The sequence below is a fragment of the Streptomyces sp. NPDC041940 genome, assembly GCF_055589465.1.
The window spans coordinates 1-57,671 of record NZ_JBVJBP010000007.1; the positions used below are offsets into that span (position 1 = coordinate 1).

At 71.7% G+C, this 57,671-nt stretch carries 46 protein-coding genes and 1 pseudogene (1 of these 47 running past the window's edge); 18 read left to right on the plus strand and 29 right to left on the minus strand.

All coding sequences use genetic code 11. The annotated features are described in order from the left end of the window. Window positions 1-221, minus strand: a pseudogene (locus tag ACZ6I3_RS14250) (DNA-directed RNA polymerase subunit alpha); the annotation flags it as partial. A gap of 317 nt (window positions 222-538) precedes the next feature. Here ACZ6I3_RS14250 and ACZ6I3_RS14255 point away from each other — a divergent pair. Then, window positions 539-1,786, plus strand: coding sequence for an FUSC family protein (locus ACZ6I3_RS14255; RefSeq protein WP_469414579.1), 1,248 nt, complete (start codon window positions 539-541; stop codon window positions 1,784-1,786). A gap of 58 nt (window positions 1,787-1,844) precedes the next feature. On the opposite strand, the gene ACZ6I3_RS14260 is transcribed toward ACZ6I3_RS14255, so the two are convergent. Further along, window positions 1,845-3,362: a catalase gene (locus ACZ6I3_RS14260; protein ID WP_469414580.1), complete on the minus strand. Its 1,518-nt coding sequence runs from the start codon at window positions 3,360-3,362 to the stop codon at window positions 1,845-1,847. A gap of 273 nt (window positions 3,363-3,635) precedes the next feature. Continuing rightward, complete coding sequence (locus ACZ6I3_RS14265) at window positions 3,636-4,574, minus strand: TauD/TfdA dioxygenase family protein (protein ID WP_469414582.1); 939 nt, start codon at window positions 4,572-4,574, stop codon at window positions 3,636-3,638. A gap of 356 nt (window positions 4,575-4,930) precedes the next feature. On the opposite strand from ACZ6I3_RS14265, the gene ACZ6I3_RS14270 reads away from it, so the two are divergent. Then, window positions 4,931-5,092 carry a hypothetical protein gene (locus ACZ6I3_RS14270; RefSeq protein ID WP_469414583.1) on the plus strand — a complete coding sequence of 54 codons (162 nt, stop codon included), beginning with the start codon at window positions 4,931-4,933 and terminating at the stop codon, window positions 5,090-5,092. Between the two features lie 550 nt (window positions 5,093-5,642). Here the strand turns inward: ACZ6I3_RS14270 and ACZ6I3_RS14275 are convergent. Together ACZ6I3_RS14275 and ACZ6I3_RS14280 are read right to left on the minus strand one after the other, a co-directional pair. Further along, complete coding sequence (locus ACZ6I3_RS14275; RefSeq protein WP_469414585.1) at window positions 5,643-6,686, minus strand: hypothetical protein; 1,044 nt, start codon at window positions 6,684-6,686, stop codon at window positions 5,643-5,645. Beyond that, window positions 6,683-7,381 carry a Crp/Fnr family transcriptional regulator gene (locus ACZ6I3_RS14280; protein ID WP_469414586.1) on the minus strand — a complete coding sequence of 233 codons (699 nt, stop codon included), beginning with the start codon at window positions 7,379-7,381 and terminating at the stop codon, window positions 6,683-6,685. The genes ACZ6I3_RS14275 and ACZ6I3_RS14280 overlap by 4 nt, the downstream gene beginning before the upstream one ends. A gap of 67 nt (window positions 7,382-7,448) precedes the next feature. Between ACZ6I3_RS14280 and ACZ6I3_RS14285 the strand changes: the two genes are divergently transcribed. Both ACZ6I3_RS14285 and ACZ6I3_RS14290 read left to right on the plus strand, forming a co-directional pair. Continuing rightward, window positions 7,449-9,815, plus strand: a complete 2,367-nt coding sequence (locus ACZ6I3_RS14285; protein ID WP_469414588.1) for an Hsp70 family protein — start codon at window positions 7,449-7,451, stop codon at window positions 9,813-9,815. Further along, window positions 9,812-11,212, plus strand: a complete 1,401-nt coding sequence (locus ACZ6I3_RS14290) for an Hsp70 family protein (RefSeq protein WP_469414590.1) — start codon at window positions 9,812-9,814, stop codon at window positions 11,210-11,212. The genes ACZ6I3_RS14285 and ACZ6I3_RS14290 overlap by 4 nt, the downstream gene beginning before the upstream one ends. Before the next feature lie 32 nt (window positions 11,213-11,244). On the opposite strand, the gene ACZ6I3_RS14295 is transcribed toward ACZ6I3_RS14290, so the two are convergent. From ACZ6I3_RS14295 to ACZ6I3_RS14330, 8 genes are all read right to left on the minus strand, one after another. Continuing rightward, a complete protein-coding gene (locus ACZ6I3_RS14295) occupies window positions 11,245-12,831 on the minus strand; it encodes a dynamin family protein (RefSeq protein WP_469414592.1) in 1,587 nt (528 codons plus the stop codon). Continuing rightward, a complete protein-coding gene (locus ACZ6I3_RS14300) occupies window positions 12,828-14,810 on the minus strand; it encodes a dynamin family protein (RefSeq protein ID WP_469414593.1) in 1,983 nt (660 codons plus the stop codon). The genes ACZ6I3_RS14295 and ACZ6I3_RS14300 overlap by 4 nt, the downstream gene beginning before the upstream one ends. Window positions 14,811-14,866: 56 nt before the next feature. Beyond that, the gene (locus tag ACZ6I3_RS14305) at window positions 14,867-17,281 is read right to left on the minus strand and encodes an Hsp70 family protein (protein WP_469414594.1); all 2,415 of its coding nucleotides are present in this window, start codon (window positions 17,279-17,281) and stop codon (window positions 14,867-14,869) included. Between the two features lie 45 nt (window positions 17,282-17,326). Continuing rightward, the gene (locus ACZ6I3_RS14310; protein ID WP_469414596.1) at window positions 17,327-17,524 is read right to left on the minus strand and encodes a hypothetical protein; all 198 of its coding nucleotides are present in this window, start codon (window positions 17,522-17,524) and stop codon (window positions 17,327-17,329) included. 23 nt (window positions 17,525-17,547) lie between these two features. Next, window positions 17,548-18,093, minus strand: a complete 546-nt coding sequence (locus ACZ6I3_RS14315) for an RNA polymerase sigma factor (RefSeq protein ID WP_469414598.1) — start codon at window positions 18,091-18,093, stop codon at window positions 17,548-17,550. Between the two features lie 95 nt (window positions 18,094-18,188). After that, complete coding sequence (locus ACZ6I3_RS14320) at window positions 18,189-20,483, minus strand: Hsp70 family protein (protein WP_469414599.1); 2,295 nt, start codon at window positions 20,481-20,483, stop codon at window positions 18,189-18,191. Continuing rightward, entirely contained in the window at window positions 20,480-22,054 is a 1,575-nt protein-coding gene (locus tag ACZ6I3_RS14325; protein ID WP_469414600.1) for a dynamin family protein, read from the minus strand. The genes ACZ6I3_RS14320 and ACZ6I3_RS14325 overlap by 4 nt, the downstream gene beginning before the upstream one ends. Further along, window positions 22,051-24,045 carry a dynamin family protein gene (locus ACZ6I3_RS14330; protein WP_469414602.1) on the minus strand — a complete coding sequence of 665 codons (1,995 nt, stop codon included), beginning with the start codon at window positions 24,043-24,045 and terminating at the stop codon, window positions 22,051-22,053. The genes ACZ6I3_RS14325 and ACZ6I3_RS14330 overlap by 4 nt, the downstream gene beginning before the upstream one ends. Before the next feature lie 249 nt (window positions 24,046-24,294). Between ACZ6I3_RS14330 and ACZ6I3_RS14335 the strand changes: the two genes are divergently transcribed. Continuing rightward, the gene (locus ACZ6I3_RS14335; protein WP_469414604.1) at window positions 24,295-27,516 is read left to right on the plus strand and encodes a glycosyl hydrolase family 95 catalytic domain-containing protein; all 3,222 of its coding nucleotides are present in this window, start codon (window positions 24,295-24,297) and stop codon (window positions 27,514-27,516) included. Between the two features lie 94 nt (window positions 27,517-27,610). On the opposite strand, the gene ACZ6I3_RS14340 is transcribed toward ACZ6I3_RS14335, so the two are convergent. Next, window positions 27,611-30,214 carry an alpha/beta hydrolase family protein gene (locus tag ACZ6I3_RS14340; RefSeq protein ID WP_469414606.1) on the minus strand — a complete coding sequence of 868 codons (2,604 nt, stop codon included), beginning with the start codon at window positions 30,212-30,214 and terminating at the stop codon, window positions 27,611-27,613. Window positions 30,215-30,621: 407 nt separating this feature from the next. After that, a complete protein-coding gene (gene rph, locus ACZ6I3_RS14345) occupies window positions 30,622-33,228 on the minus strand; it encodes a rifamycin-inactivating phosphotransferase (RefSeq protein WP_469414607.1) in 2,607 nt (868 codons plus the stop codon). 377 nt (window positions 33,229-33,605) lie between these two features. On the opposite strand from rph, the gene ACZ6I3_RS14350 reads away from it, so the two are divergent. Further along, complete coding sequence (locus ACZ6I3_RS14350; protein ID WP_469414609.1) at window positions 33,606-34,169, plus strand: snapalysin family zinc-dependent metalloprotease; 564 nt, start codon at window positions 33,606-33,608, stop codon at window positions 34,167-34,169. A 139-nt stretch (window positions 34,170-34,308) separates the two neighbouring features. On the opposite strand, the gene ACZ6I3_RS14355 is transcribed toward ACZ6I3_RS14350, so the two are convergent. The 5 genes from ACZ6I3_RS14355 to ACZ6I3_RS14375 form a co-directional block, all read right to left on the minus strand. Further along, complete coding sequence (locus ACZ6I3_RS14355; RefSeq protein WP_469414610.1) at window positions 34,309-34,566, minus strand: hypothetical protein; 258 nt, start codon at window positions 34,564-34,566, stop codon at window positions 34,309-34,311. Window positions 34,567-34,665: 99 nt separating this feature from the next. Next, on the minus strand, window positions 34,666-34,989 hold the full coding sequence (locus tag ACZ6I3_RS14360; RefSeq protein ID WP_469414612.1) for an MBL fold metallo-hydrolase: 324 nt from the start codon (window positions 34,987-34,989) through the stop codon (window positions 34,666-34,668). Between the two features lie 108 nt (window positions 34,990-35,097). After that, on the minus strand, window positions 35,098-35,895 hold the full coding sequence (locus ACZ6I3_RS14365; protein WP_469414613.1) for an alpha/beta hydrolase: 798 nt from the start codon (window positions 35,893-35,895) through the stop codon (window positions 35,098-35,100). Window positions 35,896-35,919: 24 nt separating this feature from the next. Next, on the minus strand, window positions 35,920-36,753 hold the full coding sequence (locus ACZ6I3_RS14370; RefSeq protein WP_469414615.1) for an alpha/beta fold hydrolase: 834 nt from the start codon (window positions 36,751-36,753) through the stop codon (window positions 35,920-35,922). Window positions 36,754-36,772: 19 nt separating this feature from the next. Next, complete coding sequence (locus tag ACZ6I3_RS14375) at window positions 36,773-37,597, minus strand: alpha/beta fold hydrolase (RefSeq protein ID WP_469414617.1); 825 nt, start codon at window positions 37,595-37,597, stop codon at window positions 36,773-36,775. A 301-nt stretch (window positions 37,598-37,898) separates the two neighbouring features. Between ACZ6I3_RS14375 and ACZ6I3_RS14380 the strand changes: the two genes are divergently transcribed. Beyond that, a complete protein-coding gene (locus ACZ6I3_RS14380; protein ID WP_469414619.1) occupies window positions 37,899-38,888 on the plus strand; it encodes a helix-turn-helix domain-containing protein in 990 nt (329 codons plus the stop codon). Window positions 38,889-38,994: 106 nt separating this feature from the next. Here the strand turns inward: ACZ6I3_RS14380 and ACZ6I3_RS14385 are convergent, their stop codons facing one another. Beyond that, window positions 38,995-39,513 (minus strand): hypothetical protein, encoded by a 519-nt coding sequence (locus ACZ6I3_RS14385; protein WP_469414621.1) that lies wholly within the window; start codon window positions 39,511-39,513, stop codon window positions 38,995-38,997. Window positions 39,514-39,695: 182 nt separating this feature from the next. Between ACZ6I3_RS14385 and ACZ6I3_RS14390 the strand changes: the two genes are divergently transcribed. Next, complete coding sequence (locus tag ACZ6I3_RS14390) at window positions 39,696-41,411, plus strand: IlvD/Edd family dehydratase (protein ID WP_469414622.1); 1,716 nt, start codon at window positions 39,696-39,698, stop codon at window positions 41,409-41,411. Between the two features lie 210 nt (window positions 41,412-41,621). On the opposite strand, the gene ACZ6I3_RS14395 is transcribed toward ACZ6I3_RS14390, so the two are convergent. After that, window positions 41,622-42,017 (minus strand): winged helix-turn-helix transcriptional regulator, encoded by a 396-nt coding sequence (locus ACZ6I3_RS14395; RefSeq protein ID WP_469414624.1) that lies wholly within the window; start codon window positions 42,015-42,017, stop codon window positions 41,622-41,624. 122 nt (window positions 42,018-42,139) lie between these two features. Between ACZ6I3_RS14395 and ACZ6I3_RS14400 the strand changes: the two genes are divergently transcribed. Then, complete coding sequence (locus tag ACZ6I3_RS14400; RefSeq protein ID WP_469414626.1) at window positions 42,140-42,985, plus strand: SDR family oxidoreductase; 846 nt, start codon at window positions 42,140-42,142, stop codon at window positions 42,983-42,985. 32 nt (window positions 42,986-43,017) lie between these two features. On the opposite strand, the gene ACZ6I3_RS14405 is transcribed toward ACZ6I3_RS14400, so the two are convergent. From ACZ6I3_RS14405 to ACZ6I3_RS14415, 3 genes are all read right to left on the minus strand, one after another. Next, the gene (locus tag ACZ6I3_RS14405) at window positions 43,018-43,179 is read right to left on the minus strand and encodes a hypothetical protein (protein WP_469414628.1); all 162 of its coding nucleotides are present in this window, start codon (window positions 43,177-43,179) and stop codon (window positions 43,018-43,020) included. A 114-nt stretch (window positions 43,180-43,293) separates the two neighbouring features. Beyond that, window positions 43,294-44,496, minus strand: coding sequence for an acyl-CoA dehydrogenase family protein (locus tag ACZ6I3_RS14410; RefSeq protein WP_469414630.1), 1,203 nt, complete (start codon window positions 44,494-44,496; stop codon window positions 43,294-43,296). A gap of 82 nt (window positions 44,497-44,578) precedes the next feature. Further along, a complete protein-coding gene (locus ACZ6I3_RS14415) occupies window positions 44,579-45,583 on the minus strand; it encodes an amino acid ABC transporter permease (protein WP_469414632.1) in 1,005 nt (334 codons plus the stop codon). Window positions 45,584-46,124: 541 nt separating this feature from the next. Here ACZ6I3_RS14415 and ACZ6I3_RS14420 point away from each other — a divergent pair. The 9 genes from ACZ6I3_RS14420 to ACZ6I3_RS14460 all read left to right on the plus strand — a co-directional run bounded on the left by ACZ6I3_RS14420 (window position 46,125) and on the right by ACZ6I3_RS14460 (window position 54,574). Continuing rightward, a complete protein-coding gene (locus ACZ6I3_RS14420; RefSeq protein ID WP_469414633.1) occupies window positions 46,125-47,276 on the plus strand; it encodes an LLM class flavin-dependent oxidoreductase in 1,152 nt (383 codons plus the stop codon). After that, window positions 47,273-47,770: a GNAT family N-acetyltransferase gene (locus ACZ6I3_RS14425; RefSeq protein WP_469414634.1), complete on the plus strand. Its 498-nt coding sequence runs from the start codon at window positions 47,273-47,275 to the stop codon at window positions 47,768-47,770. Before ACZ6I3_RS14420 ends, ACZ6I3_RS14425 begins: the two co-directional genes overlap by 4 nt. Then, window positions 47,767-48,723, plus strand: a complete 957-nt coding sequence (locus ACZ6I3_RS14430; protein WP_469414635.1) for an ABC transporter substrate-binding protein — start codon at window positions 47,767-47,769, stop codon at window positions 48,721-48,723. The genes ACZ6I3_RS14425 and ACZ6I3_RS14430 overlap by 4 nt, the downstream gene beginning before the upstream one ends. Before the next feature lie 3 nt (window positions 48,724-48,726). Then, window positions 48,727-49,659, plus strand: coding sequence for an amino acid ABC transporter permease (locus ACZ6I3_RS14435; protein WP_469414637.1), 933 nt, complete (start codon window positions 48,727-48,729; stop codon window positions 49,657-49,659). Next, entirely contained in the window at window positions 49,656-50,420 is a 765-nt protein-coding gene (locus tag ACZ6I3_RS14440) for an amino acid ABC transporter ATP-binding protein (RefSeq protein ID WP_469414639.1), read from the plus strand. The genes ACZ6I3_RS14435 and ACZ6I3_RS14440 overlap by 4 nt, the downstream gene beginning before the upstream one ends. Before the next feature lie 70 nt (window positions 50,421-50,490). Next, complete coding sequence (locus ACZ6I3_RS14445; protein ID WP_469415022.1) at window positions 50,491-51,438, plus strand: ABC transporter substrate-binding protein; 948 nt, start codon at window positions 50,491-50,493, stop codon at window positions 51,436-51,438. A gap of 54 nt (window positions 51,439-51,492) precedes the next feature. Next, window positions 51,493-52,620, plus strand: coding sequence for an LLM class flavin-dependent oxidoreductase (locus tag ACZ6I3_RS14450; protein ID WP_469414640.1), 1,128 nt, complete (start codon window positions 51,493-51,495; stop codon window positions 52,618-52,620). Window positions 52,621-52,815: 195 nt separating this feature from the next. After that, entirely contained in the window at window positions 52,816-53,916 is a 1,101-nt protein-coding gene (locus ACZ6I3_RS14455; RefSeq protein WP_469414641.1) for a winged helix DNA-binding domain-containing protein, read from the plus strand. 76 nt (window positions 53,917-53,992) lie between these two features. Then, a complete protein-coding gene (locus ACZ6I3_RS14460; RefSeq protein ID WP_469414643.1) occupies window positions 53,993-54,574 on the plus strand; it encodes an Rv1733c family protein in 582 nt (193 codons plus the stop codon). A 70-nt stretch (window positions 54,575-54,644) separates the two neighbouring features. Here ACZ6I3_RS14460 and ACZ6I3_RS14465 read toward each other — a convergent pair whose 3' ends face one another. The 4 genes from ACZ6I3_RS14465 to ACZ6I3_RS14480 form a co-directional block, all read right to left on the minus strand. Continuing rightward, window positions 54,645-55,880, minus strand: a complete 1,236-nt coding sequence (locus ACZ6I3_RS14465; protein WP_469414644.1) for a cation:proton antiporter — start codon at window positions 55,878-55,880, stop codon at window positions 54,645-54,647. Between the two features lie 6 nt (window positions 55,881-55,886). Continuing rightward, window positions 55,887-56,372, minus strand: a complete 486-nt coding sequence (locus tag ACZ6I3_RS14470) for a cation:proton antiporter regulatory subunit (RefSeq protein WP_469414646.1) — start codon at window positions 56,370-56,372, stop codon at window positions 55,887-55,889. 132 nt (window positions 56,373-56,504) lie between these two features. After that, entirely contained in the window at window positions 56,505-56,960 is a 456-nt protein-coding gene (locus ACZ6I3_RS14475; RefSeq protein ID WP_469414648.1) for a hypothetical protein, read from the minus strand. A 146-nt stretch (window positions 56,961-57,106) separates the two neighbouring features. After that, window positions 57,107-57,671, minus strand: the end of a protein-coding gene (locus ACZ6I3_RS14480) for a purine-cytosine permease family protein (RefSeq protein ID WP_469414649.1). Its footprint extends 1,109 nt past the window's final position; only the last 565 of its 1,674 coding nucleotides appear in the window; its start codon lies beyond the right edge, outside the window — the gene reads right to left on this strand; it ends in the stop codon at window positions 57,107-57,109.

Genomic DNA, 57,671 nt, shown 5'->3' on the forward strand with positions numbered 1-57,671 from the left:
GTGACGTCCTCCTTGACGCCCGGCACGGTGGTGAACTCGTGCAGGACACCGTCGATACGGATGGACGTGACCGCCGCACCCGGGATCGACGACAGAAGGGTCCGACGCAGAGAGTTGCCGAGGGTGTAACCGAAGCCCGGCTCCAGCGGCTCGATCACGAACCGGGAACGGAACTCGTCGACGACCTCTTCGGCCAGGGATGGACGCTGAGCAATCAGCACGGGGTGTTGCCTCCAGTGGTTTCGCGCCCGCTATGTGGCGCCGTAGTCACCACGAAGACTACGGGGCGATGCGGCCTCCGCAGACCCCGAACCGCCCGTCGCCCTCCGGTGGGACCCGCAGGGGCCGGTCCTGGGGGCGTCCGGGCCGTGCGTCGGTTCGGCCGGTCAGGCCGACGAGCACTCGGTGGAGCGGCCGGGGCCGGCGCGCGCATCGCCTCCCCTCGACGTCGGCCATCCCGCACTTTCACGTCTGCCGTGACCTGCACGGGGTACCCCGTGGCCCGGCAGCCGAGGCGGAAACGAGAACGGGAGCGAAGATGGCCGAAGCCGCTGCGGAAGCGCAGCACATACGGGCGGCATCCCAGGGCCGGGCGGCCCGCGTGAGGCAATGGTTCGGACGGGCGGGTTCGGACGGGCACGAGCGGCACACCCTGGCCCTCATCGGCAAGAGCACCCTCGCGGCCGCCGTCGCATGGGTGATCGCCCGCGATGTCATGGCCGCGCAGTCGCCGGCGTTCGCGCCGTTCTCCGCGGTGCTGATCATGCAGGTCACCGTCTACCAGTCGCTGGTGCAGGCCCTGCGCTACGTCGGTGCGGTCGCCGTGGGTGTGGGACTGCAGGGGGTGCTGGGCCTGCTGGCCGGCCCCCACCTGCTCACGTTCGTGCTGGTGACTCTGGCGGCCCTGGCCATCGGACGGTGGCGGCCCCTGGGCTCCCAGGGCTCCCAGGTCGCCACCGCGGCGTTCTTCGCCTTCTCCACCTACGTCTCGGCCACCAGCGACGCACAGCGCTGGTCCCAGCTCGGGCAGATCATCGTGCTCGTGCTGATCGGCTGCGGCATCGGCGTCGTGGTGAACACGCTGGTGCTGCCTCCCCTGCGCTACCGCAGCGCCGAGTACGGCATCCACACCCTCGCCCACTCGCTGTGCGACCTGGTCGGCGACATGTACCCGGCGCTGCGCGAAGGGAAGCTGGACGAAGAACGCACCCGGCACTGGCGCCGGCGCGCCTCCGACCTCGCACCGATCGTGCAACAGGCCCAGTCCTCGGTCCACACCGCCTGGGAGAGCACCCTCTACAACCCGCGACGTCTGAGGCGCCGTCATCGCCACCGCACGTCCTTCGACGGCTACCAGGCCGTCGTCGACGCCCTGGAACGCGTCTCCCACCAGGTGGCTTCCACGACCCGCAGCCTCGATCAGTGGCACGCCGCCGACGGCAGCCAGGGGGACGGCGACTTCGCCCGCTCCTACGGCGACTTCCTGGCCTCCCTCGCCTACATCGCCGAGTTGCTCAGCCAGGTCGACGAAGACCGTCTGCAGGACCAGGCCGACCAGCTGTGCGAAGCCGCCGCGCAGGCTCAGCAGTGCCGCGACCGGCTGGAGGAGGAAGCACGTGCCGGCTCCCTTCCGCTGAGCGACCCCGCCCAGCCGTACGGCATCCTCATGGCCGAGGCCACCCGGCTGACGGACGAGTTCCAGCACACCTGCGATGTGCTCAAGCACGGCGCCGACGAAGCCCGGACCGCACCCACCGCTCCCACAGCGGGAAGCGAGCACGGCTAGTGGGCTTCCGTGCCGGCGGTGCCGGAAGACGGAAGCCCACCATGGGGAAACCTATGTGTCAGGCTTTGTCCTGCATGTCGCGCCGTGCGGGATTGCTCTGCTCGGCGGCCTTCGGGTCCTTCTCGTCCGCCTTGGCGCGCACGCCCTGGGCGATGCGGTCGCCGATGGTCTTGTCGATGTTCGACCAGTACTCGAAGGCCCGTTTGAGGACGGGTTCCGAGACGCCGTTGAGGAGATGACCGACGACGTTGTCGACGAGGCGGTCGCGCGCGGCGTCGTCCAGGACCTCGCGCACCATGGTGCGGGGCTGGCCCCAGTCGTCGTCCTCGGGGTGGCTGACGTAGGCCGCACGGGTGATGGCGCCGTCGGCTTCCCAACTGGGCGGCGAGTGGCGTGCGGTGTCGGCCGCGGGACCGCCCTTGGAGTTGGGGGCGTACACCGGGTCGGTGGTCTTCCGGTACGCCATCGCGCCGTCTTTGGAGTAGGTGTGGACGTCCGCGACGGGGGCGTTCACCGGGAGCTGCTGGTAGTTGCCGCCGATCCGGTGGCGGTGCGCGTCCGCGTAGGAGAACAGCCGGGCCAGCAGCATGCGGTCCGGGCTGGGGCCGATGCCGGGGACGAGATTGTTGGGCTGGAAGGCCGCCTGCTCGATCTCCGCGTGGTTGTCGGTCGGGTTGCGGTCGAGCGTCATACGGCCGACCGGGATCAGCGGGTAGTCGCCGTGCGGCCACACCTTGGTGAGGTCGAAGGGGTTGAAGCGGTAGCTCGCGGCCTCCTCGTACGGCATCACCTGCACGTGCAGGGTCCAGCTGGGGAAGTCGCCGTCGCGGATGTGCTCGAAGAGGTCGCGCGTGTGGTAGTCCGTGTCGGCCGCCGCCATCTGGTCGGCCTCGTGCTGGGTGAAGAACTCGATGCCCTGGTCGGTCTTGAAGTGGTACTTCACCCAGAACCGCTCACCGGCGGCGTTGATCCACATGTAGGTGTGGGAGGTGTAGCCGTTCATGTGGCGCCAGGTCCGCGGGATGCCGCGGTCGCCCATCAGCCAGGTGACCTGGTGGGCGGACTCGGGGGAGAGCGTCCAGAAGTCCCACTGCATGTCGTGGTCGCGCAGGTTGTTGTCGGCGCGGCGCTTCTGGGAGCGGATGAAGTGCTGGAACTTCATCGGGTCCTTCACGAAGAACACCGGCGTGTTGTTGCCGACCATGTCGTAGTTGCCTTCGCTGGTGTAGAACTTCACCGCGAAGCCGCGCGGGTCGCGCCAGGTGTCCGGGCTGCCGCGCTCACCCGCGACGGTCGAGAAGCGGGTGACCAGGTCGGTGCGGGTCCCCGGCTGGAACACGGCCGCCTTCGTGTAGGCGCTCACGTCGTGGGTCACCTCGAAGTGGCCGAAAGCGCCGCTTCCCTTGGCGTGCGGTTGGCGCTCGGGGATCCGCTCCCGGTTGAACTGCGCCATCTGCTCGATCAGATAGGCGTCCTGCAGCAGGATCGGACCGGCAGGTCCCACGGTGAGCGAATGCTCGTCGCTCTCGACCGGGGCGCCGGAATCGGTCGTGGTGACAGGTGGGGTCTCCGTCATCAGTCTGCCTTTCGTCGTACGGAGCAGCGGCGTACCGGGCACGCTGCCCGCGCCCGGAGCCCGCCGGTCCCGTTCAGGCCAGGTGACCTTCATGGGCCGCCACAAACATCGCTTTCGCGACCAATGTGCGGAACTTCCAGAGCCGCATCGGCGCCATCATGCGGTGCGGGTACCGATCGGCTTGCCCGACGAGGCCGAGGACGCCCTCTCTCGCGGGCACCTCTTCGCCCAGATGGATGCGCGTCCCGGCGCCGCGTCGCGGAACGCGTCGAATCAGCGGGGACGGTCGCCGGCGATGGCGACGCGCTCCGCGATGCGGCGCCCGGAGCCGTAGTCGTTGACGGCGTAGTGCTGGGTGGCGCGGTTGTCCCAGAACGCGATGTCGCCGGGCTGCCAGCGGAAGCGCACCTGGTACTCCGGGACGTGCGCCTGCTGGAACAGCAGCCGCAGCAGCCGGTCGCTCTCGTCGCGGTCCATGCCGGTGATGCGGGTGGTGAACGAGGTGTTGACGAACAGCATGCGCCGTCCGGTCTCGGGATGCGTGCGCACGACGGGGTGCTCCACGGGCGGGAACAGGTCCTGGAAGGGGGCGAGCCGGTCGGCGGCGTAGAAGCGGGCGAAGCCGGGGATGAAGTCGTGCACGGCACGGGCGTCGTCGACGCGGTCCCTCACCTCCTGGGGGAGGTTGTCGTAGGCGGCGGCCATGTCCGCCCACATCGTGTCGCCGCCGAACGTAGGCACCTCGCGCAGTTGCAGCACGGCGCCGAGTGCGGGGCGCTCACGGAAGGTGACGTCGGTGTGCCAGACGTTCTCGAAGGTCGGGGTGGTGGCGCCGCTCCTGTCGAACCGGACCACGTCCTCGCTCGCACCGGCGGCCAGCAGCGGATTGGTCTCCAGCTCGCCCCAGTTGCGGGCGAAGGACCGCTGCTGGTCGCTGGTGAGGTGCTGGGAGCGGAAGAAGAGGACCTTCCACTCCAGCAGGGCGCGGTTCAGCTCATGGCGCACGTGAGGTGTGAGCGGGCGCGCGAGGTCGACGCCCCTGATCTCGGCGCCGATCGTGCTGGCCTGCGGGACCACGTCGAACAGTTCGTAGGGCCGCTCCTCCCACCCGTCGGGCAGCCGGCGCAGGATGCGCGTGCCCTCGTAGATCCCGTCGCCCGGGATACGTGCTTCGCGAAGAATGGCTGCCCGTCCGGCGGCCGTGGCGGTCATGGAGATGTCTCCTGGGGGCCGGTCCCGATCAGGAAAGGCGTGGACACGGACCTGATCAGGGGATGCGTGGATGGAAACAGGGCGAGGCGACTGCCGGTGAGCGCGGCGTGCCGTCCGCGGCGCAGGGCGCCGACGCGCTCGGGGTGTGCCGCGAGCAGAGGGCTCAGCGGCGGCCGGTCATCGACCGGAGCGCTCACACCCGGTTCGATCCGGGCAACAGAGGTGCGCCGGCGTCGAGTCGAACCAGGAGGTGGCCATGGGAGGATTCTGTGATCTCCTCCTCGCCGCTGTCAATGCTGCCGGGCCCGGCTCGTGGCTCCCGGGAACATCGGCCTGCCTCCCGGAGTCCAAGGAACATGACGGAACCGACGATCGATACCTGGGACGACGGGGAGTACACCTCCGACGATGTGATCGAGGCCGCCGATCACCAGGGCTATCTGTCCATGGACGACTACATCCACGACCACAACGCCCTCGCACCGGACCCCTGCCCGCAGCCCCTCGACGAGGACTGAGGCTCCGCATCGGCTCTCCGCGCGGCACAGGCTCATGCGAGGCATTTGCCCGTGCGGGGGCGAACGGCCGCGCCCTACCGTCCTGGGCAGAGCCGGTTCCGCCCGTGGGCACAGACAGGAGAGCCATGCGCATCGACGAGAGGGAAGCCGCACGACGGATCGACTTCGAGCGCGGCGAGCTTGTCGCCTTGGCCGCGCTCATCACGTGCGGCGGTGTCGGCGACGTACGAGATGCGCTGCGGGACGGGCTGAGGGCGGCTTGCGCGGAGGATGTGACGGCCGACCGGGTCCGGTTGCTCGGAGCGGTCGCGTCGGCTGCCATGCGACGGGCCCGCCCGGCCGGACCGGTCCGGACTCCAGAGGTGGGTTCCCGCCCGCCGGGTGGGCCCCCGCTGATCGTTCTGCACGCCGGGACGCGTGCCGTGATCGTGCTGCGGTACCGGATCGGGCTGACGTGCCAGGAGACGGCCATGGCGCTGAGCATTCCCGAGGCGGCTGTGCGCTGCGAACTGCTTCTCGGCGGGTCCGCGCTGCTGGGACAGCTGACGGCTCAGGGCCAGTCCTCGTCATCGGGCAGGGAGGATTCGCCGCCTTCCCAACGGTCCGCCGTGGTGGCCCCGTTGTCCTCGCCCGCGCCGATGTCGGAGCCGTGGAACACGTCCTGCTGCTCCAACGGATCCTCCGGATCGACCATGTGCCCGTGACGCGCCTGCTGTACGGCCCGGTGGCCGGACGAGCCGGAGGCCGTCGACCCGCCCGGCGCCCGGTCGTCGTCCTCGTGATCCTCGTGTCCCTCGGTGCCCTCGCCCAGACCGCCCCGGTGCTCCAGCCCCCAGAGGGCCGCGGTGGTGAACGGCGCCCCGAGATCGAACCGTGGTTCGATCCACCTGCCCGCGGCCCGCGACGCGGAGACCTCCACCGGGGCGCTGCCGGGCGGCCGGTTGTGGGCGGCGGGCCGGTCCGGACCGGGGGACAGTTCCCCGCCGGGTCCGAACAGACTCAGCCAGGCGCGGAAGGGGCGTCCGTCCACGACCGGCGTCAGCGGCTGAAAGCTGTCCGGGGGCAGGCCGTCGTAGCCGTGCCGTACCAGATCCCCGTAGAGCTCCTCGCCGACCGCGAAACTCACCTCCGCCCAGGGCGCCGCGCGGAAGGCCTCCTTCAGTGCGCCCGCGTCGACCAGCCGACACGCCTCGACGACGCCGTCGCCCGCGAAGCCCAGCGCCGAACGGTGCACGATGCCGACCGCGGCCGCGGTCCGTACCCGCAGCCGCTCGGGTTCCGTACGGCCCAGGTTGTCGCGCCGCAGCGACACCGTCAGGACCCGCAGAAGTTCCGGCACCACCGTCGTCTCCACCACCCCGGGCGGCAGGATCAGCAACTCGCCGTCGCCACGGTCCTGCCGGTCACAGGTGCCCCGGTCGACCCCGGCCGCCGCGCACGCTTCTTCCAAGGCGCGCAACAGCCGCTCCTGGGCGGCTGCCTGCCGGGGCACCGTGCGGGCCCCGGAGTCCGCGGTGTCCACCACGAACGCCAGCCGCCTGACGCCTCCCGGCCACGCCGTTCCCGCTCCCGGCCATGACGTTTCCGCGTTCATCCGGCCTCCCCCGCCAGACGGGCCAGACCGTCCCCGTCCAGGATCACGATGCTCCGGTACCCGGTGCTGATGGCCCCGGCGCCGCGCAGGGCGGCGAGCGCGCGCTGCACCTGGGCGCGGGACGCGCCGACCAGCGCGGCGATCTCCTGCTGGGTGAGCGGCGCGGTGATGAGTGTGCCGCCCGCCTCCTCGCTGCCGTACGAGCCGGACAGTGAACGCAGCAGCCCGGCCGTCCGCATCTCCACGGGGTCCGTCGCCCGCAACCGGAAGTGCGTCGCCTCGCGCAGTTTGGAACTCATGTACTGGTGCAGCACCAAGCCGGCTTCCGGGGCCCGGCGGAGCCAGCCGTGCAGATCGCTCTCCGCGACCAGCAGGGCGGTCACCGGGGACACGGCCAGGACCGACGCGGTGCGCGGACGGCCGTCCAGTGCCCCCAGCTCTCCCACCATGTCCCCCGGGCCCCGCAGGGCGAGCAGCGTCGGCTGCGGGCGGCCTCGGGCGGCCACGACCTTGACCCAGCCCGCCCACAGCAGCAGGGCGTGCCGCGACCGTTCCCCCTCGGTGAGCAGGGCGGCGCCCGGGCGATACGTCACCCGGCGTCCGATGCCCCGCAGTTCCGCGACGGCGGCGGCGGGCAGCCGGGGCAGCAGGGCACCCGCACCGCGCCGGCCGGCGGGCCACTCGGGCTGACTCATATGCCCAAGTTCAGCCCGTGGGGCGGGAGTCGTGCAAGCCCATGTGCACAACTGACGCTTCCGGCGGATGACGGCACACCCGACGAAGAACATGACGATCACGAGCGACAGGGAACAAAACGCGTCCGGCCCGGATCCATGTAGACCGGGCGCGGCCACCGGGCCGGCTGACACGGGCGGGGGTGCGGCGGTGGAGGAACCGGTGCTGTGCGTGGACATGGGGGCGACCGCCACTCGGGCCGCACTCCTCATCGGCACCCGGATACGGATGCTCCGCGACCCCGTCGGCACCGCGGCGGACTGGCCCACCGCGGTGTTCGCGGACGGGACCGGCCTCCTCGTCGGACGGGCCGCCGTACAACGGGGCCGCGAGCGGCCGGAAGCGCTCCGCGGCGAGCTGCCCGGAGACCTCGGCCGCCGGGCCCGGATCCGGGCGGGGGACCGGTCCTGGCTGCCGGACGAACTGGTGGGGGCGCTCCTGCGGGTACTGCGGGACCAGGCGGAGACGATCGCGGACCGGCCCGTGACCACGGCCCTGCTGACCGTCCCGGCGGGAACGGGCGCCGTGGATCCGCGTCGCGCGGGGATGCTCTCCGCCGCGCGGCGGGCGGGGCTCACGACGGTCGAGTTACTGGCCGAACCGGTCGCCGCGGTCCTCGCCCTAGGGGACGGGAGACGGCTGGGGGACGGTGACCTGGTCCTCGTCCACGACCTGGGCGGCTCGACCTTCACGGCGGCACTCGTCCGCATGCGCGGCCCCGGCCGGGCCGACCACGACCTCGTCGGTCATCTCACGCTGGACGGCTGCGGGATGCGGGACATCGAGGGCGCGGTCTCGGCCACGCTCCGCGCGGACGGCGCCCCGGGCTTCGCGGGTCCCGCTGACGACGGACCGTGGGGCCGTCCGCGGAACGGCGATGCGGACGGGGGACAGGCGTACTGGGACCGTCTGCTGAAAGCGGGGGGCGCCGCCCGCTTCGCCGAGATCGCGGCACCGTTCCTCGACCGTGCCGTGGTGTGCTGCGAGGAGGTCATGGCCACCGCTCGCGTGGAGCCGGGCCGGGTCGCCGCGGTGCTCCCGGCGGGCGGCGGCGGGGGCAGCCCGGTGGTGCTGGGCCATCTCACCCACCGGCTCGGCATCCCGCTAGGCACCGTGGAGCGGCCCTCGCACGCGGTCGTGCGGGGTGCCTGTGTCCGGGCCGTGTACAGCGCGCGCCGCACCACCCGCCCTCGCCGCCCCGCCACCGGAGCGGTGCCCCTCACCTGGGATCTGCCCGGAGGCCGCGGCGTTCTCGTCGAACGGCGGATCGAGGCGGGGTCGGCGTACGCGGAGGGCGATCTGCTGGCCCGGGTCCGGGTGCCGGACGGTTCCCTGCACCAGCTGGTGGCGGATACCGGTGGCCGCGTCACCGCCTGGCATGCCGCCGTGGACGACGAGGTGTTCACCGGGGACTGGCTGGTCACCGTGAGCGCGGACCGGCCGGTGGCCGGGGCCGGTATGCCCGCTCCTTCGGGACGGGCCGTCTGGCGTACACACGCGGAGGCCGTGACCGCCGTCGCCTTCAGTCCGGACGGCCGTTTCCTCGGCACGGGCGGCGCGGACCGCTCGGTGAGCGTCTGGGACCTGGGGACCGGCGGCGAGCGTGCCTCCGCGGAACTCGGCGACGACGTCACCGCCGTCACCTTCTCGCCCACGCGACCGCTGGCCGCTGCCAGGGACCTGGCCGGCGGACTGGTGGTGCTCGACCACGAGCAGGAGACGCCCGTGTTCGAGGAGGAGGCACTAAGCGAGGGTGGCGACCTCGTCTTCACCGACGACGGCGGACTGCTGGTCGCGGTGGAGCCGGACGACATCGACTTCGACGCGATGTGGTTCACGGACACCTGGGAGGAAGCCGAGCCGGAGGACTCCGACAGCCTGCCGGACGGCATACCCCCCGTGCTGGCGTTGCTGGACGACGAGATCGCCGCACTGAGCAGTCCCTCCTTCTGGCGGAAGTTCGAGGAGTTCGAAGATCAGGACGACTTCGCCAAACTGGCGGACGCGTACGACGACCTGTTCGGCGAGCGCGCCCGGCTCACCGTCTTCGCCACACCGGCCGCCCTGTTCGTCGCGGGCCACCGCCCCGACAGCGTCCTGAAGATTCCGGCGCGGGGCGTCACCTTCTTCACCTGCTCTTCCGCCACCGGCCTGCTCGCCACCTGCACCCCGGCGGAGGGGGTGGCGATATGGAGCCTCGAGGACGGCAGGCTCCTGCGCACCCTTCCGGTGGAGGACGAGGCCCTCTGCCTCGCCTTCGCTCCCGACGGCAGCCGGCTGGCCGCCGGGCTCACGGACGGCACGACCGTCATCTGGACGCTGACCCGGACCGCTGCCCCGCCCGTGGCCGACAGCGTCTTCCGCAGCGACGAGCGGCAGGAGACAGCCCCATGAGCGGTACGAGCACGGAATCCGTCCTCGCCGTCGACTTCGGCACCACCAGCACCTGCGCCACGCTCGTCAGGGGCGGGACCGTGCACCGGCTGCGCGAGCCCGTCGGCGACGGATGGTGCTGGCCGTCCGCCGTGCTGTTCGACGGCAACATGCCGTACGTCGGTACCGCGGCCGAGCGGCGCCGCCGGCTCGCTCCGGCCGCGTACCGGGACGAGATCAAGTGCACCCTGGGCCGGGGCACGCCCGTGGACCTGGCCGGGCGCGGACACCGGCCCGAACTCCTCGTCTCTCTTCTCCTCCAGGCCGTACGGGCCGAGGCCGAACGGGTGGGCGGCGGTCCCGTCAGCCGAACCGTGCTGACCGTTCCCGCCGCGTACGGCCCCGCCGATCCGCGGCGTGGGGAACTGCTCGGCGCCGCCCGGTCGGCCGGTCTGCCCGGTGTGGAGCTGTGCCCCGAACCCGTCGCCGCGGCCCTCGCACCCCTGGCCGGCGGCTCCCTGCCACCGGGCACCACCGTCCTGGTGCACGACTTCGGGGGAGGCACGTTCGACACGGCGCTGGTGCGTCTGGCGGCCGGAAAGGGCGAGGACGGCGACGACGGGGAGCACACGGTCCTCGCGCACGGAGGTGTGGAATGCGGGGGACGGGACGTCGACGGCATCGTCCTCGCCGAACTGCGGGCGCAGGGCGGTCCCGAGCTGGACGAACTCCTCCCGCCGCCCGACGCCGAGCCGACCGTCCGCGCTCTGCGTCACCGCATCGAACTGCTCGACCTCGCCCGGCAGCTCAAACACCGGCTCGCCGCCGAGAGCGCCCCGTCCGACGTGTTCACGCCGGCCGAGCGCACCTTCACCCTGCACCGGGACCGCGTCCTGGAACTCGCCCGGCCGCTCTACGAACTCACGACCCGATGCTGCGCACGGCTGCTCGCCGAGACCGCTCTCCTGGACTCCTCCGGCCGCCCGCCGAAGGCCGACGCCGTGGTCGTCGTTGGGGGATCGAGTCGGCTGCCCGGGCTGGCGGCCCATGTGGAGGAAGCACTCGGACTGCCCGTGCACCGGGCCGAGGATCCGCGCACCGCCGTCGCGGAAGGGGCCGCCGCCTGGGGAAGGGCCAGGACGGTGCGCACCGTCGCGGCGACCGGCCCCGTTCCCGGACGCACCCCGCTGTGCTGGCCCCTGCCCCCCGGCGCCTCGACCCTCCTCGACTGGTACGTGGCGCCGGGTGCCCGGTACGAAGCGGGTACCGTGCTCGGCCGGGTGCGGGCCGAGGACGGCTCGCTCCTCCATCTGTCGGCACCGTCGGCGGGGCGGGTACGGGACCACCACGCCCGCCCCGGCGACCGTGTGCGGGACGGGGAGTGGCTGGTGACCGTGGTCCGCGGCGACGACGGCTGAGCAGACGGCGAGTACGGGAACGGCCTCCCGCGTCAGACCTCCCGGCCGCCCCGGGACCGCCCGTGTGCGTCCGGCCCGTCCAGCTCGTGCAGCAGGTGCTCGTAGCCGCGTACGACCGTCCGCGCCGCCTCGCGGGTCGCGCCGTACAGCGTCCCGGACTGCCAGCGCACCAGCCAGACGGAGTGCCGGCGCCGCGCTTCCGTACGCAGCGCGTCGGTGCCGGCGTCCTCGGGCAGTCCCAGCCGGGCGGCCGGTCGGCGGCCGAACTCGCCCAGGGCACGGCGTAGTTCCCCGCTCTCCTCGGGGCCCAGCCGCAGCCGCCCGGTGTACAGCTCACGCAGGGTCCGCAGCTCCGCGAAGCCCGGCTCGTTCAGGGCCAGAGCCTCGAAGCCGCCGATGGCCGCATCCAGCAGCGACCGCTCGCGGGGCCCGGCGCCGGCCGCCAGGTCCCTGGGCATCCGCCGGATGCGTTCCAGCGATCCGTCGAGCTTCAGCAGCGCGGAGCGGTGGCCGAAGTGGTCGGTCAGTCTGCTCCGCAGGCCGGTGAGCCCGCTGTCGTCCAGGAGGGTCGTGCGCAGCTTCGCTGGATCCCGTACACCGTCCCGCACCAGTCCGCAGACGGTGTGGATGCCGTACGGCCCGAAGCGGTTCCACAGGACCCGGCGCCGCGCCGCGTCGAGCGGGAAACCGTCCCCGGCGTTCACGAACATCTTGGCGTCCGCCAGCCGCAGCGACAGGGTCGCCGCCGGGGCCTGCGCGAGTGCGTCGAAGTCGGTGACGGTCTTCTCGTCGAGGGTGGCTGCCGCCTGGCCGAGCAGCCCGCACACCGGCGTCAGATCGAAGAGCCGCCTGCGCATGCCGGGTGCGTCCTTCATGATGCGGTCCGCCTGGCGGCGGCCCAGCACCAGCGGATGCGGGCCGCCCTCCTCCCACAGGTACTCACACTTGGTGAGCACTCCCAGGGTCGTCAGGGGTGTCGAGGTGGCGAAGTCGGGGCCGAGGAACTGCGCGACGACATCGGCGTCGGTCCGGGAGGGACCACGCACCGGGAGAACCAGGATCAGGGCGTCCGCGGCCGAGGCGTGGCGGAGGCTGGCGTCCATCACGTCCTCCGGCCGCAGCCGCAGGAACTCCATGGTGTTGAGCGAGTCCTCACCGAAGACGCAGTCCAGCCCAGGGGTGTCGATGAGCTCGAAGTCCTCGAGATACGGCGCCGGGATCTCGACCACGACCTCCGCTATGCCCCGTAGCTCCTCCAGATGCTCCTCCCGGCGCGCCGTCAGCTCCTCCAGCCGGTCGGGCGTGTACGGGACCGAGGGGCGGCCGTCCTTGTAGCGGACCAGCAGCCGGGGCGTCTCGGAGTACCGCAGCCGGTTGACGTTGAAGGTCAGCTCCTGCGAACCGGTGGCCACCCGCTCCTCGCCGATCAGCGCGTTGACCAGCGTGGACTTGCCGGTGCTGATACGGCCGACCACGGCGACACTCATCTTCTTCCCGGCGCGCTCCCGTTCCGCCTCGAACGCGGCCCGCAGCACCTCCGCGGAGCCGCCGCCACGGGCCATCAGCCGGAGTGCGGAGTCGAATGCCGCCTTCACCCGGTCGGTCAGGCCGTCGCTCATGCCGCTTCGCCCTCCGCGTCCGGTCCGGAGCCGGGCCGCCCCTCGGCGAGCCGGTTGACCGCGTGCACCAGGGCGGCGATCCGCTCGCGGCCGTCCTTGAGCGGCCGCTGTTCGGTGCCGAGTTCGCCCAGCCGCCGGGTCGCCTCCTCCGCGGTGCGCCGGGCGCTCTGCTTCAGCCGCTGCAGGGTGTCGGCGGTGCGTTCCTGTTCGCGGGCGATCCGGCTGTCCAACTCGGCCGTGATGTCCCTGGAGAACTCGCCGATCGCCTCCTGCGCGGCCTGCTCGATCCGGGGCGCCTGGTCGCGCCGGGCCCGCTGGACGGAGTCGGCGAGCTCACGGCGCCGCTGCTCGATGACGTGCTCCGGGATCTCCCGCTCGACCGTCTCGTACCAACGCTCTTCCGGGGTGTCGAGCACCTTCTTCTCATAAGTCTCGTACACCGGGGAGAAGAAGTCCTTGGTCCGGTTCCAGCCGTGCTTGACCTTGTTCCAGAACCCGGACGGCGGAGGTCCGGAGGCCCGCTTCTTCTCCCGGGTCCTGGTCTCCCTGCGATAGGTGGCCGGCTTCACGTGCTCCACACGCTCGGTGGGCCGGTGCAGCCGTCCGAACGCGGCGAGGTCCACCACGGGCGGCGCCGGCATCTCACCGAGTTCGCTGCCGCCCAGCTCCAGGCCGATGTCCCGGGCCAGCCCCCGCTGGAGTTCCGCGGCCCGCCGTGCCGCCCACTCGGAGACCGTCGTACGGGCCATGCCCAGGTCGCCGTTGACCCGCAGGGCCAGCAGGTCGGGCTGCTCCAGGTGCATGCGCACCGAGAGGTACTCCGTCTCCGCCCGGCTCCACACCCGGTCGAACTCGCGCGCCGTGCGCTCGCTCACCTTGGCGCGCAGCCCGTCCAGTTCGTCCTCCAGGCGCTTGCGCCACGGAGCCGCACCGGAGGACAGCTCCGCCAGCCGCGCCGACTCCCGTTCCGTCTCCCGGTTGAGTTCGTCCAGCCGGACCCTGCTGGTGTCGCGCAGCGCGCTCTCCTCCGCCAGCAGTGGATCCAGCAGCGTACGGACGGCCGCGTCCGCCTCGCCCAGCGCGCCGCCGAGCAGGACCCGGGCGCGGTGGCGGGCCAGCCGCGCCCAGAGGACCTCTTCGAGCTGCGGGAAACCGGAGTTGTGGAGCAGCTCCGCGCGCAGCTCGGGATCGCCGCCGCCGATGCCGGCCAGGTACTGCTGCTTGAGTTTGCTGGAGACCGGCACGATCAGCACGTCGTCCGGGGACCTGCCGGTGATCGCGGCGATCTTCCTGCGGTTGGCGGCGAGGTCGGTGTCGATGTCCGCCCTCCGGTCCGATTTCGTGAGCACGTAGAACATCGCGTCCGGGTGGTCGGCGGCCTTCACGGCGTGCGCCGCCTCGCGCAGGAAGACCGTCTCGCTCTCGGTGAGCGGTTCCTCGGCCGATACGACAAAGACGATCGCGTCGGCGGTGGGCAGCTGCTCCTGTGTCACCAGCGTGTGCTCGTGGTAGACGCCCCCGACTCCGGGGGTGTCCACCAGCACCAGGCCGGACTTGAGGCGGTGCGAGTCCAGCCTCAGGTCGAGGAGGACCGCCTCGTCCTTCCGGCTGCCGCTCTCGGCCGCGTACTCGCCGATCTGGTCGAGCCTGATGGGGCGTACGACGAGGGAGCCGTCCGGCGCCTTCAGGGTGACATCGGCGGCCTCGGTCTCCCCCCGGCGGATCGTGGCGGCGATGCAGGTGGCGAAGTAGTGGTCGACGGGGAGGATGTTGGGGCGGTCCAGCAGGGCGTTGAGCAGGCTGGACTTGCCGCGTTTGAACTCCCCGCACACCACCACGGTCAGCTCGCCGGTGCGCAGCCGCTCCTGTGCCCCGTACAGCCGGTCCGCCGTCTGCTCGGCGGCCCGGTGCCGGGCCACCTCGACGATGGTGTCGAAGACGGTCAGGATCTCATCGCGGATGGACTCGTAGTCGGCCATTGCCGTCCTCTCCTCCGGGTGGAGATCCCAGGTCGGAGATCCCCTCTGGTCACAGGTCAGAGATCCCAGACGTGGATCTCGCGGTCGGTGGCGGCGATCAGGGCGGCGGTGTCCGCTCCGAAGGCCAGGTCGTGGAGGGGGCCGGGGAGCAGCATGCGCTGTGTGGAGCAGGGGACTTCCAGCGGTGCGTCGGCTGTCGCCGGCGCGGGAGGCGGAAGTTCCCAGACCGCGATGACGCCGCCGGGGTCGGCGGCCGCGAGCAGACGTTCGTCCGCGCTGACGGCCAGGAGATGCGGCTGGACCAGGGCCGGGTCCCGCAGGCGCAGGGCGTGACCGCCGAAACTCCACACGTCCACCGCTTGCGGGTCACTCGCCCCCGAAGCGAAGCCGGCCGTAGCCGGCAGGGCGAGCAGTTTGCCCGGGGCGTTGACGGTGAGGTGCCGGGGCTGCGCGAGCTGACGACCCTGTACGTGACAGACGATCACCTGGCTGCCGACGGGGAACGCGGCGAACCCGAGCGCCGGGTCGAGGACCAGTTGCTCGCCCGCCATGCTGTAGACCGACAGATCGGTCTCGCCGAGAACCTCCCCGCCGGCCAGGCCGGAGATCCGGAGCAACTGCTGATTGTTGAGTACGGCAAGCCGGGTGCCGTCGGAGGAGAGGGTGGCCGTGAGGCAGGACCCGTCGAAGGGGACGGATCCCTGTGCCTCACCGGAGACGACGTCGACCACGTCGACCCTCTGGGCGTGGCCGCCGCCCTCCATCGGTACGACGGCCAGAAGCGACCCCGAGGATCCGGCGGACATCACCCGGAACACCGAGGGCAGCTCCCACAGCAGCTTGAGCCCGTCCGGGCTCCGTTCCCAGCACACCGTCCCCTCGCCGTACTGGGTCACGACATGGCGGCCGCCGGGCACCAGCAGAACGCGTCCGAAGGCCGTGGCGCCGTCACCGATCGGCAGGGCCGTGCTCGGTGGGGGCGCGAGGTCCTCCCACGACGGCATGGCGCCCGCGCGGGCGCCGCGCCGCCGCCCTGTCGGCTCGCCCCGTCCCGTGGTGACCAGCCAGTCGCCGGAGGAGACCTCGGAGCCGGCCTCCGAGTGCAGCTGGGCCACCGTACCGGGGTGCCCGTCCCCGCGTAGTTCCCACAGCCCCCCGTCGGTCAGCCGGACCAGGGCGAACATCGCGTCGGCGGGGTAGTCGTCGCCGGGACCCACATACCACTGCAGCAGCTTCCCGGTTCCTCCCGGCAACTCCCAGGAGAGCGGGACGGTGAACCCGGCGGGCCGCCCGGCGACGGAGTACCGCTCGGTGGCCGCCCCCGCCCACGCGGCCGCGCCCTGCGCCACCGCCAGCTCCGGGTCCTCCACGCCGCGCAGCAGCCCGGGGAACGCCTGCTCCAGCGCGTCCCTGACGGCAGGCATCCGGGTAGAGCCGCCGACCAGCAGGACGGCCGCCAGCCGGTCGGCGTTCTGACCGCAGCGGTCGAGCAGGTCCCGGCAGCAGGCGACGGTTCGGGTGACGAGGGGCGCGGTGAGTTCGGCCAGCCGGGCGCGGTCGAGGCCGACGGGCAGGCCAGCGGAGCGGAAGTAGTCCTCGATCTCCGCCTCCACGCTCAGCCGGTGCTTGAACCGGTGCGCGAAGTCGCCCAGATCGAGAGCGCGCCGCAGCCCGTCCTCCGCGTTCACCGCCGGGCCGGAGGACTTCCCGGAGGACCTTCCGGCCGTCTTGCCGCCACTCTTCTCGTCGTCCTGCTCCACTCCCGGGTGCAGCCAGGACGAGAGCGCGGCACCACCGCGCCGTACGAGTTCCTCCGCGAGCAGGACGTCGATGTCGTGGCCGCCGCAGTCGTCCAGTGCCGCGTGTCCCAGCACCTCCACGGTCCCGTCCGGGTCGCCCTGCGCCGCCGTCCTGATCAGTGCCGCGTCGAAGGTGCCGCCACCGAAGTCGTACACCAGAACCAGGCGTCCCGGTTCGAAGGCGGCTCCGGCCAGCGGGGCGAACGCCGCGGCCACCGGCTCGGGCAGCAGATCGACGGCGGTGAGACCGGCCGCCTCGCCGGCGCCGATGAGCAGGCCGCGGCGCGGGTCACCGGGGCCGTAGGAGGCGGGGCAGGTCAGCACGGCCCGGGTGATGGGCCGGCCGTAGAGCCGTTCCGCCTCCCCCCGCATGGCGCGGAGCAGCGCGGTCACCAACTCCTGCGCCTGATAGGAGGCGTCGCCGAGCACCAGTGGGGTGCTCTCGCCCAGGTTCCGTTTGAACTCGCTGCGGAAGGACGACGGGTACATGGCCTTGCGATGCTCGGCCGGTGTGCCGACCAGCAGCCGTGAACCCTCCCAGGACACGGCCGAGGGCCACGCCCAGGAGTCGCCGGAGGGCTCCTTGACCATGCGGACCCGGCCGTCGGCGAGCAGCGCCACGGCCGAGGTGGAGGTACCGAAGTCGATGGCGAGGACGGGTTCGTGCGCCATGGGGCGGGAGCCGCCTTTCGTTCGGGCCGGGGGTTCGGAAGTGCTTCAGAGTTGACGGGCGGGCATGTGGTCCAGCGCGTCGGCGACCAGCGCGTCCCAGGACACGTCGTCGATCTCCGGCAGGGGCAGGACGGTGAGCAGGGCGTGCAGCCGGGCCAGGATCTCGGGCGTGGCCACCGTGTCCGGGTCCGTGTCAGGTGGTTCCGGGGAGTTCGGCAGGCGGTCCCGCCGTTCCTCGTTCATCTCGGTCTCCTCGTGGTCGTGGTTCACTCCAGCCGGAGCAGCTCCAGCAGATCCAGCCGCGCCCGGGACAGCCGGCTCTTGACCGTGCCCATCGGTATCCGGAGCACATGCGCGATCTCCTCGTAGCTGCACCCGCACAGATGCCGCAGGACAACGACCGCGCGGAAGTCGACGTCCAGCGCGGCCAGGGCCTGTTGCACGCGCAGACCGTCGGTGACGCGTCCGTCCACTGCCCGGACGGGCTCCGTGGGCAGTAAGTCGTCGCCGACGGGGCACGGACGACGGCCCCGTTGCGCGATCTCGGCCTTCGCGGCGTTGACGGCGATGGCGCGCAGCCACGTCGTGAAGCGGGCCTCGGAGCGGAACCCTCCGATGGCGCCGGTCACGCGGATCAGCGCGTTCTGGCAGGCGTCCAGGGCGTCCTCCCGGTTGCCGGTGATGCCCGCGCACACGGTCAGTACCGTGGTGCGATGCCGACGCAGTAGTTGTTCGAGCGCGTGCCGGTCGCCCTGCACCGCGCGTGGTACGAGTTCCTCGTCGCTCAGACCCGTCAGGTCCTGCGACGTCACGTTCCCCAACACCGACCCCCCACAGGTGTGCCCTCGTCGGTCACGTCCGCCGACCGCTTGGCGGAGAACCGACGCCCGATGGCCCATAGATCGGGCTAAGGGCGGAAAAGTTCCCCGCTCCACACGGATACTTTTCCGCCACCGGCCAGAGCCAGTCGGGTTCCGTCGTGGGACCAGGCGAGATGGGTGATCGGGGCGGGGGAGTGGGCGAGTTCGGCGATGGGGGAGCAGGACGTGCTGTCCACGATCCGGCACCAGCCGGTCCGCAGCGCGATCGCCAGCATCCGGCCGTCCGGTGAGAACTCCAGGACCGTCGGCGCAGTTGTCGTCAGCTCCGCCTCACCGACTCGGATCGTCGCGGTGGTCGCGGACCGGCCGTGCGGGGACGATTCGGTCACCGCGACCGGGCCGTCGGGGTGGACAGCCGCTATCCGCAGGTTCCTGCGCAGGGTGAGGGGCCTCTCCCCGACGATCCGCCCAGCGCCCTCGCCACACGCCACAAGTGCGACAGCGGCCTGTTTCGACGCCCAGACGACCTCGCGCCTCCCTGAGCACGCCCCCATCAGCAGCCGCTCGGGTACCGCGGTCTTCCGGGCCGTCAGGTTCAGCACGCGCCGGCCTTCACCGCGAACGGTGTCGATGGTCCAGAGGGAGACCGACGGCTTCGGCGCGTCCGGATTCTGTGTGACGGCCACGGCCAGGTGGTCCGGGCCCACGGGCAGCGCCTGCACGACGCGGACACCTCGGGCGCAGCCGGAGGGAACCAGCCCGACCCGCTCACTCCCTGTCCGTCGGCTGTTCAGCGCGAGACGGAGCGCGGTCCGGGAGTCCAGGTCGGCCACCACCAATGACTCGCCCCCGGGTTCAAATCGCGCTTCCCCTTGCGGCAGGCGGTACGCCGCGACCGTTCGCGCTCTCGCGCCTTCGTCCCATTCCCGCACACCGTGCGGGAACGCCAGCCTCAGCGTCCCCTCCCTGGTCCATCCGATCGCCATGACGTCGTCCGCGGCTGCTCGCAGCAGTGGCGCATGGGCATCCGGCGCCGCCTGTGCCGTCGTGACCAGCCAGTCCCCCGAGAGAAACCGCCCGCCCGGCTCCGCGTGCCAGCGCCGGATCTCGCCGCGGCGCTCCGCGCGCAGCCGGTGCAGGGTGCCCTCGACCGACCGTACGTCCGCGACCACGGCGCCTGCCTCGTACGGCTCGCCCTCCGCGACCACCGGACCGAGGAAGACCCCGGAGCCCCCGGGCACCGTCCATGCCAGAGGTTGTGTCCCGGGCGGCCCGGCGGTGGGCCGCAGATCACGGGACGGGGCCCGCGAGGCCCAGGCCGCCGCCCCCCGCACCACGGCGAGCTGGGGGTTCTCCACGTGCCGCACCGGGATGCCCAGGGCCCGTTCGAGATGCTCCCGGACCACCGGGCTGCGGCTGCTGCCGCCCGCCATCAGCACGGCCGCGAGCCCCTCCGGCCGGACATCCGCCTTCGCGAGCAGGTCGCGGCAGCATTCCACGGTCCGGCCGAGCAGCTGATCCGCCATGGAGTCCAGTACGGCGCGCTCCAGGAGTACGACCTCGCCGCCGGGGGAGAGATCCTCCACCTGGCCGGCGGTGCTGAGGTCGTGCTTCAGCTCGCGCACGAAGTCGCCCGTGGCGATCCCGCCTCGCAGCGCCGTCACCTCGTCGGCGTCCCCCGGCACCCCGGACAGACCCGAGTGGCGTTCGGTCAGGTGCCGCAGGAGAGCCGCGTCCAGGTCCCGGCCCCCGCAGTCCTCCAACGAGGCGTGGCCGAGCACCTCATGCCGCGCGGCGCCGATCCGCACCACGGCGGCGTCGAAGGTGCCGCCTCCGAAGTCGTGCACGAGGATCACGTCCCCGGCGGCGAACCGGGCTCCCACAGGATGGGCGTACGCCGCCGCCACCGGCTCCACGAGCAGTTCCGCCCGGTCGAGCCCTGCGTCGGCCGCTGCCAGGATCATCGCGTCGCGGCGCGGATCGGCGGGGCCGTACGCGGCGGGGACGGTGAGGAGCACATGGCGCGGCGGCCGGCCCAGCATGCGGTGTGCCTCGGCGGCGACCGCCCGCAGTACGGCGCTCACCAGCGCCGTCGCCGGGCAGGGACTTCCGTCGACCAGGAGTGGCACGCTACTGCCGAGGTCCCGCTTGATCTCCGAGCGGTAGCGGGACGGGCGCAGCCGCTTGCCGCGCTCGGCGGGGGAACCGACCAGAAGTCCGCCCGCCCCGTCGGCGAGCACCGAGGAGGGCCAGAACACCGCCCCGGTGGCCGGCTCGTGCAGGATGCGTAGCGAGTCCCCCTCCACCAGAGCCGCCTGGGTGGTCGTCGTCCCGAAGTCGACTACCAGGACCGCTTCCGCGGGAGTTTCGGTCGGGCTCATTCGGCCATTCCTTCCTGCCCGGAGGCGATGCGGTGGTGGAGAACCTCGTAGGCCTGGCGCATCGTCGACTGCGCCTGACGCGCGGCCCCGTACGCCGTAGGTGCCGACAGCTCCGCGTGCCAGTGGTCCAACCGGGCGCGCGCCGTGCGGAGCAGCAGTGCGCGATCCGCTTCGGCGGGCAGTCCGAGCCGGGCGGCCGCGCCGGTGCCGTGCTCGCCGGTCACCCGGAGGAGCTCCGCAGTCTGCTCGGCAGGCAGCCCGAGCCGTCCTTCGAAGTGGTCGCGCAGCGCGCGTAGTTCCGCGTACGCCTGGGAGTGCCGCAGTTCCACGGCGGTCAGCGCCCCGGCCACCGCCTCCACGGCCCGCGCCGGTTCACTACGCAGCGACCGGGCGGTCAGCTCGGCGAGACGCGGCACGGTCCGGAACGCCTGCGCGGCCTTGATGAGATCGGCGCGGCCGCCGAAGTGGTCGCGCAGCAGGGCGCGCAGCGCGTCGACGCCGGACACCCGGAGGAGTTCGCCCCGCAGCGTGCCGACGGTGTCGGCTCCCTCGCGCAGCAACCGGCACGCCTCCACCACACCCCAGCCGCCGAAGCGCCCGAACAGCCGGGCACGCTCCCCGGGGGAGAGCGGGAGACCGGTGTCCGGGCCGGTGAACGCGTCGCTGTGGGCCGCACGTTCGGCCAGCAGCCGAGGAGCCGTCGTCGTGGCCAGCCGCGACAGGCCGGCGAGGTCGGTGGCGTCCATACAGGCAGCCCCGGAGCCGAGCAGTCCCGCCACCGGGACCACCGAGTACAGCAGCCGGGAGGTCCCCGCCGTGCTCATGAGCTGGTCGGCGAGCCGCCCGGCGGGCCGCATCGGATCGGGCGCGTCGTCCGGGTCCCACAGCAGTTCGACCTTGTTGAGGACACCGACGGTGTTGAGCGGGCCGAGGCCGGGAACCTGGGTCATGAACTCGGCGGTGAGCCGTATGTCGTCCCGGTGGGCGCCGCGCGCGGTGAACGTCAGGACCATGGCGTCGGCCCGCGCGCTCTCCGCGAGGGTCGAGTCGGTGAGGTCCTGTCCGGTCCGGCCGAGGAGACGCAGTGTGGACGCCGACTCCGGGCCGGTGAAGGAGTCGAGGCCGGGGGTGTCGATGATCTCCAGTCCGGCGAGCTGTCCGTGCGGGTGACAGGTCTCCAGGTGGTCGATCCGCCGTAGCGTCGCCTGCCGATCGGGATCGTCCGCCGACCGTACGGTGAGCGCCTCCAGTTCGGACAGGTGCTGGTGCCGGGTCACGGTGCCGTCCAGATAACGCACGGTCAGCAAGGGCTCGGCGCCGTGGCGGAATCGGTTGACCGTCATCGTCAGTTCAGTGACCCCGGTCGGTGCGATCCGCTCGCCGAGCAGCGCGTTGACCAGGGTGGACTTGCCCGCGCTGACCCTGCCGACCAGGGCCACGGAGAACGGTGCGGACAGCCGGTCGGCCTGGTCGGCCAGGGTGCGGCGAAAGGCCTCCGGCAGACCGTCCGTGGTCGCTGTGTCCCGGAGGACGTCCAGTGCGGCTTGGCGGAGAGCCGCGGAGTCGCTCACGCTTCAGGCCCGGCTTCCGGCTCCGTGCCGGGCTGTGGGCGCGGCCCGGTGTCCCGCCCCGTTCCCGGGTCCGGTCCCGTGGTGCCGGGAGTCGCTCCGGGTGCCGGCGGCAGGTCCGTGTCGGCTTCCGTTACGAGTTCGGTGACCAGGGCCGCGAGCTGGGCCACCTCCTGCCCGGCGGCGAGCAGCTCCGTGTGCTCCTGCGCCAGCGTCTCGTGACGGGCGCGGGCCTGCTCGCGCGTGGCCTCGGCGGTCGCCTTCAACCGTTCAAGGGTGTCGCCCACGGTCTCGGTCTGCTGCCGCAGCAGGCTGTCGAGTTCCTGCTCCGCCCGGTCGGCCGCGGTTTCCAGCAGGTTGCCGAGCCCGTGGACGATGACCCGTTGCTGGCGTCCGCGGGCCATGCCCAGCTGGTCCCGCAGGTTCCGGCGACGCGTCTGCAGCTCCTGGTGGCGGGCGGCCTTGACCCCACGCAGCAGGCCCGCCAGCAGCCCGGCCGCGGCCCCGATCGCCGCGCCCAACGGGCCGAACACGGTGCCGCCGATCGCCGCCCCCATCGAGGCCCCGAACGCACCGTCACGGCCGATGGGCATGACCTTGCCGGGCTGCTCCTCGGCGCCGAGGTCCGGTTCCAGCCGTAGCGGGCCGACGGCGTCGATCCGGCTGTTCGCGGTGGGACTGAGACCGATGCCATGGCGTTGTGCGAATCCGGTGACCAGCGCGTTCAGTTCGGACTCCGCGCGGCGCGCCGTGGCGCCGGCCACCGCCGCGTACGCCGCGGACACCTGCGCGGCCAGTTCGTCCGTGTCGTCCTGGAGAGCCTCGTCGTAGAGGTACTCCGTGCACACGCGCTGCCACACGGTGTCGAGTTCGTCGTGCAGGGCCATGACCAGATCCCTGCGCAGATCCCTGAGCTGCGACCGCAGTGCCGTGCGCCACTGCGCCCCGGTGCTCCTCAACTCGGTGATGCGCTGCTGGCCGGCCTCGGCCTCCGCCCGCATCCGGGAGAGTGTCTCGTCCGTCTCCCGGGCGAGCGCCTCCTGTTCCGCCGTCAGCGGGCTCAGCAGCGCCTGCACCGCGGCACCGGCCTCCTCCAGGGGGCGCGCCAGCAGCAACCGGGCGCGGCGCCGCCGCAAGCCCCTCCAGAGGACGGCCTCGAACAGCGGGTAGCCGCTGTCCTCGTCCGGCGCGTCGGAACCGGAGTCCAGGTACCGGAGCCTGAGGCGCGTCGAGACCGGCAGGACGGAGGTGTCACCCGTGGGCCGGCCGGTCAGTTCGGCGAGCTTCGCGCATGTGTTGGCCAGCATCTCGCGCCGGTCGGCGGGGGCGGCCTGGTCCGCCCGGGTGAGGACGACGAGCAGCCCGTCCTCGTCGGGGCCGGAGTCCGTCGCGGTGACGGCATGCCCCAGGAACCGCAGTTCGCTCGCCGTCAGCGGCGAGGTCATGTCGGCGACGAACACCACCGCGTCGGCCGAGGCGAGGAACCCCGTGGTCATCGCGGTGTGCTCGGGGAACACGCCCCCCACGCCCGGTGTGTCGACCAGGGTGACGCCGTCGGCCAGCTTCGGGTGGGGCAGCAGCACTTCGATGAGCTCGGCCCGGGCCCGGTTGCCCGGGTTCGCGCTCTCCGTCACGTACTGCGCTATCTCGTCGAGAGGGATCGCCCGTGCCTCGGTCTCGCCGCCCGCGTCGCGCAACCGGGCCGTGGCCTGCGCCTGCGGACCCCAGCCCACCGTGGTGACCACACTGGTGGTCTGCAGCACATCGACGGGGAGGAGACCCTTCCGCTCCACCAGGGCATTGACGAGGCTGGACTTGCCGCGGTTGAACTCGCCGCAGACCACGACGACGATCCGGCCGTCGGCGAGCCTGCGCGCCGCCTCGCGCAGCCGCGACTCGGTCTCCGCCAGCGCCCTCTTGCCCGCCGCCGCGGCGAGGTGCTCCAACATGCGCGCAGTCCGGGCCGCCAGTGCGCCCGTATCGAGTCGTTCCATGCCGTCCTCCGCCTCGCGACACCCGCGGTCGTTCGCGACGACCACTGACCTCTCTTGGATTCGGCGTGGGGCGGCTTTGTTCCCCTGGTGCGGACCCGCCGGGTGCAACCGATGCCAGGCGGGTCAGTGGTGCACACCTATAGACATCCGATCTATTCCCCGGCGACGATGTTCGCGCCCCCGAAGGATGTCGAAGTGACTGTCACTTCCTCCGCGAAAGAGCCGATGAATGGGCCGGGAGATCTCACCGTGATCAATGAATCCCAACCGCAGCGACGCAGCATTCTCAAGGCAGGCGGTGGCCTCGCCTTCGCGCCTCTGCTCGCCCAGTTGACCGGCGGAACTCCCCTGGGACAGGCCGTTGCCGCAGGGGCCGACGCGCCGGCGGCCGTCCCGTGGCCGACCCTGTCTCGCGGGGCGTTGACCTACTCCGTACCCGCCAGGGACTGGCAGTCGCAGGCCCTGCCGATCGGCAACGGCCGGCTGGGTGCCATGCTCTTCGCCGATCCCTACGAGGAGCGCGTCCAGTTCAACGAACAGAGCCTGTGGGGCGGCGTCAACAACTACGACAACGCTCTCGCGGGCAAGCCGGACAGTGATTTCGACACCGGCATGACCGGCTTCGGCTCGTACCGGAACTTCGGCGATGTCGTCGTCACCTTCGCTCCCCGTGCGAGTCCGAAGGTCACGGCCCCGGGGGGACCGTACAGCAGCTCCTCCTCGGAGGGTGTGGACAAGACGTACGACGGCGACTCGAGCACCAAGTGGTGCATCGAGGGGCCCGGTGCGAAGGTGCGGTGGCAGGTCGAGCTTCCCGAACCCGTCGCGGTCGCGTCCTACCGTCTGACGAGTGCCGACGACGTGCCGCAGCGCGACCCGCGGGAGTGGACGTTCTCCGGTTCCGCCGACGGCGCCACCTGGACCACGCTCGACAGACGCACGCTGGAAGGGCCCTTCGAGAGTCGCTTCCAGACGAAGGAATTCACCTGTGCCGACCCGGCGGCCTACCGCTTCTACCGGTTCGACTTCGTCCCCGAGGCAGGCGTCAGCCACTTTCAGGTGAGCGAGATCGGCCTGTCAGGCGTCGACCTCGGCGCGGGCGGTGTGCTGTACCTGTCGTCGCCGAGCGCGCACTCCAAGGGCTCCGGTTCCGGCTCCGGCGCCGGGACCCGGTCCCGGGCCACGGACATCTCATCCTCAGTGGACGGCGATCCGGCCACGGTCTGGCGGGTCGACATCCCCGCACCAGCGGTCGTATGGCAGGCCGAGCTGCCCCGCCCGGTCGCCGTCACCTCGTACGCGCTGACGGCGGCCCCGGACCGCCCGAAGGACGACCCCCGGCAATGGCGGCTCGAGGCGTCGCAGGACGGATCCGCCTGGACGACCCTCGACACGCAGAACCCCGGAGCGCCCTTCGCCGGCCGCGGCGAGACCCGGACGTTCCGGATCACCGACAGCACGGCCTACCGCGTCTACCGGCTCACCCTGACCCCCGGCGCGTCGTCCACCGGCTTCCAGATCGCGGGGATCGCGCTGGAAGGCAGGGGCTTCGACACGCGCACACAGCGGACGGTCGTCGACTACCGGCGCACCCTCGACTTCGTCAAGGGGCTGCACGTCACCCGCTTCGGGGCGCCGGGACGGCGCGTCCTGCGGGAGGCCTTCGCGAGCCGTTCCGCGGACGTCATGGTCTTCCGCTACACGTCGGACCGCGCCCGTGGACTCTCCGGAGCGATATCGCTGACGTCCGGACAGGACGACACACCGACGACCGTCGACGCCGGCGCCCGCCGGATCGCCTTCAGCGGTGTCATGGGCAACGGCCTCAAGCACGCGTGCACCGTCCAGGCCGTGCACACCGACGGCGACATCCGCGCCGACGGATCGATGCTCCGCTTCAGCGGCTGCACCACCCTGACCCTGCTCCTGGACGCCCGTACCGACTACAGGCTCGACGCCGCCGCCGGGTGGCGCGGACCCGATCCGGAACCGGGCATCGCCCGGGCGCTCGGCAAGGCCGCCTCCCGGTCCTACGAGAAGCTGCGCGAGAAGCACATCGCCGAGACGCGTGCCCTCATGAACCGCGTCTCGGTCGACTGGGGCACCTCCGACCCCGCCGTCGTCGCTCTGCCGACCGATGCCCGGCTGGCGCGCTACGCGGCGGGCGGGGCGGACCCGACACTCGAGCAGACGATGTTCGACTACGGCCGCTACCTGCTGGTCGGTTCCTCGCGCCCGAACGGCCTGCCCGCCAATCTCCAGGGCCTCTGGAACGACAGCAACCAGCCGGCATGGGCCTCCGACTACCACACCAACATCAACGTGCAGATGAACTACTGGGGAGCCGAGACGACGAACCTGCCGGAGTGCCACGAGGCACTCGTCCGGTTCATCGAGCAGGTGGCGGTGCCCAGCCGTGTGGCGACCCGCAACGCCTTCGGCAAGGACACGCGCGGCTGGACCGCCCGCACCAGCCAGAGCGTCTTCGGCGGCAACGCGTGGGAGTGGAACACCGTTGCGAGCGCCTGGTACGCGCAACACCTGTACGAACACTGGGCGTTCACCCAGGACCTGGGCTACCTCCGCACCCTTGCGTACCCGATGATCAAGGAGATCTGCGAGTTCTGGGAGGACCACCTCAAGGAGCGTGCGGACGGACTCCTCGTCGCGCCGAACGGCTGGTCACCCGAGCACGGGCCGCGCGAGGACGGCGTCATGTACGACCAGCAGATCATCTGGGACCTGTTCCAGAACTACCTCGACTGCGAGGCGGTGCTCAAGGCGGACCCCGCCTACCGGGCCAAGATCGCGGACCTGCAGGCGCGCCTCGCGCCGAACAAGATCGGCAAGTGGGGTCAGTTGCAGGAGTGGCAGGAGGACATCGACAGCCCCACCGACATCCACCGCCACACCTCGCACCTCTTCGCGGTCTACCCGGGCCGCCAGATCACTCCCGGAACGCCCGAGCTCGCGGCCGCCGCCCTCGTCTCCCTCAAGGCGCGATGCGGCGAGAAGGAAGGCGTCCCGTTCACGGCCGCGACGGTCTCGGGCGACAGCCGCCGCTCGTGGACCTGGCCCTGGCGGGCGGCCCTCTTCGCCCGACTGGGCCAGGGGCATCGCGCCCAGATCATGCTGCGCGGACTGCTGACCTACAACACGCTGCCCAACCTGTTCTGCAACCACCCGCCGTTCCAGATGGACGGCAACTTCGGCATCTCGGGCGCCGTCGCCGAGATGCTCCTGCAGAGCCACGACGGCGTCATCCACCTGCTGCCCGCCCTGCCGGACGACTGGAAGGCCAAGGGCTCCTTCAGCGGACTCCGTGCCCGCGGCGGCTACGAGGTCGGCTGCGAGTGGCGCGACGGGAAGGTCACGTCGTACAGAATCGTCGCCGACCGGGCGCGGAACCAGCGGAAGGTCACCGTGCGGGTGAACGGCGTCGAGAAGAAGGTGAAGCCGAGCAGGCCCTGACGACCCCAGGAGACGAGGGACGCGGGTGCCGTGAACTCCGGCACCCGCGTCCACTTCTGCTCGGCGGTCGGTCAGGGCGTCCGAGCCGTTTCGCCTACGGCGCGTCCACCACCGTGCCGTCGAGCACCGGGCCCTCCACTTCGCCGCGGTCGTCCGCCCAGACGGAGATCCGCAGCCGCAGTGACTCCTCCGGCTCGCTCACCCCGTCCACGACGGCGGGTACGGTCACCTCCGTGCTCAGCTTTCCCGCGGGTACGGTGAGGTCCGGGTGGAACATCTCCACCTCGGACAGCGGCCGGGCCGGGCTCGGTGACTCGCCGGTGTTCTCCTCGAACCATCGCGGGTCGACGTCGGCGCTGGACAGTTCCGCGCCGCCGTCGACCGGCGCGAACGCGGCCCCGAGCCAGAGATCCGTGTCGGCGGCCGCGGACTGCTCGATCCGCCACTTCAGGCTCCGGCCCTCGACGACCCGGCCCGCGACCGGCGTCGCCCTGAAGGTGGGCATCGGATCGTCGTCCTTCACGATCAGGCCGCCGGCATGGTTGCCGACCACGGCGCCCCGGACGGTCTTCGCGAACACCTGGTGCGCCGAGCCGTAGCTGAAGCGGGTGTTGCCGCGCACCTCGACCGGCACGTCGACGCTGCCGCCGCCGGGCCGCACCGTCACCGTCCGGGACGTGACCGCACGGGTCTCGGGGTCCGCGACGAAGAGCCTGATCCGGCCACTGCCCTGCCCGGAGAGCCGCACCGGCACCTTGTAGGTCCGGACTCCGGAGTCGCCCTCGTCGGCCGTCATCCGGCCGATGTCGACGCGGGGCAGCGCGGCCGGCCGCACCGCCGCCATGCCCGGACGCCAGCCCCAGGCGTCCATCAGCCACGCCCGTCCCGATCCGCTGCGCGGGGTCAGTGCCAGGGACTTCACCCGCTTCAGATCCAGCCCGGCCGCCCTCGCCGCGGCCAGCGGTACGCGTACCTCCTGACCCCAGTACGAGGCCGTCCGGTCGGAGCCGGGCAGTCCGTCGAGGCGGACGGCGCCGAGCGTCGCGTGCCGGCCCGCGGTGTCCGCGAGGGACACGTCCATGCGGGTGCCGGTGGTGTTCGGCGGCACGATGACCCGCAGGGCCAGCGACTTGGCTCCGCTCAGGGAGACCGGCCGCCCCGGCCGCACCCGGACCGCGGAACCCGGCGTCGACCAGTCGAGCGCCACGGCGTCGCGGCCCGGTTCCCGCTCCGTCTCCCACTCGGCGAAGTGCGGTGACCTGCCGGGGGTCTCGGGGTTGAGACAGGCGGTCGCGGGGTCGGGGTCCACCTGCGCGCACAACCGGCCGCCGTCCACGGTGACCGGGGCGTCCGGCAGGAACGCGGCGGTGCGACGGGCGCCGACGGCGTGGGTCATGACCCGCGCGGGACCCGCGGACGCCGCGCGGACGCCCGAGCCGTCCAGCAGCGGCCGGACCCGGTCGTCGCCCGCGACGAACAGCCGGGCCGCGGCGGCGATGTACGTCGAACCGGCGGCCTGCTGCCGCCCGGCCGTCAGCCGCGTCGCGGTCCCCGGCGCGCACACCGGGTCCGGCGCCTCCTCCTCGTCGTTCCAGAAGTCGTCCTCGGCCGGCGCCTCGGCCTGCCCCGGCGTCCACTCGGTGTTGAAGTAGTTGTGGTTGGCGCCGACCATGTAGACCGCGCTGTGCAGGGCGGCACCACGGCTCACGCCGCGTGTCCCGTCCACGTAGATCTCACCCTGCAGGTCGGACACGTCACCGTCGCAGCCCGGCAGGATCGTCATGGACGGCACATCGGGAGCCGGGTTCTGCCCGAAGACGGTGGGGCCGATGAGGACGTTCCCGCGGATCTTCCAGCGCACCGGACCCCGGTAGCCGTCCTTGTCCGCGGGCGGCTTGGCGAGGCTGTCCATCGCGGCCCGGTTCACGCCCTCGCCGCCGCGCGAGTGACCGACCAGGAGCACGCGCGACAGGTCGGCCCGCGCGGCCTTCCGCACGATCGCGGGTGCCCCGGCCCGTCCGGCGCCCGACCAGTCGGCCCAGCGGGCGAGGTGCTGACGCACCAGGGAGGAGCGGGCTTGGGTTCCGGCGTCCTGCGCCGCGTGGTCCTGCCCGTTGATGCCGTTGGCGGATATGGACACCGTCACATACCCCTGGGACGCCAGGAGTTTCTGGTCGTGCAGATAGCCGCGGTAGCTGGGTATCGGCTTCGAGCCGGTGGGGCAGGGCCACTCGCCGAGTGCCTCACCGTCCGCCCCTCCGGTGAAGCAGGTGGAGTGGCGGCCGTGCAGGAAGAGGGCCAGCGGCCGATTGCCCTGGGCACCGGCGGGTGCGGTGACGGTCGCGCGCATCTCCACCGGGGCGGGGAAGTCGGGCAGTTGCACCGACTTCAGCGTGTACTCGCCGCTGACCGTGCGGTACCGGCCGGGGACACCGGGGTCCACGGGGTTGGCCGGCGGCAGGGCCGACGGCTCCGACGGATGTGCGGGCTGCACCCGCTTCCCGACGGACCGGCGCTTCGAGTCGGCCTTGACGCCGGCCTCGTCGAGGCGGCGCCCCGCGGCCCGCACCTGCAGGTCCTTCGCGGCCCCGAGCGTCACGCCTTCGAGGCCGAGACGGAAGGTGTGCCCGTCCTCGCCGGCCACGGGCCGGCCCAGGAGCCGGTCTCCGGAGTAGAACTCGACGGCGGCGTCGCCCATGGGTACGGGTCTGTGCGAGCGCCAGGTCAGCTGCTGACCGGATCTCTTGCCGGTGATCTGCCAGCCGGCCGGCAGGCCACGGTCAGGGCCTGGGCCCGGGCCGGCGGATGGGGCGGACGGGGTGGGGTCGGCGGCCGGCTGGGCGTGCGCCAGTCCTGGCGACCCCACCACCACCGCCAACAAGGCCGCAGTGGCGACCAATGTGCGCCGAACATGGGTCAACGTGCTTCTCCTCCGGATCGGCTCCTGCGCCCGGACCCACAGGTGTTCCAGGTGTCCCGGGCGCCTCTTTCGTTCCTGAGGAGAAGAGGGGGAAGCAGGGGCGGAGGGTTGCTCGAAATTGATCCCCTACGGCTTCAAATCGATCCATTCGCAGGGTAGTTGCCTGCGCGCGCAGGCCTGGCGAGTCAGGACAGGATCTCGATGTACCCGTCGGTTCCGTGCACGCGGATCCGCTGTCCGTCCCGGATCATCCGAGTGGCTTGCTCCACGCCCACGACGGCCGGCAGACCGTACTCCCGGGCGATCACCGCGCCATGGGTCATCAAACCGCCCACCTCCGTCACCAGGCCCGCGATTCCGACGAACAGCGGCGACCAGCTGGGGTCCGTGAAGGCCGTGACCAGGATGTCGCCCGCCTCGAGATCGGCATTCGCCATGTCAAGGATGACGCGGGCCCTTCCTTCGATGGTCCCGGCGGAAACCGGCAGGCCGATCAGGGCGCCGTCCGGCACGTCGTCGCGCCGGTACGCCCCGCTGAGGGCCTCACCGTCCGAGGTGAGCACCCGGGGCGGGGTGAGCGCGTGGTACGACCGGAACGCTTCCTTGCGCTGCTCGATGAGCCGGCCGTCCACCTGGTTCGAGCGCACGGCGTCGTGGAACTCCTGGAACGTGAGGTAGAAGACGTCCTCCCGTTCGCGAAGCACGTCGGCCCGCACGAGGCGCTCGGCCTCCGCCAGCAGGGCCCGCTTGTAGACGAAGGAGCGGCTGACGATGCCGTACTTCGGGTACTCCCGGTACCCGATGAACGTTCTGACCCGGTCGATCATCCGCTTGGCCTCGTCGGCTTTCCGCTCCCCGTCCGGCAGGGCCCGCAAGCGCGACAGCACGTCCTGTTCCTTCTGCAGCGCCTTCTGCCGGCCTTCCTCGAAACGCCGCGCGGCGGCGCCCGGCTCGAAGTTCCTGACGTTGTCGAGGATCACGGGCACGATCGTGGCGGGACGCTCGCGCCAGCGCGGCCTCGTGATGTCGATCTCGCCGACGCAGCGCATGCCGTACCGGTCGAGGTAGGCCTCGATGGCGTCGCGCGCTTCGGTCCCGCCCGCGAGCTTCGGCAGCTCGTCCAGGAAGGCCGCGTCCTCGACGTACCCGACGCCCTGCAGGAACGCCACCAGTTCCGGATGCGGGCGGATCACGTCCGCGACGTCGAGCAGTGCCAGTCCCATCTCCGACGTGACGTTGTCGGGGGCGGACAGCGTGAGCGTGTCAGCCACGTTCTTCTCGCCCAGCCACTCCCGCAGCTTGTCGTTGAGCCACCACGTGGCCTCCATCCCCGCCATGATCGCCTGCATGCTCAGCGGGTCACTGAGGACTCGCCTGTGCTCCTCGAACGCCTCCAGCAGGAAGTCGAACAGCGCCGGTCCGCTCTTCGTCCGGATGTCCCGCTCCAGGGCGGCGACGGACGCCCGGCTGCGCTCGATCAGCTCGGTGACGACGGCGGGGTCGGTCTCGATCGGGGCGGACGCGCCGCCGGGGGGCGGCCCGCCGGGACCCGCGTCCGGGAGCGACGGGACGAAGCCGCCGCGGTCGAGGACGGTCTCCAGAGCGTCCCTGGTCAAGGGATCGCCTTTCCCGACGACGTCCAGGAGGCCGGCGCGGCTCGCGGGCGAGGCCAGGCGCCGGGTGACGTCGACGAACAGCCTCCCGGCGGCCTCCTGCATCGGCACCATCGCCATCAGCTGCCACATGGAGAGCCCCAGGGGCTTCATGGGGTCGGTCATCATCTGCTGATGACCGACGGAGACGTAGACGTGGTTCTCCTGGTCGCCGGTCTCGGGGACGGGGAACAGCGTCGTGATCGGCCGGCTCTGCACGATCTGGAAGTCGTCGTCGACCAGGCACCATTCGATGTCCTGGGGGCGCCCGAAGTGCGCTTCGATCGACCGCCCGAGCTCCACGAGCCGCCCGACCTGGGCATCCGTCAGCGCCGGCTGCTCCTGCCGCTGCGCGTCGATCGCCACTTCCCGCGTACCGCCGGCCGGCAGGGCCTGAATGGCACGCTCCTTGGCGGCGATCGTCCTGGCGACGACTTCGCCGTCCCGCACCTTGAAGACGTCCGGGTTCACCAGGCCGGAGACCAGGGCCTCACCGAGGCCGAAGCCGGCGTCCACGGTGGCGACCTTCCGGTTGCCCGTGACGGGGTCGGCCGTGAACAGGATGCCGGACGCGTGCGGGAAGACCATCCGCTGCACGACCACGGCCATATGGACCGTACGGTGGTCGATGCCGTTCCGCCGGCGGTAGGTCACGGCTCGCTCGGTGAACAGAGAGGCCCAGCACCGGCTGATGTGCCGGAGGATCGCCGTCGGCCCCACGACGTTCAGGTACGTGTCCTGCTGGCCGGCGAAGGAGGCCGTCGGCAGGTCCTCCGCCGTCGCGCTGGATCGGACGGCGCAGGCGGACTGCTCGCCGAGCCGGGCGAGTGCGCCGGTGATCGCCGCCGTGAGCTCGACCGGGATGGCGATCCCTTCGATGGTCCGACGGATCTCCGCGCTGAGTGCGCGGATCGCCTCCCGGTCGTCGGGGTTCACGCGCGACAGCCGATCGAGCCGATCGTCGATCGACGGCGCTTCCGCCATGATCCGGCGGAAGGCGTCCGTCGTCACGCAGAAGCCGCCCGGCACGCGGATGCCCTCGATCCTCGACAACCCGCCCAGGTGCGCGCCCTTGCCGCCCACGACCGCGACCTGCGCCCCGTCGACCTCCTGAAGGTCCCACACGTACCGCTCGGACATCGCGATGTCTCCTCCAGCTCCGACGAACCTCGTGTCAGGCACGCCCGCGTCCCCCGTACATCGACAGCACACACGCACACCGTGCTCCCCGTATCCGCAGGTTGTGGCCTCGGCGGACGATTTTGTGCCACCACCCGGGCCTTGCCGCAAGCCCCCTGGTGCGCTATACGTTGAGAGCGGCAAGGGGCGAGTTCTCCTTGCCTTTGTCTTTTTCCGCCCGCTGGAACCGACAAGCCTTGCGTGCAGGTGTCCTGGTGGCCACCCCGCAACGCCGTGTTCAGCGGCTGGATGTGACGGAGATTCAGCTCCATCCCCACTGGGCAGTGGGTCAGAGAATGTCATGAGCACGACTGCCTTTCCCCACAAGGAGGTCGATCATGCACGTCCGTACGCTGACCGGTGGCCTGGCCGCTGCCTTGGTGGTGTCCTTCTCTCTGGCCGGTGGCCAGGCTGTGGCCGCTTCCCCCGATGCGGGGAGTGCTTCACTCGCCGCCCGTGTTCTCACCTACGACGCCAGTGGCTCCGCGGAGTTCAGGAGCGCGGTCGACCGGGGCGCGGCGATCTGGAACGAGAGTGTCGACGCCGTCGAGCTGCGGCCGGCCACCGCCGGGCAACGCGCGAACATACGGGTCCTCGCGGACAACGGCTGGCCGCGTGCCCTGCCCACCACCCTGGGCAACGGAACCGTCTACATCGGGCGGCAGGCCGTGGACCAGGGCTACAACACGATTCGCATCTCCGCCCATGAACTCGGGCACATTCTGGGCCTGCCCGATCGCAAGCCCGGACCGTGCTCGAGCCTGATGTCCGGCTCCACCGCGGGCACCGCGTGCACGAACCCGTATCCCAACGCGGCGGAGAAGGCAGAGGTCGAGGGGAACTTCGGCGGCGAGTTCGTCGGGTCGGCCCCGGCGGCACGTGCCGAGGTGATCGTGGACTGAAGCCTGCCGCACCACCCGTCGGACTCACAGCCGAACGCCCGCCTGCGTACCTGGGGCGGGCGTTCGCGCGTCCACCATCCTCAGCCTTCGGCCGGGCTGCTCCGTTACCCCTGCGTCCTGCCGTACGCAGCCGTGCCCGTCACACCGTCAGTTCCATCGCGCTGCCGAGGGGCAGCCGGCGGAACCGTGCGCGGATGTCGGCGGGGGCCCGCGATGCCGTCATCGTGTAGCGGACGGGGCCGGTCACGGGGAAGCGCACGCCGCCCAGGTGGAGCAGCGCCGTACCGACGGTCAGGCGGTCCGCCAGCTCGCGTACGCCGGCGTGGAGGACGGTGTCCCCGGAGATCCAGAGCGCACCGTGTCGCTGGCCCTCCCAGCGCAGGGCGAATCCGGTCACGTCTCCTACGAGGGGACGGGACAGGGGCGGGCCGTGGCGGGCGGGAGTGGCGGTGACCTCGATGGCGGGGAGGCCGGGGCGTGCCAGGCGCCAGGTCCGTCAGGGGGCGAGGCCGTGGGCGTTGCCGCCCAGGCGGCGTGCGCCGGACGGCGTGGTCAGTACGACGCGAGCCCCGGGCAGCAGGGCGCGCCCGGCGGCGTCCAGGTTGTCGGCGTGGTGGTCGTGGGTCAGCAGTACCGCGTCCATCGGCGGGAGTTCGGACGGCTCGACCGCCGGGCCCGACGCCTTGCGCGAGGAGGTGCGCCGGCCGAAGGAGCAGCGGTGGCCGGGAGGGTCGAAGGCCGGGTCCGTCAGCAGGCGCCATCCCGCCGCCTCGATCAGCGCGGTCGGGCCGCCGATGTGGGTGATGCGGGCCTCGCTCATGGGGGGAGTCCTTCCCTGCTTCCGAAGGCCGGGGGCCAGGAGTCCGAGGGCCAGGAGTCCGGGGCGGCGCGTCGCCGCCCCGGACCTCTTGTCCACTGGACCCACGGTCTACCGGGCGTGCGCAAGCGCCCAGTCGAGGGCCTGGTCGGCGACCTCCTCCCAGCCGGGCGCCGCGGGCAGCAGGTGCGGCATCCCCGGGTACTCCTTCACCTCGGTGACCGTGTTCGACTTGTAGTGCCGCGCGTTGGACTGCTGCACCTTGGGCGGCATCAGGTGATCCTTCTCGCCCGAGACGAACAGCAGCGGCGCACGGGCGTCGTTGTGGTAGTCGACGTACGTGCTCTGGTGACCGGGGCGCAGGGTGGCCAGGGCGCTGTCCCAGAAGATGGCGCCGGAGGCGGGGATCGCGTACCGCTCGTACAGCGCCTTCGACTCCTCCTCGGAGAAGGTGTTGGTGAAGGCGTAGTGCCACTGCTCGGCGGTCAGACCGACCGCGCGATGCCGGTTGGCCGGGTTCTTCAGTACCGGGAAGGCCGCCTTGATCTGCGTCAGCGGCACGACGGCGACGCCCTCCGTGGGCGCGGAGTTCATGGCCACTCCGGCCGCGCCGAGGCCGCGGTCGAGCAGAAGCTGGACGAACACGCCGCCGGCGGAGTGGCCGATCAGGACGGGCGGCTGGTCCAGGGCCCGGACCTCCTGCTCCAGGCTCCCGATGATCTCCTCGACGGTGACCTTCTCGATGGGCGTGGTGTCGGCGTTGAGGGACTCGACCTCCGCCTCGAAACCGGGGTAGGCGGGCGCGAGGACGCGGTAGCCGCGCTTCTTGTAGTGGTCGATCCAGTGCTCCCAGCTGCGGGGGGTCACCCAGAAGCCGTGGATGAGAACGATGGTGTCCGGGGTGCTCATGGCTGCCGTTCCTTCCGGAGGGGCTCAGCGGGTGGCGCGGTACGCGGCCTCGATCTGCCGCACGACGGCGTCCGGCCGGGACATCATCACGACGTGCGAGGCACCCTTCACTTCCACGGTCCTGCTGCCGGCCCGACCGGCCATGAACCGCTGAAGGGCGGGCGGAATGACACGGTCGGCTCCGGCGACGACGTACCAGGACGGCAGGCTCTTCCACGCCGGTATGCCGCTGGGACCGGACAGCCCGCCCACGCTGCCGGGGCGCTGGGAGACCGCCATCACCCTGGTCGTGGCGTGTGGCAGGTCCTGGGCGAAGACATCGTGGAACTTCGCCGGATCGATGGAGCCCTCGGCGTCGGTGCCGTCCGGCAGCGGACGGAGCACCAGCGCGTCCTCCAGCATGCTGCCGGGGAACATGCCGGCCAGCTGCAACGCGCTCTCGCCCTCGTCGGGCGCGAAGGCGGCGACGTAGACGAGCGCCTTGACGTGGGCGTGGCCCCGGGCGGCGTTGGTGATGACCTCGCCGCCGTAGGAGTGGCCGACGAGGATCACCGGACCGGAGAGCGCGGCGATGACGCCGGAGAGGTAGGCGGCGTCACCGGCCGGGTCGCGCAACGGGTTGGCCGGGGCGAGGACCTGGTGACCGGCCTTGAGCAGCCGGGTGGTGACGGCGTTCCAGCCGGAGGCGTCGGCGAAGACGCCGTGGACGAGGACGACGGTCGCCTTGGAGCCCGACCGGTCGGCATCGGCATGGGTACCTGCTGCGGCGGGGGTTGCCGAGGCCCCGAGCGTCAGGGCGCCGCCCGCCGCGATCAGCCCGCCGAGCATGCTGCGGCGGGACCGGCCTTCGGGAATCATCGAGGGGTTCCTTCCGGAGTCAGGAGTTGAGGAAGTCGAGCAGGTCGGCGCTGAGCTGCTCCCTGTGCGTGTCCGTGATGCCGTGCGGAGCGCCCGGGTAGACCTTGAGCGTCGCGTTCTTGATGCGCGCCGCCGACGCCTTGCCGCCCACCTCGAACGGCACCACCTGGTCGTCTTCGCCGTGGATGACGAGGGTGGGGACGTCGATGGCGTCCAGATCCGGGCGGAAGTCGGTGGCGGAGAAGGCGGCGACGCACTCGTGGGCGTTCCTGTGCCCGGACTGCATGCCCTGGCGCCAGAACGCGTCGCGGATGCCCTGGGAGACATCGGCGCCGGGGCGGTTGTTGCCGAAGAACGGCCCGTCGGCCAGATCGCGGTACAGCTGTGACCGGTCGGCGAGCGAGCCGGCCCGGATGGCGTCGAACACCTCGACCGGCACGCCGCCCGGGTTGTCGTCGGTCCTGAGCATCAGCGGCGGTACGGCGGAGACCAGGACGACCTGGGCGACGCGCGCGGTGCCGTGCCGGCCGACGTAGCGGGCGACCTCGCCGCCGCCCGTAGAGAACCCGACCAGAGTGACGTCGCGCAGGTCGAGCGTGTCGATGAGGGCGGCCAGATCGTCGGCGTAGGTGTTCATCTCGTTGCCGTTCCAGGTCTGCTCGGAACGTCCGTGTCCGCGTCGGTCGTGCGCGATCGCGCGGAATCCGTGGGTGGCCAGGAGCAGTTGCTGGGCTTCCCAGCTGTCGGCGTTGAGCGGCCAGCCGTGGCTGAGCACGACCGGGCGGCCCTCGCCCCAGTCCTTGTAGTGGATCCGTGCTCCGTCGGCTGCGGTGACGAACGGCATGGGAACTCTCCCGGTGACAGGGGGATCTTCCGGCTCATTGATCAGTGGCTCTGCGGAACGTGAAGCATTGGTGAAGGGGAGCATGGCACGGGCGTCGGTGACCGGCTGTGCTCTGTGTGCCGGAGCCTTGCCCCTCTGTGCCACGACGCTCTCGGGCGTCGCGTCCGACGGCGGACCGCGTACCGGAGCGGTCGAGTCAGGTGCCCGATGAACACAGCTTTGTCGCGAGTGGCCCGCACGCCGCAAACTGCTCCCCGGGGAAGCAGCGGCGACAGGCCGCTACCGCAGCCTGGGAGGCGCCGTGCTGGTTCTCGACACCGACGGCTTACCCGTCGCCGACCGCTACGAGGCTCTCCGCAACGTGGTCGCGCGGGAGGGCGGAGTCGACGTGGTCGAGGAGAACGAGCCGGCGGCGACGATGTGGAAGAGGCTCGAGATCTGGCACCTCGGGCCTCTCACCCTGTTCGACACCCGGGGCACGGGCTCGCGCTTCGTGCGCTCCTACCGCAAGACCCGCCGCGAACTGGTGGACACCGTCTCGATCATCACGCAGGCCGAGGGGTTCGGCACGGGAGCCTTCGGCTGCGACGGATACCAGCGGCGGCTGGGGCCGGACGGCGTCGGCCTGACCCCCCACATGGTCGCGTCACACGAGTACGGATGGTCGGGCACCGGCCGCTCGGTGGCCTTCTCGGTCGACATCGCCCAGCTCGCCCTGCCCGTCGACACAGTGCGGGCCGCCATCCCTCTGCTGCACCGCAGCCCCGTCGAATCGCTGCTGGTACAGCACATCCGCGGACTGCGCCGGCACGCGGACCGGTTCAGCGCCGGCCCCGAGGCGGAAGCCCTCGCCGCCGCGACCGTGCACCTCACCCGGGCTCTGATCGCCTCGGCCGCCGCAGACGGCCCCACACGCCGGAACGTGGCGCAGGAGACCCTGTTCACACGGATCCTGGCCTACCTCCGCGCACATCTCACCGAGCCGGATCTCACGCCGCAGCGCGTCGCCCGGGCACACGGCATCTCCGTGCGCACCCTCTACCGGCTCTGCGAGGAAGGCGGGCTGAGCCTGGAGAAATGGATCATCCGCCGCCGGCTCGAAGGCGCCCGCGAGGACCTGGCCGCAGCGGAACAGGCTCATCGCACCGTGGAAGCCATCGCCCGCTCCTGGGGCTTCGCCCATCCCGCCCACTTCTCCCGCCGCTTCCGCGAGGCCTACGGCACCAGCCCCAGCGAATGGCGACGACACTCCAGAGACGACCTCTTCCGCCGTGCGGCGCCGCCACTCTGATCAGCGTCCGGTAGGCGGCGGTGGAGGGATGAGAGACCGACACTGCCGTGCGCCAGGGAGGTGCACCGGCGCGCTCGCCGTACTCCCGGGCGCGCCGCCGAGGGCGTCAGGAGAGTCCCGATGCCCGGAACACCGCGTGCACCGTCTCGTCGTCGATGCGGTGGCCGAGCCGCTCCAGGACATCCGCGCCGTGGCGCAGCGTGCCGCGCTCCAGGGAGCGGCGGACGCCCGTGTCGAGTTCGTGCCAGAGCAGGGGGTTGGCCGTGAGGATGCGGGGGTCCAGTTCCAGACGGTGGCCGTGGACGTCCCGCAGGACCAGGTGGGACGAGATGCCGTCGTACTGGCGCACGGACGTCAGCGCGTCCGTGCGGACGATGAGGCGGCGCCAGGGGGTGCGTACCACCAGCCAGCCGGGGCCCGCGCTGACCTGAGGCGGCAGCAGGACGCTGAACACCGTGGCCGACAGGACGCCCCAGAGCAGGGCGCGCAGAAGCGTCAGGCTTCCGCCGTCCCAGTCGACCAGAAGGAACATGGCGTAGAACACCAGAGCCCAGCCCACCGCGAGCCGCGCACCCTCACGCCAGTGGCGGTCGCCGACCGGGTCCGTCGGTGAGCTCCGTTCCATGTCTCTGAAAGTAGGCCGCCGTACGGGCGCTGTGACCACTGCTGACGGGGTTCTGACGCCGCGCGGGCGAATATTGACGGGTTTCCGACGCGCTCGGCGGGGTCTGTCGATCCGTCGACCGGCTGCCTATGCTTCATGACGTTCCGGAACTCAGACCTCCGTCCGTCTATCGGAAGGGCTCCATGGAGAGGCTCCGCAGCGCGCAGTGGTACGAGGGACAGGACCGAAACGCCTACATACACCGGGCCTGGATGCGACGCGGAGTGCCGGGTGACGCCTTCACCGGCCGGCCTCAGATCGCGATCGCCAACACCGCCTCGGACCTGACTCCCTGCAACGCGCACCTGAACGAGGTCGCGGCCTCGGTCCGCAACGGCGTGTACGAGGCGGGTGGCATCCCGCTGGACCTGCCCGTGGTGTCGCTGGGGGAGACGCAGGTGCGGCCCACCGCCATGCTGTGGCGGAACATGGCGGCGATGGCCACGGAGGAGATGCTCAGGGCCAACCCCATCGACGGAGTGGTCCTGCTCGGCGGCTGCGACAAGACGATCCCGTCGCTGCTCATGGCGGCGGCGTCGGTGGACCTGCCCGCGGTCGTGGTTCCCGGCGGTCCGATGCTGAACGGCACCTTCCGCGGCGGCCTGCTGGGCTGCGGCACCGGTGTGTGGAAGCTGTCGGAGGAGGTCCGGGCGGGCACGCTCTCGCAGGAACAGTTCTCCCGCTCCGAGTCGGCGATGATCCGCAGCCGCGGCCACTGCAACACCATGGGCACGGCCTCGACGATGGCGCTGGTGGCGGAGGCGCTGGGCACGGTGGTGCCCGGTACCGCGGGCATCCCGGCCCCCGACAGCCGTCTGCTGGAGGCCGCGCACCACACCGGCCGGCTGGCGGTGGACATGGTGGGCGCCGACCGGCGACCCGGTACGTTCCTGACCGAGGCGTCCTTCCGGAACGCCATCGTGGCGCTGGCCGCGATCGGCGGCTCGACCAACGCCGTCGTCCATCTCCTGGCCATCGCGGGCCGGTTGGGCATCGACCTGTCACTCGACGACTTCGACCGCGTCGGCTCCCGGGTACCGGTGCTGGTGGACCTCCAGCCGGCCGGGCGTTTCCTCATGGAGGACTTCCACCGCGCGGGCGGGCTGCTCGCCGTCCTGCGCGAGGTGCGCGACCTGCTGGATCCCGACGCGCTGACCGTCACCGGCAGGCCGTTGGCCGACTTCCTCGACGACGCCGAGATCTGGGACGGCGAGGTCATCCGTACCCGTGCCGAACCGCTGGTCGCCGAGGGCGGCATCGCCGTCCTGCGCGGCAACCTCGCCCCCGACGGCGCGCTCGTCAAACCGGCCGCGGCCTCCTCGCACCTGCTCCGGCACCGCGGCCGGGCCGTCGTCTTCGACTCCGTCGAGGACTTCCACGCCCGTATCGACGACCCCGGACTCGACGTCGACGCCGACTCCGTCCTCGTTCTGCGCGGCTGCGGCCCCAAGGGCTACCCGGGCATGCCCGAGGTCTCCAACATGCCCCTGCCGAAGAAGCTGCTCGAAAAGGGCGTGCGTGACATGGTCCGTGTCTGCGACGGCCGGATGAGTGGCACGGCGTACGGCACGGTCGTCCTGCACGTGGCTCCCGAGGCCGCGGCCGGCGGCCCGCTCGCCCTCGTGCGGACCGGCGACTTCATCACCCTCGACGTCGAGGCCCGCCGGATCGACGTCGACGTCCCCGCCGACGAACTCGCCCGCAGAAGCCCCGGCAAGGCCACCGTCACCGGCTTCGCCAACCCCCGGCGCGGCTGGGAACGCCTCTACGTCGACCACGTCCTCCAGGCCGACACCGGCGCCGACCTCGACTTCCTCGTGGGCTCCAGCGGCTCCGAGGTGACCCGCGAGTCGCACTGACACCGGGTCACCTCAGGGAATCACCAGGTCACGGGCAACTCGGTCCCGAACGCATGGGCATGCGGCCCGACACGTTCGACGTCCGTGTGCAGCCGCCGTGATGAGCGCCGTGCTCAAGGTCGCGGCCGACGATTTCGCCCGTGAGACAGCGGGCCGAGGCATCACCCCGGAAGCGCTGGAAGGACATCGCGACGGCAGTAGCGCCCCGTACTAGCGAGCCGGGTCGCCGTCGTACTCGCGGCGGGCCCGGTCGACCTTGTCGAGGTTTCCGGCCGCCCACTCGGAGAGATGCGCGAAGAGCGGGGCGAGGCTGCGGCCGAGTTCGCTGATCTCGTACTCGACGCGAGGAGGGACCTCCGGGTGGTACGTGCGCACGACCAGCCCGTCGCGTTCCAGTTGGCGCAGGCGCTGGGTCAGCACCTTCGGAGTGATGCGGGCGATGCGCCGTTGCAGTTCCACGAAGCGCTGCCGGCCGTGGGCGTGCAGGGTCCACAGGACGGGTGTGGTCCACCGGCTGAAGACGATGTCGACGACCGGCGAGATCGGGCAGGCGAGCACCGGTTCGCTCGTGCTGTCGGCTGCGATGGGTGCGGCGTCGTCGGCCATGCGCTTCCCTCTCGGACAGTCGCTTTCCTGTAGGTACCTACTTTACTTCCGGTGTTAGCGTCCCCCTGTCTCGCCCGGCCTTCGGGCGACGCCAACCACTGGGAAATCAAGGGGAGTTACTCATGATCGTAGTGACGGGGGCGACCGGTAACGTCGGCAGTGCGCTCGTACGGACGCTCGCGGCGGCCGGTGAGCGGGTGACCGCGACGTCCCGGAGCATCACCGAAGCGGACGTTCCGGAGGGCGTCCGGCATCGCGGGGCGGACCTGACCGACGCCGAGAGCCTTCGCCCGCTTCTCGACGGCGCCGACGCGCTGTTCCTGCAGAACGGCGGGCCCAGCGCCCACCTGCTGAACCCCCGGCACATCCTGGACGTCGCCAAGGCCGGCGGAGTCGAGCGCATCGTGCTGCTGTCCTCGCAAGGAGTCGCCACGCGGCCGGAGTCGGCCTCGCACGGTGGCACGGCACGCGCCATCGAGGACGCCGTGCGTCAGTCGGGCCTGGACTGGACCGTCCTGCGCCCCGGCGGTTTCCACTCCAACATGTTCGCCTGGGCCGAGTCGGTACGCACCCACAGGACCGTCGCCGCGCCGTTCGCCGATGTCGGTCTGCCCACGGTCGACCCGGGCGACATCGCCGAGTCGGCCGCCGTGACGTTGCGCGAGAGCGGACACGCCGGCCGGATCTACGAGCTGACCGGGCCCGCGCTCAGCACGCCGAGGCAACGAGCCGAATCGATCGCGGACGCGCTCGGCGAACCGGTCCGCTTCATCGAGCAGACCCGTGACGAGGCCCGGGCCCAGCTGCTCCGGTTCATGCCCGAGGCCGTGATCGAGACGACTTTGGCCATCCTCGGCGAGCCCACGCCCGCCGAGCAGCGGATCAGCCCCGACGCCGAAAGGGTCCTCGGCCGCGCGCCCCGCACCTTCGCGGCGTGGGCTCGGCAGCACGTCGCCGCTTTTCGGTAAAGCTGTGACGGCCTCCGCCGTTGCTGGTCGGGTCAGGCGCCGGTCCGCTCGTAGGCACTGATGACGTAGCGGGCCTCGTCGTCGATCGCGTTCTTCTCCCAGTCCTGCAGAAGCTCCCCGATGGTGGGCACCGCGCCGGGGGCGCTCTCGACCGCGTGCCGGCCCATGGCGTCGAGGCCCACCGACTTGACCACGGCGCCGTCGCGGACCGAGATCCGGAAGGTGCCGAGCAGACTCCGCTCTCACCGCTATGACGCCGGCCGCCCGGGGAACGTTCGGCATCGTCGTCGAGACCGGCCCGGCCATGGTCAGACAGGGAGGACGAAGGGAGGGTGCGCCCCGTTGAGGAAGTAGTCCCCGACATCACGGAGCCGGTGGGCGACGGGCTCGTACAGCGTGTGCGTGCGCGCGTTGCGCCAGAAGCGGTCGAAGCCCAGTCGTGCGGACGCGGAGCGGACGCCGATGATGTCGAGGGCGCGGGCGGTGGACTCCTGAACGGCCTTGGAGGCCGCGGCTTCGGCCATGGCCACGAGGACGGAGATCTCCGCGTACTCCTCGTAGCCGAGGTCCTCGCCGCGTGCCAGCCCGTCGTGCACGGCATCCCGCGCCTGGTCGGCGAGCGCGGAGGCGGAGCGGGTGAGCACGGTGAGCTCCCCGTACGCGGTCAGCACCTGCGGGTCCTGGGGCGAGCCGACCGGCCAGTCCGGGTGCCAGTGGGAGTGGCCGGTCCTGCTGTACTCACGGGCTTCAGCGAGAACGCCCTCGGCCATGCCGAGCCGGAGCTGCACCGACAGGAGGCGCCCGACCGGTGACACCAGAGCGGTGAGGGGGGACAGGACGTCCTCGTCCGCGGCCAGGGAGCCCAGCACATCGTCGGCGGAGACCGGTACGGCGTCGAACTCCACGCTCCCGCCCGCCGCGAGCCGCTGCCCGAAGGGGTCGGCGTCGCCGTCGATCACCACGCCCGGGAGGGCCGGATCGACCACGACGGCGAACGGCTCGCCGGTGTCGGCCCGTACCGCCCGCACGGCGAGCCGGTCGGCGACCAGCACCCCGGCGGCGTAGCTCTGCCGGCCGTTCAGCGCGTACCCCCGCGCGTTCCTGACGAGTGACAGAACCGGTTCCTGACGCGCCAGACCACCGCCCCAGCACCACTGCTCCGCCGCGGAGCGCCGCTCCAGCCGGGCGGCGAGAGCGGGCTCGGTGAAGAACCGGGCGCTCCACGACATGAAGTAGTGACAGCCGAGCAGTTGGCCGATCGCGCCATCGGCCGCCGCGATCTCCCGGACCACGGTGTACGCCGTGGGCCAGTCCTCGCCGCCGCCCCCGAGCCCGGCCGGTATCAGGAGCGTCAGCAGTCCAGACTCGCGCAGCCGGGACACCTCGTCGAACGGGGGCTTGCCCGCCTGGTCCCTGGCCACCGCGTCCGTGGCCAGATCGTCCGCCGTCTCACGGGCCACGTGCAGCCAGTGCGTACGTCCGGGCCCGGTCGGCGCAGGGGCTGGGCCCATGGCAGAGGTCTCCTCAATGTGTGGGGGGCATGCGTCATCCTGTGCGGCGGCCCGAGGCGCCGTCAATACTTTCCTAGTAATTCTATAGGGAATGTAGGGAACGCGGGGAACGGCGGTATGCGGACAGCCGGGCCCTCAGCCTCTGCACGGGCGTCGGCGGCAGAGCCCGCGCCGCGCCCCGCGCGTAGTGGCGCTCGACATGGAACTGCCCCACGCTGAGCACGGTGGTGACGGCGATGTACCAGAGTGTGGCGACCATCAGCAGCGGGATGACCTGGTAGGTCTGGTTGTAGACCAACTGCGCCGAGTACAGCAGGTCGTGCACCGCCAGCACGCTGACGATGCTCGTGCCCTTCAGGGTGCCGATCAGCATGTTGCCGGCGGTCGGCACGATGGAGCGCATCGCCTGCGGCACCACGATCCGGCGCAGGGTGCGCGCCCTGCCGATGCCGAGGGCCTGGGCCGCCTCGGTCTGCCCGGAGTCCACCGAGAGGATGCCGCCGCGCACCACCTCCGCGGCATAGGCCGCCTCGTGCAGCGTGAGCCCGATGACGGCGGTGAGGACCGGTCCGAGCAGATTCACCGTCTTGACGGTGATGAACTGCGGGCCGAACGGGATACCGAGTCCGAGCGTCGGATAGAGGGCCCCGATGTTGAACCAGAACAGCAGCTGCACCAGCAGCGGAGTGGACCGGAAGATCCACACGAAGCCCCAACTCAGCGTGGCCAGCACGGGGTTGCCGGACAGTCGCATCACGGCCAGCGGAATGCCGAGCAGGAAGCCGAGCACCATCACCACGCCGGTCAGCCACAGGGTGAGGAGCAGCCCGTCGAGGACGGCGGTACTCGTGAAGTACTGGCCGACCACCTCCCACTGGAAGGCGCGGTTGCGGACGACGGAGTTGACCACCATCGCGAAGACCAGCAGCGCGACGGCCGCGGACAGCAGACGGCCCACGCGCCGGCGCGGCACGATCCGTGGGAGATCGTCGTCGGGCCCCCGGCCCGGAACCCGGCCGGAGGACGCTGTCGGACGCCCCGCGGACGTGGCGGATGCGGAGTCGGTGAGATCGGGCGGCGAGACCATCGGAAGGATCTCCAGGGAGGGAGGCGCGGCATGGATACGGAACCGGAGTCCCGGTCGGGCGTCATCACGCTCGCCGCGTCCCTCAACGCGGTGCGCCCGATCGTAGGGGTCCGACACACGCGCGTGTCAACCACGCACCGGAACCGTTCAACTCCCGTCCGGCATCCGAGCCGTGGTTGACGAAAAGCGAGATGTCCTGCTCAAGTAGTCGCATGAATGCCGGACAGCGCCTGGTCAGCCGGGTCCACATCGACTTCGGTCGAGTGTGGTCCGCGGCGTGTTGCGCCTGACACGGCAGCGGGCCGTCTGACCGGCCCTTCCCTCCCTCGGTGTCCCCGTCGCGGGCCGAGTCTCTCTCCTGACACGCGCTGCCGTCGCATCACCCCGCCCGGGGCCCGTACCCCGGCGTCATCACACCTGTTCACCCCCTGGTTCCCCACGCCCTGAGGCGCCGTCACACCCGGCCGCCCCGAGGGCCGCCCCGCCGTGCCCGCGTCCGAACTCGGCTCGGCATCACAGGACTTGAGGAAAGGCCATACCCATGCCCGTGGAGTTCCTCGGCATCGCCGCCACCCACGACGGTTCCGAAACCACCCCGCGCTCCGGCGCCGCCTTCGACAAGGAGTACACGCTCCGGCTCGCCCGCGCGCACGAGGACCACGACTGGGACCGGGTGCTGTTCGCCTACGGTTCCGGCTCGCCGGACCCGGCGCCGGCCGCCGCCTACATCGCGAGCAGGCTGGACCGGCTCCAGATCCTCCTCGCGCACCGGCCCAACGTCTCGTACCCGACCTTCGCCGCGAAGACCTTCGCCACCCTCGATCAGATCAGCGAGGGCCGGCTGACCGTGCACTTCATCACGGGCGGCAACGACCACGAACAGGGCCGCGAGGGCGACACCCTCACCAAGGACGAGCGCTACGCACGCACCCGCGAGTACATCCGGATCGTCAAGAAGATCTGGACCACGCGCGAGCCCTTCGACCACGAGGGCGAGCACTACCGCTTCCACGATTTCGTCAGTGACGTCTTCCCGGTCCAGCAGCCGCGCCCGAACGTGTCCTTCGGCGGCTCGTCACCCGCGGCGTACGCAGCCGGCGGAGCCGAGGCCGACGTCTACTGCCTCTGGGGCGAGCCCCTGGCGAAGACCGCCGAGCAGATCGAGACGGTGAAGGCGGCGGCGAAGGCGGCGGGCCGCACCGACGTCCCGCGCATCCAGGTGGCCTTCCGCCCGATCATCGCCCCGACCGAGGAACTGGCCTGGGAGAAGGCCCACCGCACGGTCGGCGCGATCAAGGCCCGCAAGGAGAGGGGCGAGGCGATCACCAAGCGCCACAACGGACTCGCCCAGCCGCAGGCTGTAACACCTCAAAACACCGGCTCTCAGCGGCTGATCGCCATCGCCGAGGCGGGGGAGCGCTACGACCGCGCCCTGTGGACCCCGACGGCCGCCGCGACCGGCGGCGCGGGCAACTCCAACGCCCTGGTCGGCACCCCGGAGACGGTCGCGCAGGCACTCCTGGACTACTACGACCTCGGCGTCGACATCCTCTCCGCCCGCGGCTACGACCTGCTGGGCGACGCCATCGACTTCGGCCGGCACGTGATCCCCATCGTCCGCGAGGAGGTCGCCAAGCGCGACGCCGAGCGGGCCGCCCGCGGCACCGAGACCCTGGCGGCGGTGAACGGATGACCTCCGCACCGGAACTGACGTTCCTACATGTCCCCGTCTCCGATCCCCGCGTCGAGCCACTGCTGCGCGAGCTCGGCCACGAGTACTCGGCGCGCTACGGCAGGGACGCGCACGCCGAGATAGCCCGCTACCCCGACGAGGAGTTCACCGCAGCGCACGGCGGCCTGCTCCTGCTGCTCCTGGAACACGGCGAGCCCGTCGCGGGCGGCGCCTTCCGCCGCTACGACGCCACCACGGCAGAGCTGAAGCGGATCTGGAGCCACTCCGCCCACCGGCGGCGCGGTCTGGCCCGGCGTGTCGTCGCCGAGCTGGAGCAGGAGGCGGCCGGCCGCGGCTACCGCCGGATCTACCTCACCACGGGCCCGCGCCAGCCCGAGGCCCGCGGCCTGTACCTGGCCACCGGCTACACACCGCTGTTCGACACCGAGGCCGACCCCGAGACCATCGGCCCGCTGCCGTTCGAGAAGCACCTCGGAGAGGCCCTGAAGCCGTGAACACCCGCACGATCAGAACCCGTCCGCGCGGCGCCGCCGCCCTCGCACTGCTGCCCGTCCTGGCGCTGACCGCCTGCGGCTCCGGCGGCACCCCCGGCACCACTCCCGCGGGCGCCCAGGCGTCCCCCGCGCCCACCGACGACCCGGTCGCCGCCGTGCGCAAGGTGGACTCCGCCGCCGCCCTGCTGCCCGCCGACGTCCGCAAGGCGGGCACCCTGCGCATCGGCAGCTCCGTCGGATTCCCGCCCGGGGCCTACTACCCGAACGGGCCCGGCAAGGCGCCCGCGGGCCAGGACATCGACATCGCCGACGCGGTGGCCAAGGTCCTCGGCGTGAAACCGGCACGGCAGGACGCCTCCTTCGAGACGATCCTGCCCGCCCTCGGCAGCGGCAAGTTCGACGTCGGCACCGGCAACTTCGGTGTCACCACCCAGCGCCTGAAGACCGTCGACTTCGTCACCTACATCAACGACGGCCAAGGCTTCGCGGTGAAGAAGGGAAACACCACACTCGAGAAGAAGGTCACCGACCTGAAGCAGCTGTGCGGGCTGACCATCGGCACGGGTGCCGGCACCACCTTCGAGACGACCCTCACCGCGCAGAAGGACATCTGCGCGAAGGCCGGCAGGAAGCCGTACGAGGTGAAGGTCTACTCGGAGAACGGCGCCACGCTCACCGCGCTCCAGCAGGGCCGCATCGACGTGATCATGTCGACCATCAACGGCCTGCGCTACCAGGCGGCCCAGCCCGCCGCCCGGACCACCTTCCTCGGCGAGTACCACCGCCTCGACGTCGGCTTCGCCTTCCGGAAGAACTCCCCGCTCACCAAGGCCTTCCAGGCCGCCGTCGACGCACTGATCAAGGACGGCACCTACGCCCGGATCCTCGAGAAGTGGGGCACCTCCGCCTCCGCGATCGACGCGTCGCAGATCAACCCGCCCGAACACAGGTGACCCATGAGCAGCGACACCCTCACAGAACCGGCCCCCCGGCTGGTCGAAGACCCGTCCGAACTGAAGGTCGTCCCCACCCGCCACTACGCCCGCTGGGCCGCCGGCGCCGCCATTCTCGTGCTGATCGCCCAGTTCGTCCACGGGCTGGCCACGAACCCCGTCTGGGAATGGCACGTCTTCGGTGAGTACGTCTTCTCGGAGACGATCGTCCAGGCCGTGTGGGTGACCCTCCAACTCACCGCCTACGCCACCGTCCTCGGCTTCCTCCTCGGCACCGTGATCGCCTTCATGCGGCTGTCGCGCAGCCCGCTGCTCTCGACCGTCGCCTGGACCTACATCTGGATCTTCCGGTCGATCCCGATGATCGTCCAGCTGGTGTTCTGGTTCAACCTCAGCGCCCTGTACAAGGAGCTGGGTCTCGGCATCCCCTTCGGCCCGGTGTTCTGGTCCGTCGACAGCAACACCCTCATCGGCACCATCGGCGCCGCCGTCATCGGACTGACCCTGCATCAGGCGGCCTACGCCGCCGAGATCGTCCGCGGCGGCGTCCTCGCCGTCGACCACGGACAGCTCGAAGCGGCCGCCGCGCTCGGCATCCCCCGGCTGCGGCAGATCCGCCGGATCGTCCTGCCGCAGGCCATGCGCGCCATCCTGCCCACCGCCGGCAACGAGATCATCGGCCTGCTCAAAGGCACTTCGGTGGTCTACGTGATGTCCATCGGCGAGCTCTTCTACCAGGTGCAGGTGATCTACGGCCGCAACGGCCGGGTCATCCCGCTGCTGCTCGTCGCCACCGCCTGGTACGTCGTCCTGACCTCCCTGCTGTCGGTCGCCCAGTACTACATCGAGCGCCGCTACGCCCGTGGCGCCGACCGCACCCCGCCGCCCACCCCCCTCCAGCGCGCCCGGCGCATCGTGACGAAGGAGAGCGCATGAATGCCGTCATGGTCGACGTCCACGGCGTCCACAAGAGCTTCGGTCCCCTGGAGGTGCTGCGCGGCGTCGACCTGGAGGTCCGTGCCGGCGAGGTCACCGTGATCCTCGGCCCGTCCGGATCCGGCAAGTCCACGCTGCTGCGCACCATCAACCACCTGGAGAAGGTCGACCGCGGCTGGATCAGCATCGACGGCGAACTCATCGGCTACCGACGCTCGGGCGACAAACTGCACGAGCTGAAGGAGAAGGACGTTCTGAAGCAGCGGACCAACATCGGGTTCGTCTTCCAGAACTTCAACCTCTTCCCGCACCTGTCCGTGCTGGAGAACCTCGTCGAAGCCCCCGTCTCCGCGCTCGGCCGCCCCCGCAAGGAGGCGGAGGAGACCGCCCGCCGGCTGCTGGAGCGGGTCGGCCTCGCCGAGAAGACCGATGCCTATCCACGGCAGTTGTCCGGCGGACAGCAGCAGCGCGTCGCCATCGCCCGCGCACTCGCCCTCGAACCCAAGGTGCTGCTCTTCGACGAACCCACCTCGGCGCTCGACCCCGAACTGGTCGGCGAGGTCCTCGACGTCATCAAGGACCTCGGCCGCACCGGCACCACCATGATCGTCGTGACCCACGAGATCGGCTTCGCCCGCGAGGTCGCCGGCACGGTGGTCTTCATGGACGGCGGAGTCGTCGTGGAGCAGGGCCCGCCCTCGGCCGTCCTCGACGCCCCGCGGCACGAGCGCACCCGCGCCTTCCTCTCCAAGGTCCTCTGAGACCCCTCCCGTTACGCACACAAGGAGCACCACTGTGGCCACCCTCGCCGCCCGCCGCACCACCGCGGCAATGCTCGGACTCGCCACCGCCCTCGTCCTCGCCGGCTGCGCCGACCCCACCGACGGCGGCACCACCGAGGTCGCGGCCGAGTCCGGCAGCAAGACGAAGATCAACATCAGTCCCGACCAGCAGCGCGTCACGACCGGCAAGGTGGACTCCATAGCCGACGAGGTCCCGGAGAAGATCCGCAGGAGAGGCACCCTGGAACTCGTCTCCTCCGCCGGCTCCGCCGCACCGCTGACCTTCTACTCCACCGACAACAGGACCGTCATCGGCGTCGAGCCCGACCTCGCCCACCTGGTCGCCGACGTGCTCGGCCTCAAGCCCCACATCAACACGGTGTCGTGGGAGAACATCTTCGTCGGCCTCGACAGCGCCAAATACGACGCGGGCCTCAGCAACATCACCGTCACCGAGGAACGCAAGGAGAAGTACGACTTCGCCACCTACCGCGAGGACAACCTGGGGTTCGCGGCGAAGAAGGGCAGCGGCCTGAAGATCACCGGGCCGAAGGACGTGGCGGGGAAGACCGTCGCCGTGAGCAGCGGCACCAACCAGGAGAAGCTGCTGGTCGAGTGGTCGGCACAGAACAAGAAGGCCGGCCGGAAGCCGGTGGACATCAAGTACTACCAGAACGAGAGCGACACCTACCTCGCTCTCCAGTCCGGCCGGATCGACCTCTACCTCGGCCCCAACCCGACCGCCGCCTACCACGCGGCCACCAGCGGGAAGACGGAGGTCGTCGGCACGTACTCCGGGGCCGGCGCGGGCCTCCAGGGCCTCATCGCGGCCATCACCAAGAAGGACAGCGGACTGGCGAAGCCGCTCGCCGACGCGACCAACCACATCATCGACAACGGCACCTACGCGAAGGTGCTGAAGCGCTGGGGCCTGTCCGGCGAGGCCGTGACCAGGTCGGAGATCAACCCGCCCGGCCTGCCGAAGAACGGCGGCTAGCTGTTTCGTCCCGAGACCGTCCGCGACCACCAGACCGCTGAGGAGCACCCGACCATGTCCGGCATCCCTCTCGGGGTCCTCGACCTCGTCCCGATCCCGTCCGGCTCCACCGCCGCCGAGGCGCTGCACCACACCATCGACCTCGCCCGGCAGACCGAGCGGTTCGGCTACAGCCGCTACTGGTTCGCCGAGCACCACCTCAACCCGGGCGTGGCCGGGACCTCACCCGCCGTCGTCCTGGCCCTGACCGCCTCCGCGACCTCCACGATCAGGATCGGCTCCGGTGCCGTGCAACTCGGCCACCGCACCGCCCTGTCCACCGTCGAGGAGTTCGGCCTGATCGACGCCCTGCACCCGGGGCGCCTCGACCTGGGCCTCGGCCGCTCCGGCGGCCGGCCCCCCGGACAGACGGCGGAAGCCCGCCCGACCACGACCCCGGTCGTCGACGGGCGCACCCCGAACGGCCTGAGGATCCCGCCCCGTTTCTCCTTCGAGCACCTGCGCGGTTCACCCCGGCTCCGCCTCCAGCAGCGGTTGTTGCAGCAGCCGGGCGCCGGCCACCAGGACTACGGCGAACAGGTCGACGACATCCTCGCGCTGCTGCGCGGCGACTACCGCTCGCCGGAGGGCCTCGAAGCACACGCCGTCCCCGGCGAGGGCGCCGACCTGCAGGTGTGGATCCTCGGCAGCAGCGGCGGCGAGAGCGCCGAGGTCGCGGGCCGCAACGGCCTGCGCTTCGCGGCCAACTACCACGTCAGCCCGGCCACCGTACTGGAGGCGGCGGAGGGCTACCGGGCCGCGTTCCAGCCGTCCGACCATCTCGACAAGCCCTTCGTCAGTGTCTCCGCCGACGTCGTCGTCGCCGAGGACGACGAGACCGCCCGCGAACTGGCCACCGGCTACGGCCCGTGGGTACGCAGCATCCGCACCGCAGAGGGCGCGATCCCCTTCCCGACCCCCGAGCAGGCCCGCGCCCACACCTGGACGGAGCAGGACCGCGCCCTGGTCGCCGACCGCGTCGACACCCAGTTCGCCGGCTCGCCGGGACGCGTCGCCGACCGGCTCGAACAACTCCAGGAGGCCACCGGCGCCGACGAGCTGATCATCACCACCATCACGCACGACCACGCCGACCGCGTGCGCTCCTACCGACTCCTCGCGGAGGAATGGCAACGCCGGTGAGACGGCACGCCTCGACCAAGGCTGTACCGAGCCTCGCGAGAACGTCCCCGCCCCCTCCTGGTCACGCGCGACACCTCGGCCGCGACTCCGGATGCGGTCACGACCTGACCGCATCCCGTGCGACGGTGACCGGGCAAGCCGCCCGGACCACTCGAACCACGGGCCGGCACACGACTCGAAGGCCGAGGTGCTCCCTTGACCGTTCTCGACGCCCGCGCGCTCAACCGCGCCACCCTCGCACGGCAGTTGCTCCTCGACCGCGCCGACCTGCCGGTGCTCGACGCCGTCGCGCAGCTGTGCGGACTCCAGGCGCAGGAGCCGCAGGAGCCGTTCATCGGGCTCTGGTCCCGGTTGCGGGCCTTCGCGCCCACGGTGCTGTCGGACCTGCTGACCGGGCGGCGCGTGGTGCGGACCCATCTCATGCGCCGCACCGTCCACCTCGTCACCGCCGACGACCTGGTGGCCTGGCGGGCGCGCCACGACGCCATGCTGCGCCAGCGGGTGCTCGGCACTTACCGCCGCGAGCTGGAGGGGGTCGACCTCGGCGAACTCGCGGCGGCCGGGCGGTCCGTCATGGCCGACGGCGAACCCCGCGCGATGGGCGACCTCGCGCGCGCCGTCGCCGGCCGCTGGCCCACGGCGGGGCCCCGGCCACTCGGCGAAATGCTCATCGCGGGTCTGCTCCCGACCGTGCAACTGCCCCCGCGCGGGCTGTGGCGCACGACGGGAGGAGCGCGCTACGCACTGGTCTCCTCCTGGCTGGGACGCGAGATCGACCCACCGGACTCCGACAGCTCCGACCCCGTGGGACAGACACTGGTACGGCGCTACCTGGCCGCGTTCGGCCCCGCCGCCTCGGCCGACCTGCGCGCCTGGTGCGGTCTGGCCGGACTGCCCGCCGCCGTCTCCGCCCTGCGCGAGGAACTGGTCGTCTTCCGCGACGAGCGCGGCCGGGAACTGCTGGACCTCCCCGAGGCACCGCGCCCCGATCCCGGCACCCCAGCCCCGGTGCGGTTCCTGCCGGCCTTCGACAACGCGATCCTCGGCTACCACGACCGCGGCCGGATCATCGACGACGCCCATCGCGGCCTGTCCGTCGCCGGCGCCCGGGTCGTCCTGGTCGACGGCCGGGTCGCCGCGACCTGGAGCGTCGAGGCGGACCGCGTCCTGATCACCCCGCTGGGCCGCTTCACCCGCGCCGACCGCACCGCCGTCGACGAGGAGGGACGGGCGCTGGCGTCCTTCCTCTCCGGCGGCGACAGCGACCGGGTACGGATCGCCGCGTCCCCCGGCTGAGCGCCACGCCGACAGGGGCACCGATCAGGCGCACACTGGAAGGGTGCTGCCGGTGCTCACGAGGGGGTGTCGGCCGATGGAAGCGTCAGAGCGTACGACCATGCGGTGGTGGCGGTGGCGACGCAACGCGCTCAAGCGGCGCGTGGACGTCGTCGAAGCCTGGGTCGTGCTCGCCGGCTGGGTGTTCGCCCTGCTGGGCGGGCTGGCCGGGGGGCTGATGGCGGCGGGTGCGGTCGAGCAGGCCGTCGAAAAGCAGCGGGCCGGGAGCCACCAGGTCTCGGCGGTCGTCGTCAAGGACGCGCCGGGCCCGTCACCGGCCCGCGCGGCGAGCGACCACCGGGTGTGGGGCGAGGTGCGGTGGACCGCGCCGGACGGTTCGACGCACAAGGACGAGGCACGGGTACCGCCCCGGGCGCCGGCCGGGAGCACGGTCCCCGTGTGGGTGAACAAGAGCGGTGACATCACGACCCCACCGGTGTCCGAAGGCGAGGCCTGGCTCCACACGACCATGGGCGGCGCCCTGGCCGGTGGCCTGGCGGGCGGGGCGGTGCTGGGAGCGGCCTGGCTGATACGGCTGTCCCTGGACCGGCGGCGTATGGCGCAGTGGGACGCGGAATGGGAGCGGATCGACGCGCGGCGGGGGTGGAAGACCGGCTGACCGGGAGCTTCTCCCGACGGGGGGACGTCAGGGTCGCGGTGTGCCGGAGCTGTACGGCTGCCGATGCGCGTCAGGCACGGCCGACCGGGTCCTGGCCCTCGATGCTCTCGTGAGCGCCGAGAGCGACGGGCGCGGCCTTCCCCCGCCGCACCCGTCCCGTCAGGAGCGTCGCCACGGGCTCGGTCCATCGCGCGGTCAGCGGGCCGAGGAGAACCAGGATGAGGACGTACGCAGTGGCCAGGGGGCCCAGGGACGGCTCGATGCCGGCCGTGACGGCGAGCCCCGCGATGACGATGGAGAACTCGCCGCGGGCCACGAGCGTGCCGCCGGCCCGCCAGCGGCCCTTGGGCCCGATCCCGGCCCGGCGCGCGGCCCAGTAGCCGGTGGCGATCTTCGTCGCGGTGGTGACGGCCGCCAGGGCGAGGGCGGGCAGCAGGACGGGCGGGATGCTGGCGGGGTCCGTGTGCAGCCCGAAGAAGACGAAGAACACCGCGGCGAACAGATCCCGCAACGGCGCGAGCAGGCTCGTCGCACCCTCGGCGACCTCGCCCGACAGCGCGATACCGACCAGGAAGGCGCCCACGGCGGCGGACACCTGGAGCTGCTGGGCGAGCCCGGCGACCACGAGGGTCACGCCTAGCACCACCAGCAGCAGTTTCTCGGGGTCGTCGCTGGAGACGAAGCGGGAGACATGGCGGCCGTAGCGCACCGCGAGGACGAGGACGACGGTGGCCACGCCCAGGGCGATGGCCAGCGTGACGGCGCCCGCGGCCAGGCTCACCCCGGCCAGCAGGGCCGTGACGATGGGCAGGTACACCGCCATGGAGAGGTCCTCGAGGACCAGGATGCTCAGGATGGCCGGGGTCTCCCGGTTGCCGAGCCGCCCCAGGTCACCGAGCACCTTGGCGATGACGCCGGAGGAGGACACCCAGGTGACGCCGGCCAGCACGACGGCGGCGACCGGGCCCCAGCCGAGCAGCAGGGCCAGTGCCGCGCCGGGCAGCGCGTTGAGGACGGCGTCGACGACCCCGGCCTGATAGTGGGTTCTGAGGTTGGAGACCAGGTCGGCGGCCGTGTACTCCAGGCCCAGCATGAGCAGCAGCAGGATGACACCGATCTCGGCACCGATGGCGACGAAGTCCTCGCTGGCGCCCAGCGGCAGCAGTCCGCCCTTGCCGAACGCGAGCCCGGCCAGCAGATAGAGGGGGATCGGCGAGAAGCGGAAACGCCCGGCGAGCCGGCCGAGCAGCCCGAGCCCGAGGATGAGGCAGCCGAACTCGATCAGGAAGACCGCGGAGGAGTGCATGGCGGGTCACTCCCGCCCGAGTATCTCGGCGGCCGCCTCCACGCCCTCGCGGGTCCCGATGACGATGAGGGTGTCCCCGCCGGCCAGCCGGAAGTCCGGCGTGGGGGAGGGGATCGCCTCGGCCCGGCGCAGCACCGCCACGACGGACGCGCCGGTGTCGGTGCGGATCCGGGACTCGCCCAGCAGCCTGCCGTTCCAGTGTGAGGAGCCGGGCAGTTCGATCCGCTCGGCGACGAGCCCCAGGTCGGTGGTGGACAGCAGGTTCGGCGTGTGATGCGCGGGCATCAGCGCGTCGATGAGGGTGGCCGTCTCCTCCGTCGTCAGGCGCACCGACAGGTCGCAGGCGTCCGGGTCGTCCCTGCGGTAGGCGCTGATCGTCCGGTGGCCGTCGCGGTGGGCGACCACCGAGAGGCGGCGGCTGTCCCGTGTCGTCAGGTCGTAGCGCACCCCGATGCCCGGCAACGGCGTACTGCTGAGGCGTGGCGCGCTCATCCCTGTCCCCCTTCGGTCGGCGTGCGCGTTCCGGAGATTCGCCTGCGGGGGGCCGCGCCCGGACGAGCGACCGGATCCGGCCTGTGGGCTCATCCTAGGCGGCCGGGAGGGACGGCACCCGTCCTGCCCGGGCTACCTGGGTGGCTCGGGGAAGGGCGATCCGGAAGGGAAGGGAGTGGCCGAGGGCAGCCTCGCGGTCGCCCCCTCCACCTGCCGTACGGTGCCCGTTCCCGGCTGGTGGCCCGTGCCCGCGCCGGTGGACAGCTGGGACCAGGCCCCGAGGGCCACGGCCACGGCGGCGGCGGTGGCGACGACACGTCCCACGCGCCGGGCCTTGGCACGACGGTCCAGGTCCCGCCAGGCCACGCGGACCCACAGTTCCTCCGGCTGCCACAGGTCGCCGACGGCGTGCGGGGGTTGGAGCCGCCGCCCCGCCGCGCGCTCCCTCGCGGAGGGCTCCCTGGGGGCGGAGACCCGTATGGCGTCCTCGGTGTCCGAGAGGAACCTCCGCCACACGTCTTCCGCGATCGAGGGAACGCCGTCCGGCTCGTCGGGCGTTCCCGCTCTGCCCGTTCCTTCGGTGGTCATGTCCGTCATCCCCTCTCCGACCTTTGGCCCGATCACTGCACAGCGCAAGATCAGTATGCCGCCCGGAGCTGCGAAAGGCCTCGTCGGAGAGGGAGAAAGACGACGGGCGGGCCGAATCCGTCTCGGCCCGCTCCCGGCGTGGGGCGTCACGCCGCGGCGGGCGCCTCCGGCAGCACATGGTCGCCGGCCTTGTCGGTGCTCAGGCAGAGCGAGCAGACCACGGCGTCGTGCGTCCGGCAGGCTGCCACGTCCGGCCGCTCGAACCGCTGCCGGCACACATGGCACTCGTAGGCGACGGCGCTGGGGTTGCCGTCCTCGTCGAAGAGCGGCTCGGCGATGCCGTCGTCCGTACGGCGCAGGTAGTACTTGCCCTTGGTGGCGACGGCCATCAGCGGCGTGAGGACGAAGGCGATGACCGCCGCGGCGACGGGGGAGTACGGCTGGAGCGTGTCGCCCAGCGCGTGGAAGTACATGGCGATGGACAGACCGGACGCGGCGACGAAGGCCACGACGCCGACCGGGTTGACGGCGTAGAGCATGCCGCGGCGGAACTCGGGGGCGTGCGGGGACAGTTTCAGCACGTACTTGTTGATGCCGATGTCGGTGGCGACGGTGACCACCCAGGCGATCGCGCAGTTCGAGTAGAAACCCAGGATGCCGTTGAGGAAGCTGAACATGTCGGCCTCCATCAGGGCCAGCGCGAAGCCCAGA

Coding starts and splice junctions, on each gene's coding strand:
- rph (WP_469414607.1), bottom strand. CDS start 33,228: ATGTCCGAGCGGTACGTGTGGGACCTTCAGGAGGTCGACGGGGCGCAG.
- ACZ6I3_RS14285 (WP_469414588.1), top strand. CDS start 7,449: ATGACGGCACACCCGACGAAGAACATGACGATCACGAGCGACAGGGAA.
- ACZ6I3_RS14390 (WP_469414622.1), top strand. CDS start 39,696: ATGGAGAGGCTCCGCAGCGCGCAGTGGTACGAGGGACAGGACCGAAAC.
- ACZ6I3_RS14295 (WP_469414592.1), bottom strand. CDS start 12,831: ATGAGCGACGGCCTGACCGACCGGGTGAAGGCGGCATTCGACTCCGCA.
- ACZ6I3_RS14300 (WP_469414593.1), bottom strand. CDS start 14,810: ATGGCCGACTACGAGTCCATCCGCGATGAGATCCTGACCGTCTTCGAC.
- ACZ6I3_RS14400 (WP_469414626.1), top strand. CDS start 42,140: ATGATCGTAGTGACGGGGGCGACCGGTAACGTCGGCAGTGCGCTCGTA.
- ACZ6I3_RS14475 (WP_469414648.1), bottom strand. CDS start 56,960: ATGACCACCGAAGGAACGGGCAGAGCGGGAACGCCCGACGAGCCGGAC.
- ACZ6I3_RS14305 (WP_469414594.1), bottom strand. CDS start 17,281: ATGGCGCACGAACCCGTCCTCGCCATCGACTTCGGTACCTCCACCTCG.
- ACZ6I3_RS14370 (WP_469414615.1), bottom strand. CDS start 36,753: ATGATTCCCGAAGGCCGGTCCCGCCGCAGCATGCTCGGCGGGCTGATC.
- ACZ6I3_RS14375 (WP_469414617.1), bottom strand. CDS start 37,597: ATGCCGTTCGTCACCGCAGCCGACGGAGCACGGATCCACTACAAGGAC.
- ACZ6I3_RS14410 (WP_469414630.1), bottom strand. CDS start 44,496: ATGGGCCCAGCCCCTGCGCCGACCGGGCCCGGACGTACGCACTGGCTG.
- ACZ6I3_RS14415 (WP_469414632.1), bottom strand. CDS start 45,583: ATGGTCTCGCCGCCCGATCTCACCGACTCCGCATCCGCCACGTCCGCG.
- ACZ6I3_RS14280 (WP_469414586.1), bottom strand. CDS start 7,381: ATGAGTCAGCCCGAGTGGCCCGCCGGCCGGCGCGGTGCGGGTGCCCTG.
- ACZ6I3_RS14365 (WP_469414613.1), bottom strand. CDS start 35,895: ATGAGCACCCCGGACACCATCGTTCTCATCCACGGCTTCTGGGTGACC.
- ACZ6I3_RS14350 (WP_469414609.1), top strand. CDS start 33,606: ATGCACGTCCGTACGCTGACCGGTGGCCTGGCCGCTGCCTTGGTGGTG.
- ACZ6I3_RS14265 (WP_469414582.1), bottom strand. CDS start 4,574: ATGACCGCCACGGCCGCCGGACGGGCAGCCATTCTTCGCGAAGCACGT.
- ACZ6I3_RS14270 (WP_469414583.1), top strand. CDS start 4,931: ATGACGGAACCGACGATCGATACCTGGGACGACGGGGAGTACACCTCC.
- ACZ6I3_RS14260 (WP_469414580.1), bottom strand. CDS start 3,362: ATGACGGAGACCCCACCTGTCACCACGACCGATTCCGGCGCCCCGGTC.
- ACZ6I3_RS14385 (WP_469414621.1), bottom strand. CDS start 39,513: ATGGAACGGAGCTCACCGACGGACCCGGTCGGCGACCGCCACTGGCGT.
- ACZ6I3_RS14445 (WP_469415022.1), top strand. CDS start 50,491: ATGCTCGGACTCGCCACCGCCCTCGTCCTCGCCGGCTGCGCCGACCCC.
- ACZ6I3_RS14395 (WP_469414624.1), bottom strand. CDS start 42,017: ATGGCCGACGACGCCGCACCCATCGCAGCCGACAGCACGAGCGAACCG.
- ACZ6I3_RS14255 (WP_469414579.1), top strand. CDS start 539: ATGGCCGAAGCCGCTGCGGAAGCGCAGCACATACGGGCGGCATCCCAG.
- ACZ6I3_RS14420 (WP_469414633.1), top strand. CDS start 46,125: ATGCCCGTGGAGTTCCTCGGCATCGCCGCCACCCACGACGGTTCCGAA.
- ACZ6I3_RS14435 (WP_469414637.1), top strand. CDS start 48,727: ATGAGCAGCGACACCCTCACAGAACCGGCCCCCCGGCTGGTCGAAGAC.
- ACZ6I3_RS14460 (WP_469414643.1), top strand. CDS start 53,993: ATGGAAGCGTCAGAGCGTACGACCATGCGGTGGTGGCGGTGGCGACGC.
- ACZ6I3_RS14290 (WP_469414590.1), top strand. CDS start 9,812: ATGAGCGGTACGAGCACGGAATCCGTCCTCGCCGTCGACTTCGGCACC.
- ACZ6I3_RS14440 (WP_469414639.1), top strand. CDS start 49,656: ATGAATGCCGTCATGGTCGACGTCCACGGCGTCCACAAGAGCTTCGGT.
- ACZ6I3_RS14330 (WP_469414602.1), bottom strand. CDS start 24,045: ATGGAACGACTCGATACGGGCGCACTGGCGGCCCGGACTGCGCGCATG.
- ACZ6I3_RS14470 (WP_469414646.1), bottom strand. CDS start 56,372: ATGAGCGCGCCACGCCTCAGCAGTACGCCGTTGCCGGGCATCGGGGTG.
- ACZ6I3_RS14310 (WP_469414596.1), bottom strand. CDS start 17,524: ATGAACGAGGAACGGCGGGACCGCCTGCCGAACTCCCCGGAACCACCT.
- ACZ6I3_RS14425 (WP_469414634.1), top strand. CDS start 47,273: ATGACCTCCGCACCGGAACTGACGTTCCTACATGTCCCCGTCTCCGAT.
- ACZ6I3_RS14320 (WP_469414599.1), bottom strand. CDS start 20,483: ATGAGCCCGACCGAAACTCCCGCGGAAGCGGTCCTGGTAGTCGACTTC.
- ACZ6I3_RS14360 (WP_469414612.1), bottom strand. CDS start 34,989: ATGAGCGAGGCCCGCATCACCCACATCGGCGGCCCGACCGCGCTGATC.
- ACZ6I3_RS14275 (WP_469414585.1), bottom strand. CDS start 6,686: ATGAACGCGGAAACGTCATGGCCGGGAGCGGGAACGGCGTGGCCGGGA.
- ACZ6I3_RS14340 (WP_469414606.1), bottom strand. CDS start 30,214: ATGGGCGACGCCGCCGTCGAGTTCTACTCCGGAGACCGGCTCCTGGGC.
- ACZ6I3_RS14465 (WP_469414644.1), bottom strand. CDS start 55,880: ATGCACTCCTCCGCGGTCTTCCTGATCGAGTTCGGCTGCCTCATCCTC.
- ACZ6I3_RS14450 (WP_469414640.1), top strand. CDS start 51,493: ATGTCCGGCATCCCTCTCGGGGTCCTCGACCTCGTCCCGATCCCGTCC.